At 42.1% G+C, this 42,054-nt stretch carries 33 protein-coding genes and 1 pseudogene; 20 read left to right on the top strand and 14 right to left on the bottom strand.

Going from position 1 to position 42,054, the window contains the following annotated elements; genetic code table 11:
• Positions 1–133 precede the first annotated feature (133 nt).
• On the bottom strand, positions 134–1,738 hold the full coding sequence (gene murJ, locus V7K89_RS05535) for a murein biosynthesis integral membrane protein MurJ (RefSeq protein WP_335185099.1): 1,605 nt from the start codon (positions 1,736–1,738) through the stop codon (positions 134–136).
• A gap of 765 nt (positions 1,739–2,503) precedes the next feature.
• On the opposite strand from murJ, the gene V7K89_RS05540 reads away from it, so the two are divergent.
• Positions 2,504–5,521 carry a GAF domain-containing sensor histidine kinase gene (locus V7K89_RS05540; RefSeq protein WP_335185101.1) on the top strand — a complete coding sequence of 1,006 codons (3,018 nt, stop codon included), beginning with the start codon at positions 2,504–2,506 and terminating at the stop codon, positions 5,519–5,521.
• A 161-nt stretch (positions 5,522–5,682) separates the two neighbouring features.
• On the opposite strand, the gene V7K89_RS05545 is transcribed toward V7K89_RS05540, so the two are convergent.
• Both V7K89_RS05545 and V7K89_RS05550 read right to left on the bottom strand, forming a co-directional pair.
• Positions 5,683–6,189: a pentapeptide repeat-containing protein gene (locus V7K89_RS05545; protein ID WP_334913687.1), complete on the bottom strand. Its 507-nt coding sequence runs from the start codon at positions 6,187–6,189 to the stop codon at positions 5,683–5,685.
• A 132-nt stretch (positions 6,190–6,321) separates the two neighbouring features.
• On the bottom strand, positions 6,322–7,839 hold the full coding sequence (locus V7K89_RS05550; RefSeq protein ID WP_335185104.1) for an LCP family protein: 1,518 nt from the start codon (positions 7,837–7,839) through the stop codon (positions 6,322–6,324).
• A 115-nt stretch (positions 7,840–7,954) separates the two neighbouring features.
• Here V7K89_RS05550 and V7K89_RS05555 point away from each other — a divergent pair, with 115 nt between their 5' ends.
• The 3 genes from V7K89_RS05555 (at position 7,955) to V7K89_RS05565 (ending at position 11,073) form a co-directional block, all read left to right on the top strand.
• Entirely contained in the window at positions 7,955–9,019 is a 1,065-nt protein-coding gene (locus V7K89_RS05555) for a mannose-1-phosphate guanylyltransferase (RefSeq protein WP_335185106.1), read from the top strand.
• 78 nt (positions 9,020–9,097) lie between these two features.
• The gene (yidD, locus tag V7K89_RS05560; RefSeq protein WP_335185108.1) at positions 9,098–9,394 is read left to right on the top strand and encodes a membrane protein insertion efficiency factor YidD; all 297 of its coding nucleotides are present in this window, start codon (positions 9,098–9,100) and stop codon (positions 9,392–9,394) included.
• 32 nt (positions 9,395–9,426) lie between these two features.
• On the top strand, positions 9,427–11,073 hold the full coding sequence (locus V7K89_RS05565; protein WP_335185110.1) for an ABC1 kinase family protein: 1,647 nt from the start codon (positions 9,427–9,429) through the stop codon (positions 11,071–11,073).
• A gap of 251 nt (positions 11,074–11,324) precedes the next feature.
• On the opposite strand, the gene V7K89_RS05570 is transcribed toward V7K89_RS05565, so the two are convergent.
• The gene (locus tag V7K89_RS05570) at positions 11,325–17,147 is read right to left on the bottom strand and encodes a PAS domain S-box protein (protein WP_335185111.1); all 5,823 of its coding nucleotides are present in this window, start codon (positions 17,145–17,147) and stop codon (positions 11,325–11,327) included.
• A gap of 787 nt (positions 17,148–17,934) precedes the next feature.
• Positions 17,935–18,350, bottom strand: a pseudogene (locus V7K89_RS05575) (transposase); the annotation flags it as partial.
• Between the two features lie 180 nt (positions 18,351–18,530).
• Between V7K89_RS05575 and V7K89_RS05580 the strand changes: the two are divergent.
• Positions 18,531–18,875: an Hsp20/alpha crystallin family protein gene (locus tag V7K89_RS05580; RefSeq protein WP_335185113.1), complete on the top strand. Its 345-nt coding sequence runs from the start codon at positions 18,531–18,533 to the stop codon at positions 18,873–18,875.
• A 168-nt stretch (positions 18,876–19,043) separates the two neighbouring features.
• Here V7K89_RS05580 and V7K89_RS05585 read toward each other — a convergent pair whose 3' ends face one another.
• Positions 19,044–19,403, bottom strand: coding sequence for a Rieske (2Fe-2S) protein (locus tag V7K89_RS05585; protein ID WP_335185115.1), 360 nt, complete (start codon positions 19,401–19,403; stop codon positions 19,044–19,046).
• Positions 19,404–19,651: 248 nt separating this feature from the next.
• On the opposite strand from V7K89_RS05585, the gene V7K89_RS05590 reads away from it, so the two are divergent.
• From V7K89_RS05590 to V7K89_RS05605, 4 genes are all read left to right on the top strand, one after another.
• Entirely contained in the window at positions 19,652–21,496 is a 1,845-nt protein-coding gene (locus tag V7K89_RS05590; RefSeq protein WP_335185117.1) for a vWA domain-containing protein, read from the top strand.
• A gap of 234 nt (positions 21,497–21,730) precedes the next feature.
• Entirely contained in the window at positions 21,731–22,774 is a 1,044-nt protein-coding gene (gap, locus tag V7K89_RS05595) for a type I glyceraldehyde-3-phosphate dehydrogenase (protein WP_335185119.1), read from the top strand.
• A 244-nt stretch (positions 22,775–23,018) separates the two neighbouring features.
• The gene (gene pyk, locus V7K89_RS05600) at positions 23,019–24,449 is read left to right on the top strand and encodes a pyruvate kinase (RefSeq protein WP_335185121.1); all 1,431 of its coding nucleotides are present in this window, start codon (positions 23,019–23,021) and stop codon (positions 24,447–24,449) included.
• A 146-nt stretch (positions 24,450–24,595) separates the two neighbouring features.
• Positions 24,596–25,600, top strand: a complete 1,005-nt coding sequence (locus V7K89_RS05605; RefSeq protein ID WP_335185123.1) for a transaldolase — start codon at positions 24,596–24,598, stop codon at positions 25,598–25,600.
• A 234-nt stretch (positions 25,601–25,834) separates the two neighbouring features.
• Here the strand turns inward: V7K89_RS05605 and psbN are convergent, their stop codons facing one another.
• Entirely contained in the window at positions 25,835–25,966 is a 132-nt protein-coding gene (gene psbN, locus V7K89_RS05610) for a photosystem II reaction center protein PsbN (RefSeq protein ID WP_335185124.1), read from the bottom strand.
• 85 nt (positions 25,967–26,051) lie between these two features.
• Between psbN and psbH the strand changes: the two genes are divergently transcribed.
• From psbH to pth, 5 genes are all read left to right on the top strand, one after another.
• Entirely contained in the window at positions 26,052–26,255 is a 204-nt protein-coding gene (gene psbH, locus V7K89_RS05615) for a photosystem II reaction center phosphoprotein PsbH (protein WP_094348882.1), read from the top strand.
• Positions 26,256–26,686: 431 nt separating this feature from the next.
• Positions 26,687–27,040, top strand: a complete 354-nt coding sequence (locus V7K89_RS05620) for a hypothetical protein (RefSeq protein WP_335185126.1) — start codon at positions 26,687–26,689, stop codon at positions 27,038–27,040.
• Positions 27,022–30,072, top strand: coding sequence for an SUMF1/EgtB/PvdO family nonheme iron enzyme (locus V7K89_RS05625; RefSeq protein ID WP_335185128.1), 3,051 nt, complete (start codon positions 27,022–27,024; stop codon positions 30,070–30,072). Before V7K89_RS05620 ends, V7K89_RS05625 begins: the two co-directional genes overlap by 19 nt.
• 404 nt (positions 30,073–30,476) lie before the next feature.
• Entirely contained in the window at positions 30,477–30,749 is a 273-nt protein-coding gene (locus tag V7K89_RS05630; protein WP_334913718.1) for a TatA/E family twin arginine-targeting protein translocase, read from the top strand.
• A 30-nt stretch (positions 30,750–30,779) separates the two neighbouring features.
• Positions 30,780–31,421 (top strand): aminoacyl-tRNA hydrolase, encoded by a 642-nt coding sequence (gene pth, locus V7K89_RS05635; protein ID WP_335185130.1) that lies wholly within the window; start codon positions 30,780–30,782, stop codon positions 31,419–31,421.
• A 274-nt stretch (positions 31,422–31,695) separates the two neighbouring features.
• On the opposite strand, the gene rpsU is transcribed toward pth, so the two are convergent.
• Positions 31,696–31,875 carry a 30S ribosomal protein S21 gene (gene rpsU / locus V7K89_RS05640; RefSeq protein WP_069073049.1) on the bottom strand — a complete coding sequence of 60 codons (180 nt, stop codon included), beginning with the start codon at positions 31,873–31,875 and terminating at the stop codon, positions 31,696–31,698.
• A 300-nt stretch (positions 31,876–32,175) separates the two neighbouring features.
• Positions 32,176–32,520, bottom strand: a complete 345-nt coding sequence (locus V7K89_RS05645; protein WP_335185132.1) for a hypothetical protein — start codon at positions 32,518–32,520, stop codon at positions 32,176–32,178.
• A 406-nt stretch (positions 32,521–32,926) separates the two neighbouring features.
• On the opposite strand from V7K89_RS05645, the gene V7K89_RS05650 reads away from it, so the two are divergent.
• Complete coding sequence (locus V7K89_RS05650; protein WP_335185134.1) at positions 32,927–33,769, top strand: SPFH domain-containing protein; 843 nt, start codon at positions 32,927–32,929, stop codon at positions 33,767–33,769.
• On the opposite strand, the gene folP is transcribed toward V7K89_RS05650, so the two are convergent.
• Together folP and tpiA are read right to left on the bottom strand one after the other, a co-directional pair.
• Positions 33,766–34,626 carry a dihydropteroate synthase gene (folP, locus tag V7K89_RS05655; protein WP_335185136.1) on the bottom strand — a complete coding sequence of 287 codons (861 nt, stop codon included), beginning with the start codon at positions 34,624–34,626 and terminating at the stop codon, positions 33,766–33,768. The two genes, V7K89_RS05650 and folP, sit on opposite strands and share 4 nt — an antisense overlap.
• A gap of 52 nt (positions 34,627–34,678) precedes the next feature.
• On the bottom strand, positions 34,679–35,410 hold the full coding sequence (tpiA, locus tag V7K89_RS05660; protein WP_335185153.1) for a triose-phosphate isomerase: 732 nt from the start codon (positions 35,408–35,410) through the stop codon (positions 34,679–34,681).
• Positions 35,411–35,631: 221 nt separating this feature from the next.
• Here tpiA and V7K89_RS05665 point away from each other — a divergent pair, with 221 nt between their 5' ends.
• On the top strand, positions 35,632–37,113 hold the full coding sequence (locus V7K89_RS05665) for a GTP-binding protein (RefSeq protein WP_335185138.1): 1,482 nt from the start codon (positions 35,632–35,634) through the stop codon (positions 37,111–37,113).
• Positions 37,114–37,435: 322 nt separating this feature from the next.
• Here the strand turns inward: V7K89_RS05665 and V7K89_RS05670 are convergent, their stop codons facing one another.
• On the bottom strand, positions 37,436–37,627 hold the full coding sequence (locus V7K89_RS05670; RefSeq protein ID WP_335185140.1) for a hypothetical protein: 192 nt from the start codon (positions 37,625–37,627) through the stop codon (positions 37,436–37,438).
• 99 nt (positions 37,628–37,726) lie between these two features.
• Positions 37,727–38,500: an imidazole glycerol phosphate synthase subunit HisF gene (gene hisF, locus V7K89_RS05675; RefSeq protein WP_335185141.1), complete on the bottom strand. Its 774-nt coding sequence runs from the start codon at positions 38,498–38,500 to the stop codon at positions 37,727–37,729.
• Between the two features lie 239 nt (positions 38,501–38,739).
• On the opposite strand from hisF, the gene ruvB reads away from it, so the two are divergent.
• The 4 genes from ruvB to V7K89_RS05695 all read left to right on the top strand — a co-directional run bounded on the left by ruvB (position 38,740) and on the right by V7K89_RS05695 (position 41,554).
• Complete coding sequence (gene ruvB, locus V7K89_RS05680; RefSeq protein WP_335185143.1) at positions 38,740–39,837, top strand: Holliday junction branch migration DNA helicase RuvB; 1,098 nt, start codon at positions 38,740–38,742, stop codon at positions 39,835–39,837.
• 197 nt (positions 39,838–40,034) lie between these two features.
• Complete coding sequence (locus V7K89_RS05685; protein WP_335185145.1) at positions 40,035–40,838, top strand: tetratricopeptide repeat protein; 804 nt, start codon at positions 40,035–40,037, stop codon at positions 40,836–40,838.
• Positions 40,839–40,967: 129 nt separating this feature from the next.
• Positions 40,968–41,210 carry a hypothetical protein gene (locus V7K89_RS05690; RefSeq protein ID WP_335185147.1) on the top strand — a complete coding sequence of 81 codons (243 nt, stop codon included), beginning with the start codon at positions 40,968–40,970 and terminating at the stop codon, positions 41,208–41,210.
• Between the two features lie 68 nt (positions 41,211–41,278).
• A complete protein-coding gene (locus V7K89_RS05695; RefSeq protein ID WP_335185149.1) occupies positions 41,279–41,554 on the top strand; it encodes a hypothetical protein in 276 nt (91 codons plus the stop codon).
• Positions 41,555–41,665: 111 nt separating this feature from the next.
• Here V7K89_RS05695 and V7K89_RS05700 read toward each other — a convergent pair.
• The coding region (locus tag V7K89_RS05700) for a cytochrome P450 (RefSeq protein ID WP_335185151.1) at positions 41,666–42,054 on the bottom strand (389 nt) is incomplete at its 5' end.

Consider the following 42,054-nt stretch of genomic DNA (forward strand, 5'->3'; position numbering starts at 1 on the left):
TCACAGGAGTAAGGTTTCATTCTACAGGCACTTAGACGTTGATATACTCCATCATCCCATACTGTATTGCACTCAAGCAGGAACTGCTATATATATTTGGATATTTCTTAACATTGGCTAGAGTGGTCGCTCGTTATTTCTTCAAAAAGCGCTGACGTAGACGAAATATAAAAATATTTACCTCTGGTATTTTCAGCCAGGAAGCGATCGCCGCAAACACCACAATCCCCACGAAGCCAGATACACACAATTGCAACGCCAGAATCAGTAAACCCGTTTTGCCTAAAACTTGCTCACAAGCAAACAAAGTCCCATAGCTTGCTACCCCAGCTACTACGCTACCACCAGCTAAACCCAAAATCGGCAAACTCCACTCGCGCCAAGGTAAACCATTGAGTTTGCGATCAAGCAACCATAACAGCATTAACATTGAGCTACAATTTACACCAACTGTTGCTAATACCAAACCGGGAGCGCCAAAAGGTTCAACGAAAAACCAATCTAATATGATATTGAGCAAGATGTTAAAAATACTGATGCGAAAAGGTGTCTGTCCATCGCCCAAAGCATAAAATACCCGCACCAAAACATCACGTCCCAAATAGGCAAACATCCCAATTCCATAAGCCACTAGCAAGGATGAAACTAGCTGTGTAGCTTCTGGCTTGAAAGCACCGCGCTCATATACCACCTGCACAATGGGGACAGATAACGACGCCATCAACGCCCCTAGCGGTAGCATGGTAAAAGCAGTGAGTAGGAGTCCTTGGTGAATTCGTAATTTTAAGTCCTGCCAATTATCGGGGCCAGCAAGTTTGGCAAATATCGGTAATAGAGGCAGTAAAATAATATTAGAAATAATCCCCAAAGGAGTTTGGACTAATAAATTGGCATAGTTAAATCCCGCTGCTGCACCAGGAATAGGACTAGCAAAATAAAGGTCAGTGGCAACATTAATTGGCATCATTCCAGAGGAAACTGTTGCCGGAGTCATGATTTTAATGACTTCTTGAACGCCAGGAGATTTAAAATCAAACCGCAGGCGTAATGTGCCCAATCCTAACCGCCACTGGACAATTAGCTGCACTAACCACTGGAGAATTGCTCCTGCTAAGGTTCCCCAAGCTAACACCATTCCCCCGATTAAAGCGTATTCCGGTTTAATAATGTCCTTGCCCAGTTGCATCGCTAAGATAGCAATACCGCCAACAACGGTAATACTGGATAATAAAGGGCTAATAGAGAGTAACCAATATTGATTGGCTGTATTGAGAGTACCAAAGCCAATGCCAATTAAACCGGCAAATAAAGCCATCGGTGCCATAATACGGAGTTGTTGAATGGCGATCGCTCTGGTTGTTTCTTCCAAACCATGACCGACTAAATCAACGATCGCATCCGCAAAGAAAACCTGAGCCAGTGTCACCAGTAACAGCATTCCACCTACCAGCGTTGTCACGGTTTCCACTAGGGGAGCCGCTTCTTCTCGCCGCCGCTTGGCTAAAACGCTGACGAGCGCACTGTGTAATGGCCCATTTACACCACCGAGTAAGATCAATAGAAAGCCAGGAATAATATAGGCATAACTATAGGCGGTGGCAGCAGCACCAACACCAAAGGCGGCAGCGATCGCTTGCTGCCGCACTAAACCGAAGACTTTACTAATTAATGTGGCTGCGGCAACAATGCCAGCAATTCCAGCGAAAGAACGAGAGGGTTTTTGGTCTTGTTGTGTCACGAATAATACCCGACAACTCTTGCAGAGTGCATACTTTAAAACATTTAACCTGAAATTCCGCAGTCTGTCAGGTAAATTTTGACAAATTAGTAATTTTAAATGCCTTTGCCCTTGGCGTAAACATCGCTCTGCCTATGGTGGACTACGCCAATGCTCAAAATTAGAATTCCTGAGATTGCTATAATACAGCGAATTACAAGTTAGTTAGATTGCTATTTCAATGGGGTCAGACCGCTTTTCTGATTTGCCTCGGCAACACTAATTTAATACAGCCTTGCTTAAGTTCGTAGTGAATATACTCAAATAAACTTTGCGCTCCTCTGTTTTTGAAATTAAACCCTTATTTGGTGACGAATTTACAAAATTGTCTCCTTAGTCATCTCCTCTGTTGTGTACAAGCCAAAATTATTTTTTAACCCATTACAAGGATAGATCAAGAAAGGGGAACTATAACAATAACCATCTTCTGGGAAATAGTTGAACTAGGGATTGAAGATTGGGGACTAGGGACTGGGTATCAGGCGAGGTTTGAATGGGGATTGGAATCCCAAACAAATTTTACTCATATTTTTCTTCCCTAGTACCCAGTACACAGTCCCAAAGCGCCCATTTCCAACAAATTGCCATCCATCTGAAATTGGTAAATTCTGGACGCGGCCAGTTGAAGACTGTAAAACTTTGCAGTTTGTCATATTTGTGACACTTCTTAACCCCATGAATTTTGGTATGAGGAACTTTTATATAAAAACTAGATAATCCAGAGCAATGGAACTCAATTCAAATTTCACAGAAAATCAACTTCAAGAGCAACTAGAGCAACAAAAAGCTTTGGCGAGTGTAATTGTCCGAATTCGGGAGTCTCTTGACTTAGAAACAATTTTTCAAACTACTGTTACACAAGTGCGTCAGTTGCTAAATGCTGACCGAGTTGCAGTATTCCAGTTCGACCGCGAACAAAACTGGCAGGGAGAATTTGTTTCTGAAGATGTTGCAATTGGCTGGGACTCAGCAATGGCAGTAAAAGTTTATGATCGCTGTTTTGGAGAACAATTTGCTGCCAATTATCAACAAGGTCAAGTGCAAGCAGTAGCAGATATTTACAACGCAGGACTGAGTGATTGTCATGCCGCAATTTTGAGTAAATTTCAGGTACAGGCTAATCTCGTTGTCCCTCTATCACGGAAGAAGGAACTGTGGGGATTGCTTTGCATTCATCAGTGCAGTGAGACTCGTAATTGGAAAGAATCGGAAATTGAGTTTATTCGTCAAATTGCTGACCATCTTACCGTTGCGATTCAACAAGCGAACCATCTCCATGAAGTCAAATTGCAAGCTGCAAAATTAGCTCAAGCAGTTCAGCGCGACCAAGTAATAGCTAAAATTGTCGATGAAATTCGCTCACCCCTTGATATTGAAACCATCTTTAAAACTACAACTCAAGAAATACGTAAGCTGCTGCAAGCCGATCGAGTTGCCATTTTTAGCTTCAATCCCGATTGGAGTGGTAATTTTGTTACTGAATCATTTACTGAAGGCTGGACTCCCTTAATTGGTCTTCTGCCTGCGATGTCTACGACGGGCTACGCCTACACTGATAGTTATTTGCAACAAACGCAAGGTGGACGTTACGTTAACAACCAAACTTTTATAGTTAATGATATTTATCAAGCCGGATTAACAAACTGCCATGTAACTCTGTTAGAAAAATTTCAGGCAAAAGCCTTTGCTACTGCCCCTATTCTCCAAGGAGATCAACTTTGGGGAATCATCGCTGTCTACCAAAATGCTTCACCCAGAGAGTGGCAATCTTATGAAGTCGAATCACTGAGCAAAATCGGTACACAAATTGGTGTAGCAGTGCAACACCATAAATTGCTGGCATACGCTCAGTACCAAGCAGAGCAACAAAAGACATTAACTAGTGTGATTACTCGAATCCGGGAGTCCCTAGATTTGGATACAATCTTCCAGACTACTGTCACCGAGGCTCGGCAAATGCTGCAAGCAGACCGAGTGGCAGTCTTTCGTTTTGACCCGCAAAAAGATTGGGAAGGAGAATTTATTTCTGAGGATTTTGTGCCTGAGTGTAACTCGGTAATGGCAGAAAAAGTTTATGACTATTGCTTTGGGGAAAACTTTGCACACCTTTATGCTCAAGGTCGAGTCAATGCGATCGCTGACATTTATCAAGGAAAGTTCCCCGGTTGCTACGTCCAAATCCTAGAAAAATTTCAAGTGCGGGCAAATATGGTCGCACCTCTATTGAAAAAAGGTGAACTTTGGGGATTGCTATGTATTCACCAATGTACCGCTCCTCGTTATTGGCAACCCTCTGAAATTGAATTTACCAGTCAAATAGCCGAACAATTGGGAGTCGCATTAAAACAGGATTCTTATTTAAAGCAAGTTCAAATGCAGGTTGTCCAGTTAGCAGAAGCCAATGAACGGGAGAAAGCAATGGAACGGCAAGAACTGCTGGCTGCAACTATTGATAAAATCCGCCAGTCACTCGATATTAAAACTATTTTTAGAACCACTACTCATGCTGTGCGAGAGTTACTCGAAGTCGAGCGAATTGCAATTTACCGCTTCAACCCAGATTGGAGCGGTAAATTTGTAGCAGATTCCTTTAAAGATGGTTGGAAACCTGTTATACAAGACCAAGTAATGATTATAAAAACTTTTGAAGACACAGACGATGATAACGAACTTCCACGTAACGAAACCTTTGTTCCGATTCGGGAAGGTGAAAAGTTATGGGGATTATTAGTTGCTTATCAAAATTCGCAACCGCGTTATTGGAAAGAAGAAGAAATTAATTTACTGGCTCAAGTTGGGGTGCAATTAGGAATTGCGATTCAGCAAGCAGAATTACTCGAGCAAACTAAACGTCAAACCTTAGAACTTACTCAAACTCTCCAAGAATTAAAACAAACTCAGACCAGGTTAATTCAGGGTGAAAAAATGGCAGGATTAGGACAACTACTTGCTGGAGTTGCCCATGAAATCAACAATCCTATCAGTTTTATTTTTGGCAATCTTATCCATTTAAATGAATATACTCAAGAACTATTAAAGGTAGTGAAAATTTACCGTCAAAACTCCTCAATATTGCCAACTGTCCAAGAGCAAATCGACAAAAGTGATTTGGACTTTCTCATCGAAGATTTACCCAAAACTCTTGAGTCAATGAAAGTAGGAACAGAGCGGATTTGTGATATTGTGTTATCACTGCGAAATTTCTCTCGTACAGATGAGGCTGAATTAAAGCCAGTAGATATTCATGAAGGCTTGGATAGTACTTTGCTAATTTTAGGGCATCGCCTTAAAAACAATAATGAACGCCCAGCTATTGAGATTGTTAAACAATATGATAGTTTACCTTTGCTCGAATGCTATCCCGCGCAATTAAATCAAGTGTTTATGAATCTTTTGAGTAACAGTATTGATGCATTAGAGGAAAAATTTAACGCTATACAGCAAAGGTATTTAAAATTATTACAAACGTGTCCAAAAATACCCTTGACTATCTGGATTAATACGCAAGTCGTTTATGACCAGATTGTAATTAGAATAGCTGATAATGGTCTTGGAATTCCAGAAGAGGCGCGATCGCATATATTTGATCCCTTCTTCACTACCAAAGCACCAGGTAAAGGTACTGGGTTAGGATTGTCAATTAGCCATCAAATAGTGGTTGAAAAACATCATGGTAAAATGAAATGTTCTTCTCAACTAGGAGAAGGAACAGAATTTTTAATTGAAATTCCCATTGGTAATTAGAGGCTACTGATTTTTGACAATTCTCAGTCAATCTTAAATAGGGGAGCCAGGATAAGTAGAGGTTTCCTCCGTTCCCCGAAGGCATCATTACAAACTAAAGAAGTTTGATTTTCCACTTTTCGCTAAAACGTCTCTGTTTTCATGCTCAATGCGGAGATTCTTTACCTACAACCCAAACTATCTCGCGTTGATACACCTGTAACTGGATTTACGCCATCGGCTCTTTCACACAGCAATGACACTTGATAGCGATCAATTAAAGCATCGCTGAAATCAGCACCAGTGACATCAGCATCATAAAAGCGGCTGCGTGTCAAAGTTGCTTCAGTAAATATGGCATTTTTCAGGTTAGCACCATCCATAGTGGCGCGATCAACTAAAGCGCCGCTCAAGTTCGCATCTTCCAAATTTGCCTTTAATAAAACTCCTTTAGTCAGAATTGCGTTGGTTAAATTCGCTGCTTGAAAATTTGTCCCCCGCATTTCTGCTGCGACAAAAGTTACACCTGCCAAGTCAGCATGAGAAAAGTCACGATTTTCTAAATTTATATTGTTGTAATTGATTGTGTTTATTTGAGCAAAAGCCGGTTTGGGATTAAGTATTATCCACCCAAAAGCGAGTAGTAAAATCACTATCAAACCCAAAAAGCGCAGTAAAATCTTTTTCATAACTTTATTATTTGTCCTTTGTCCTTTGTCATTAGTCCTCTCTTACAAAGTTCTGAGCGGAGGTTTCCTCCGCTCAGACTTTGCGCTTTGTCCTTTGTTAGTTAACAATGACTAATGACCAATGACCAATGACTATTTCCAATCTTTACCAATGCGAATTGTCAGATCGGATTCTAAATCACCAATGGCAGACACCTCGATTTGACCCAAGCCTAAGACTTTTTGCAAATCAACCCCAACTCGTTGGTTGCCTTTTTGGACAATAATCTGAGTTTGACGTTGGGTATCTGGCCAATCAGGTACTTTGTAAATATTCTTAAAGCCTTTCTGTTTAAGATAAGCAATAACTTTTTCAGTTAGCTGAGGTTGATTTGAAGCATTTTGAATAGCAATTTTGAGGTTAGGAACCTGACGCATATCTGGCTTTAGACCAGGTACATTTACCCCAACATAATCATTCAACAGGCTCTGCTGTCCAGTCATATTCAGCCAATAGCTATCAGGGTCTTTGCTAAAACGGCTAAACGTACCAGGCAACACGGTCATTTGGAAATTATCTCGATCTAGGTTAAGACCGAAATTGACCAACGCCATCATTTCTTCCATCTTCAGGTTGGTATCAAAATATTTTCGCATCAAGCGAGTTAATTGAGGCAACCTGGGTAGGACGGTGGGACTATTTAAGCGTTGCAGCAGAGCTGCTATGAGTGCTTGCTGACGCTGCACTCTCGGCAAATCTCCCAAACCTGGTTCGCGGAATCGGGCAAACTGTTCTGCTTGTTCGCCATTGAGGGTTTGCCAGCCACTGACTAAATTAATCGATAGCCGACTGCTGGAGTCTTTATATTCCATTGATTGGGGAACAAAGACTTCTACTCCGCCTAACTGATCGACTAACTGGCGTAAGCCACTGGTAGAAATACGGATGTAACGATCGATTGGGGCGTTGTTTAAAGTACGGCTAACTACCCGTGCTGCCAAGACTGGACCGCCTTTGGCATTGGCATCAGATACCTTAGTTAATCCCTTTTCTCCCTTTTCGGGGATGGCAATCATCGTATCTCTAGGAATGGAAAGTACCCGTACAGATTTTTCACTAGGGTTAAGTCGTACCAGTAGCATGGAGTCGCTTTTCCCTGCAAAGCTTTCTGGTGAACCATCAACAGTACCGCTGATTGGTTCAATCCCCATGATTAAAATATTCATCGGTCGTGAAAGCTTGTACTGGGAGAGTTTACTCCATAACTCTCCTGGTAATGGAATTTTTACTTCGTCTTTAGCAGTAGTTCCTAAATCGTCATCTGTTCGATCTAGATTGCTCCATAAAGGAGTCCATAGCGCTAACGTTGATACCAGCAGTCCAGATAAGATAATGCCAATGACAACCGTCATAAACCATAACAGCCATCGAGGCATGGTTAAGCCCAGTCTCTCAGAAAGCTGATTGGGAATCGCGCCCACAGATTCGACGACGCTACGGTGGTTCGGATTCGCTGGCTGGTTTAGTTTAACCTCCTCCTCTGAGTCGGCTACTGGTGCTGGCGTTACTTGATTTTCTGTCCGTTGAAGTTGCGACGATCGCACGTCACTTTCAAACTCTACTTGTTGAGACGTAACCGGATTTTCCGACCATTCGACTTGCTTTATCACAATTATCTCCCCACTCAACCACTCCCTAAAAGTATGTTAATCCAAGCTACAAATATTGCCAGTGGAAAAGCTCACTGTAAACTTGTAATGTTCTTCGGTAGGCGTGTATGACAACATGAATACTTTATTGTTCCCCGTAATCCTAGCTGGTGGTAAAGGTGAACGTTTTTGGCCCTTAAGCCGCAAAGACCGACCCAAGCAATTTTTAAGTCTTGATGGTAGCTCTAGAAGTCTATTACAAGCAACCGCCGATCGATTGATTGAACTCGGTGGTGGATGGGATTCCCTGTGGGTAATCACTTCTAGTCAGATAGCTGAAGGGGTAAGACAACAATTACCTGATCTACCAGTTGAAAACTTGCTGATTGAATCGGAAGGCAGAGACACTGCCGCAGCTGTTGCTTGGACAAGTTTAGAAATCAAACAGCGCTATGGAGAAGACGCTGTGATTGGCTTTTTCCCTGCTGACCACTGGATTGCTGACCAAAAGGCGTTTGCACACACATTAAATGCAGCAACGCAACTGGCAACAAGCACAGCAGCGATCGTTACACTGGGGATCAAGCCTACTTTTCCATCAACCGGTTACGGCTACATTGAACAAGGTGAAAAAATAGGTAGCTTTAATGAGTTGCCAGCTTATCACGTGAACCGCTTTACTGAAAAGCCCGACCAAGAAACGGCAGAGACTTTTTTATCTACGGGACGTTTTAGCTGGAATAGTGGAATGTTCGTTTTTCGGGCGGGGGTTGTTCTCAAGGAACTACATACCCATGCTCCAGAAATTATCGAACCTTTAGAACAACATGGCCCTGATATCTATCCTCAGTTACCTAAGAAGAGTATAGACTATGCGTTAATGGAAAAGACCACTCTAGCATACGTTTTGCCAGTTGATTTTGGTTGGGATGATTTAGGAGATTGGAATGCGATCGAACGTTTACTGAAAAAAGAAGAGACTCCCAATGTGGAACTCGCTACTCATGTAGGTTTAGATACGCAAGGGGCGATTATTTACGCCTCAAATCCAGAGGATGTAGTTGTTACTATTGGTTTAGAGGATGTGGTGATTGTGCGCGATCGCAATGTCACCCTCGTTGTCAAAAAAGAACGTACCCAGGAAATCAAGCAGATCCTTAAAATTATCCAAAGCGATTCCCGATTTACCGACCTGCTATAAAAGTTAGAACCCTTGGCAGAGGCGAAAAAGTCTGTTTTCCCATTATAACTTGACAGTCTATTATTTTATCTGACAGTTATGGACATTATTAGCTTTGAGCCTCTGGCCAAGACAATAGCAATCGGTTCTATTACTGCCTATCAAAAATATATTTCTCCGTCCAAAGGATTTTCTTGTTCCCATCGCTTATTACACGGCGGGGATTCCTGCTCTAATTACGTCAAACGGATGCTGAACGAACAGAAGCTCGACGAAGCCGTACAATCATCCTTAAAAAGATTTCAAGAACGTGCGGCAGCTAGCAAAACTTTAACAAGCACCATAGCTAAAGCCGATTTCCGTTGTATTGTCATTCCCTGCTGCCTACCTCTTTAACTCCTCTGCCTCTTTGCAGTTATTTTACAAAAATGTTCCTCACCCAAACTGTTCCCCGTCAACGAGAAATTCTGGAAGTCTTCCTTCGCAATGGCTGGGACTATATGCGAAGGTTACTTACTGGTGCCAAAGCTGATGAACCTCAACTTCCAACACCTGCGGTTTTAAAAAATATTCTGGTAGATTTGGGTCCAGTTTACGTCAAACTTGGTCAGTTAATGTCTACCCGCCCTGACTTACTGAGCGCCTCCTACATTGAGGAATTGTCAACTCTACAAGATGAAGTACCACCAGTTCCTTGGTCAGAAATAGAAATAATCCTCCGTAAAGAATTAAAACTTTCACTAGCAGAAACCTTCAGTACAGTTAACCCGATTCCAGTCGCAGCCGGATCAATTGCCCAGACACATCGAGCTACACTAGTAGACGGTCGAGAAGTCGCTTTGAAAGTGCAACGTCCGGGAATTGATCTGACTGTTGCCCAAGATATTGCTTTAATTCAAGGTATTGCCGATTTAGTTGCGCGAACTGATTTTGGACAAACCTACGAAATCAAATCCATCGCCGAAGAATTTACCAAAGCTTTAGAAGCTGAGTTAGATTTTACACGGGAAGCAAGTTTTACAGACCAACTGCGGCGCAACTTATCCCAGAGTCGCTGGTACGATCCTACACAAATAGTGGTTGCGGAAATTAACTGGGAATTGACCACACCAAAGTTACTGGTAATGGAATGGCTGGATGGAATACCGTTCTTGGAGGCGGATTTAAATAGTGACCCCAATGTTAAAGATCCTGCCGAAAAGCGTAAAGAAATAACTACTTTGTTATTTCGGGTATTTTTCCAGCAACTATATATTGACGGGTTTTTTCACGCTGATCCCCATCCAGGAAACTTGTTTTATCTCAAAGATGGTCGTGTTGCCCTGTTAGATTGTGGCATGGTGGGAAGACTTGATCCCCGTACACAGCAGATATTAACGGAAATGTTGTTAGCGATCGTTGATTTAGATGCTCAAAGGTGCGCTCAGTTAACTTTACAGCTATCAGATTCTGGTCAACCAGTAATTTTGTCGCGGTTAGAAAATGATTATGATCGCATGTTACGTAAGTATCATAATGTCAGCCTTACGCAAATAAACTTCAGTCAGATAATTTATGAAGTTTTACAAGTTGCCCGTAACAATAAAATTAGGTTACCTAGTAATATGGGTTTGTATGCCAAAACCCTAGCGAATTTAGAAGGGGTAGCGCGGACATTCAACCCAGAGCTTAATTTTTTTGATGAAATTAAACCATTAATTACAGACTTGTTTCGTCGGCAATTGCTGGGCGATAATCCAGTGCGATCGCTATTACGAACAGCCTTAGATATTAAAAGTCTCTCTCTCCAATCTCCCCGCCAAATTGAACTATTATTAGACCGTGTTACTTCAGAAACCTTACAGTGGAATCTATCACTGCGGGGATTAGATGGCGTGCGCCGCACGATGGACGATGCAGCGAACCGACTATCTTATAGTATATTAGTGGGTTCACTGATTATGGGTGCAGCAATTATTTCTACCAAAGCGCAGACAACACAGCTATCTTTTTTAAGCACCACCCTGTTTGCCGTCGCTAGTTTATTGGGTTTGTGGTTAATTGTTAGTACATTGCGATCAGGACGTTTACGGTAAAATCATTTTGAATTTTGGACTGAGAAAAAGAAGGAACAATCTAAAATTTAAAATTGAATTACTCCTGCTATTTTCATCCTCACCGGAGGCAGAGTGTCTCCGGTTTTGCTCCAATACCATACATATCGATCCGTTACCAAGTAGGGTAGTATAATGTCTAAACTAGTAATGAAAAGTTTGTAGTAAGCACTTTGGTGCTTAGAAAATTAAGGACTAAAGTCCTGATTATGAGCTTGCATACCTATCAATTTTTATTCACTGGATAATACTCCTGCAAGACTCGTCAATTCCATAATTTTCTCAAATTGAAAATCATGAGCTAAATTCTTAATAAAATTTTGTAATACAGCATTTTCTGAAGGAATTTGCTCAATCAATTCTAAAATCAGGTCATCACTACATTGAGCTGCGGCAGTATACAGCTGTTTTATCCATTCAGGCGACATTTCAGATAACAGAGTCACTAAATCCGTAAGTGTCAACATTGATTTTGATCTTTGTTGCTTTAGGTTTGTTAACTGATAGCTTTCTTCTTGATAAATATATTGAACTCCCAAATATTCGCTCAATTTTTCTAATAATTCTTCCTCGCGGAAAGGCTTGTTAATATAATCATCGCAACCCGCTTTGAGTATTGCCTCTCGTTGTTCCTCAAAAGCATTAGCAGTTAAGGCAATAATGATGGTCTTCCAATTGTGGATTTGAAATTCTGTATTTTGGATTGAATCTTCTCTAGTTTTAATAACTTTTGTGGCTTCGTAACCGTCCATAATCGGCATCCGCATATCCATTAAAATTAGATGTGGTTGCCATGTCTGCCAAAGTGCGATCGCTTCGATGCCATTTATTGCTTCCTGGACTGCAAAACCGATGGATGTAAGAATTTTCATTAGCACTAAACGGCTGTCTGTGGAGTCATCAACTACTAAAATACGGTATTCGCTTTGAGCAGCTGCTAAACTAATGACTTGGCGTCTAGTTTGTTGGATCTGGATTTCGTTGGCTGCGGCTAGAGCAAATTGAATATCAAAAGCAAATTTACTTCCCTCGCCAATAGTGCTGGTGACGCTAATATCTCCTCCCATTAGTTGCACGTATTTGCGGCTAATTGCTAAACCTAGTCCTGTTCCCTGTTGCGATTTTCTTCCGGTTTCAGTTTGCCCAAAAGCTTCAAATAACAAGTCAATTTCTTGTGGGGCAATACCGCAACCGGTATCTTGTACCTCGAAGGTTAGGGATTGGGCATTGGGGAGCCACTGCGGTCTTGGGGTCTCCCCAAGTGGAGCAAGTGGCGTCATTGAGCATTGGGCATGGAGAAGAGACAAGGTAGACGAAGAAGAGGGGGGAGACTTGGGAGAGACTTGTTCAATAATTCCCCTTTGTCCCCCTTGTCCACTTGTCTTTCCTTGTTTTTTCTGCTCCTCTGCTCCCCCTGCTTCCCACTTTCCACTCTCTATTCCCACCCGCAGCGTTACCCTTCCAGTATCGGTAAATTTGATTGCATTTCCCAAGAGGTTAAGCAATACTTGACGCAGTTTACTTTCGTCAACTTGGATGTACTGAGGAAGGTGAGATGTATATTCAAAAACCAATTCCAATCCTTTGGAGATGGCGCGGAAGCGCAACATCTCTTCGAGGTTTTGCAAGAGGTGAATTAAGTCAAAACTGTTGAGATTTAAGGTTATTCTGCCAGCTTCGATTTTAGACATTTCCAAAATGTCGTTGATTAGATTTAGGAGATGTTCGCCAGCACGATTAATAATTGCTAGATTTTGCTGATGTTCAGTTGATAAATCATGATCGTGGCTCATGACTTGGGTAAAACCAAGGATGGCGTTGAGTGGGGTACGCAGTTCGTGACTCATGTTGGCGAGGAATTCGCTTTTGGCACGGTTAGCAGCATCAGCAACAATCACAGCTTCTTGCAATGCTTGGGACTGCCTTTGAGTTTGCGCTAGCAATTGTGCCTGCTGTAAAGCAACACCTAACTGATTGCCAATTTGAACTACGATGTTAATTTCTCCTGATTTCCATTGGCGGGGATCGGAATTTTGGTAACTCGCCAGCAATCCCCAAAGCTGACTACCATGTAAAATCGGAACAATAATGTAGGCTTTAGCCTGAAAGCGCTCTAAGAGGTTGATATAAGCAGGATGAAACTCAGCGTTGTAAATGTCTGGGACACAAATGAAACTTGCACCTGGGGTTACTTGCAGATCAGGGTATTCTACGTGGTTATTACCGCCATCCAAAATTTTTGCTAGGCAACGCCCATCTTGTAAAACACTTTCTGTGAGATGAGGGTCATTGTTGTGTTCTTCTACCAGAGAAATCCAACCGTTACCCACCGATTCAGAAACAAATTCGCCATTCCAGTTGGGATTGAAACGATAGACAACAACCCGATCGCAGTTGAGTACTTGGCGTAATTCTTCGGTTGTAGCCGCAAATATCGTCTCTAAATCCAGTGTTTGGCGCATTCTTTGAATCACTTGGGCGATCGCTCTTTCTCGCTCTGCACTCTCACGCAAGGCTTCTTCTGCCAATTTTCTTTCGGTAATATCTGTAATTGTACCGATGTAGCCTTTAAGTTCTCCATTATCTCTAAATTCTGGCAAAGCATGACAAATTACCCAGACGACTGTACTATCATCATGCAAGAAACGATGTTCGTATTTATAGCTTGACTTGGCGACTGTTGCTTGATTCCATGCCAACAATAGCTGCTCGCGGTCGTCTGGATGTACGGCATTTGCCCAACCTGTTCCCAGAGATCCTTCTAAACTACATCCAGTAATTTCACTCCAGCGTTGATTAAAATATAAAACATTGCCATCTACATCAGTATGAAATATACAAGCTGGTGAGGCTTCTGCTAGAAGTTGATATCGTTGCTGACCTGACTGCAAAGCTAGTTCTGCCAATTTGCGATCGTTAATATCTGCCCAATAACCAACGCATTCTATAGGGTAGTCAGCTTCGTCACGAATTAACCTCATTTTTTCGTAGAACCAGTGATAAGTTCCGTCAGCGTGTAACCAGCGGTATTCATAGGAAATGTACTCTTGCTCAACAAGGTGGGAAAATTTTTCCGAGATGAGTTCAATATCTTGTGGGTGAACGTGATGGAGCCAGAAACTGGAATGATCGATAAATTCCTGCGCTTCGTAGCCCACCATTTCTTTAACGTTTTCACTAATAAAAGTAGTGCTAAAATCCTCTGATGTTTTGCTGCTATAAATGACTACAGGACTAGAGGTGAGCAGATATTGTAGGCGTTCGTTGGCTAAACGTAGTTCTTGTTCAACGCGTTTGCGTTCGCGCAACGCTGCTTGCAGTTCGCTAATTTCTACTAAAACTGTGCCGACACCAGAGGGGCGATCGTCTTCACCAACAATCGGAAAATAAGAAGCTAAGAAGTGGCGAATAATGTTTGGTTGTTTAATTGATGCGCCGCTTAATTCTTGATTGAGAATGGGTTGACCACTTATTAGAACCTGTTGATAAATTGGTTCCATTAAAGGGGCGATATGGGGTAAGACTTCATGGATGGTCTTGCCAATATGATCTTGCTGGGGTAGTCCATTAATCTCCGCCAGCAGTTGGTTGATTTGCACAAACCGTAGCTGGTTATCTATAATATTCATACCGACGGGAGCACTGCTAAAAAAGCCATTGAGACGAGCTTCTCTGAGTGCTAGTTCTTGTTCTAGGGTTTTGCGCTCAATCAACCCACCCAACTGAGCAGCAACAGCACTGACTAGTAAGAGCAAACGCCGATCTATCAATACTGAACTACGTTTAAAAAACATTAAAACAGCTAATACTTGGTTCCCAGCCAGTATGGGAACACCAAACCCAGCTTTTAATCCCACCTTTGCGGCTTGTGGTGATCGCCAGAAAACTGGTTGTGTAACTTTAGAAACATCTTCTATCCATTCTGGTTCTTGGTTCTGCCAAACTCTTCCTGGTAATCCCACTCCCAGAGGGAATTTCACAGTTTGGCTTTGGTAGCAAAATTCTTCTAAACTGCTATCCTCACCATACCAGCCCAGACTGTGTTCTAAAACAGTCCCATATTCATTAGGTATCCAGGCTTCACCAAAATCCCAGGCAATGGTGTGACAAATTAAGCGCAAGACCACTGCTAAGGCGCTGTTGACATCACTGGCACGAGTGATAGCTTGGGTTGTCAACAGTAACAAACGGCTTTCATTTTCTGCCTGCTTGCGTTCAGTAATATCTTTTGCAGTTCCAAGTACGTACCATTGTCCATCAATCTCGATCATTTCTGCACTCAATAGTGTTGTCCTGATTTCTCCTGTTGAAGTGCAGACATCAATCTCATAGTTGCGGATGGCTTTTGTTTGTTGCAGGATGTTGGTGAGAAAATTATATTCTTCTGGATTCACCCAAATATGCAATTCTTCATCAGTGCGATCAATCACTTGAGAGCGAGAATAACCAAAAAACCGACAAAAGCTATCGTTTACTTCGATATAGCGTTTATTGTGAACAGTAATTAAGGCAATTGGATCGGGAGATGACCGAAAAGCTGACGCTAACTTTTTTTCAGAAGCCCGTCGTGCTGCTTCTACACGTTGACGTTCTTTTGCCTCCAATACCAAAGATACTAAATTACCCAGAGAGCGAGCGAAATTTTGGTCTTCTAGCGTCCAATGATGAGTAACTTCCACTGCCTCCAGACATAAAACTCCTACGGTCTTTCCCTCCAGCCTAACGGGTGTATCGAGTATAGAGGTGATGTTTAATCTTGAATAAGACTTAGAAAATTCTTTAGTTCTGGGATCAGTATGAGCATCATCTGCGGCGATTAGTTGGTCTTGCTGCAAAGCTGCAAAATAAACTGGATAGTCTGCCGCTGATAATAAAAGTCCTTTGCTATGTTGATTGCGACTGCCCTCAAATAGATCGAAACACTGGATTTTTATGCCTGTTTCGTCATACAACCAGACACTAGCTCGTTCTATGCCAATATTTTTGACAGCTGTTTCTGTGATTTTACTCAAGGCTGCTTTCAAATCACCTTGATAAAGCGTCTGATTTTGTGCCAATTGTGTTAGCACTAGATTATGATTGTGGAGCTTAATCGCACTTTCTTGGAGTAATTTTTCTATACTTCTGTGCTGCGTAATATTACTACCAGTACCTGTCATACCTATAACCTGACCCTCTTCGTTGCGTAATGCGATCGCATTCAACATTAGATAAAGTAAGGTACCATCTTTAGCTACACAGGTAGTTTCATGCTGAAAAATAGACTTTCCCTGAAAAACACCTTCAAAGGCTACTTTATCTTGAGCAACTTGTGTAGGTGAAATGAAATCAATTAAGGCACGCCCGATCATTTCTTGGGGTTCGTAGCCATAAATCTGCTTGACTGCTGGATTAACAAAGGTAATTAGTCCATCAATGTTCACCGACCAGATCATGTCCTGGGATGTCTCCATGAGGAGGTGATACTGACTTTCACTCTTCTTGAGGGCGGCTTCGACTACAAGGCATTCACTTTGATAAACTTCTTTACAAAAGGCTTTGCTAATGCTAACAGGAATTTCTTTAAAAATATCTTCTATTTGTCTGTTGCGAATATTTAACTCAACTGTAATCCGTTGACGCTCTTTAATCTCCTGTTGCAGTTGGAAATTTTTTTCTTTTAACTGTTTTTTCAGTCTTTGGAGAGTGAGTTGATTTTGGACCCGTAATAAAACTTCTTTAGTTTGGAATGGTTGAGTAATATAGTCAATGTCGCCTAAATTTAAAACGTTTATTTTTTCAAAAAAATCATCGAAATTTCCGAAAATAATCATCGGAATCTCTTGAGTTTGATCGTTAGCTTTCAAATATTGACAAACTTCATAATCATCCCTCTCGATCATGAGAACATTTAGCAAAAGCAAATCTGGGGAAGAGGCGAGTGCAGTATTGATTGCCAATTGCCCACAAATGACACTTTCTACCTGATAACCTTGGTTTTGAAGGATGTCTGATAAAAAATGTAAATTCTCTAAGTTGTCATCAACTAATAAAATTTTTATTTTTTGAGCATCCATATCAGTTACTAAGTTAATTTTCAATCAGGAAGAATTTCTTGAATAAAACTGAAGATAAAATCAGAAAGCAAAACTCTGTCACCTGATTGTAAATAAAATCATCGTTGCTTACAACCATACTTCAGCGCAGGGTGTATAAAAAAGTTGCAGATAAAGCAGGATAACTGTTTATATCATGTCCACTTCATTACTTAATTAAATCCGAAAAATCCCAAACAGCTAAAGCTACGGTGTACACACAAGTCCTAAAAACCAGCTTGCTTGATGAGGCTTGACTCGTTCCCAGTCTCCACCTTGCAGTGCATTGATTGAGTCAGAGACTCAATGTCTGACTAGAGGCTGCTGCCTCTAGTCAGACATTGCCATGCTTTGTATGGGAACGAGATAATTGAGCTTTTTTCTACTTGTGTCTACACCGTAGTCCTTCGCATTGGGGAGACGTCAAAAGCGTTAGCAGTCTTCCATACGGCAAGCTACGCGCAACGTCTTTGTCAATCTAACCCTTAACATCGGGCTAGAGCTTCTAGCTACAAGCGAATTTCATTAAATTTACATTACATAATATAGTTTAATTTATGATTGCCTACTTACTTTGACATTAACTATTCTCAAGCTTTTTATCATTTTTTGTTTGATACGGCAAATCCAACCTATATCTGTACAATTTACCCAACTGTTTTTAGATTCTTATTTTATTAAATTACTTACTAGAGAGAAGAAGCAAAGCAAATACAGCTCTTCTCTAAAAAACACGTCTAAAACTTTGTTTGATTACCCAAAATTGAAATCGCTTACGACCTTTGATTTTCTTGCCCGCATCGTAGCCTACGGCTTCATGCACCATTGCAGCAGTTTTCACACTTTGACTATCGATGATTGCCTAGGATGGACTTGAATGGCGCTCCTGCTCAATCCGAACCCACTGCCGGAGACTATCGTGAATGTTCAACCACGTACCTGATGGCGCCAGTCGCGAAAATATGTGTACACTGTCTGCCATGCGGGAAAGTCGCCCGGTAGCGTAGGCGTAGCCCGCCGTAGGCATCGCCATCTAACTCCTTCTACCAAGACATAGAAAATTGCGTTAAGGACTTCCCACATATCAACTTCACGCTTGCGACCACCGGGTTTGGGTTCTGGAATCATGTCACTCAGAAATTCATATTGAGCGTGGGTGAGATTGCTAGGGTATGCTTTACTCATGTTGCTCATGAGAGTGCTGTCTACTATCTATTCACAGCGTATACCTAGAGAGCTTTTTTACAACCTGTTAGACTTTTCAAACAGCCTCTTACAGTAGCCGAGCGCGGTAACTCCAATATTTCTGCATCACCAAGAACAGCGTGGGTTCCTGCGGTTGAATTACATGATAATGGTTCAGAGTTGCTATTAAGAGTTGAGATTCCAGGCGTGGAAGCTAAAGACCTCGATGTTGAAGTTACTCAAGATGCAGTTTCGATAGCTGGTGAGCATCGTTACGAAAAACATTCCCAATCTAAGGCTAAAGTTCATTCTGAATTCCGGTATGGCAATTTCACTAGAGTAATACCTCTGCCAACCAAAGTTCAGAATCAACAAGTTAAGGCAGACCTGAAAGATGGGATTTTAATTTTGACTTTACCCAAACTGGAGCAAGAGCAAAGCAAAGTCTTCAAAGTAAATTTAGGCCAATCTCAAAGTGCTATAGCTTCTATAGAAGCTGGCAATGGCAACACCAACCCAATATAAGATCACAGCAAAGTGTTCAAACTGCTTGAGAAGAGGTTCTATTTTCTCATTCAATAATTTCTAATATCTCTAAAATAGGTAAATTTTGATAGAAACCCCAGCCAATGAGTTTAGCTGGGGTTTTTCTTTTTTACTTAGCACTGTTTCAGTAAATTCAGGGAGAGGGTCCTATTCTTCTTGCACATCAACCCAGATACTGCCTTCTTCAACACGAATCGGAAACACTGGCAGTGCCTTTGGTTGTGAAACTAACGAGAGTACCTTACTTACACCAGGTGGCCAAGAACACCAATCTTTTACCTCACCAGTCCGCAGGTCAAAAGCACTGTGATGGAAGGAACAAACAATTGCTCCATTCTCAGTTATTTTCCCTTTTTTCAAGGGTAATTTTAAGTGAGGACAAGTGTTATCTAAAGCATAAAGCTGACTTTCGTGATTCAAAAGCAAAATTTTCCGGTTGCCAACTTTCACCACTTCTCGCGCACCAGGGGAAAGTGCATCGACTGCAAGAACTTTAGTCCAACTCATTAGGTTCTCCTCTCCTAATATATCTGCTTACAGTTTCCCGCAATAGTGACCAGTGCGATCGCCTTTAAGTACCGGATGTCTATGATCGGCTTTGTCTAAGCTGGTGAGAAACTGTAACTATAAAATATACATTAAATATAATTTTTATACTGAAAAAGATTATTTCTGGGTAAACTAAATAAAGCACTTACTATCTATGCATCACCAGACTTGTAGCTGATAGTAGACAATGATGAAGGATATAAAAAATGATTAAGACAAGTTACGAATTTGACCAGTCTATCCTTGCCGCAGGATCTGCATTAAAGACTAATATTCTGCTACGTTTTGGTGCTGACATAGCTAAATCTCCTCGACGTAACCTTAACCTTTCGCTTGTAATTGATCGTTCCGGCTCTATGGCAGGTGCTCCCTTGCATCACGCACTCAAAGCCGCTGAGTCTGTGGTAGAGCAACTTGAGCCAGATGACATTCTCTCGGTAGTTGTTTACGACGATGAAGTGGATAGTGTTGTACCACCCCAGTCTGTGAGTAACAAAGCCGCACTCAAAAATTCTATCCGCAAGGTGAGAGCAGGTGGTATTACCAACTTATCGGGAGGATGGCTCAAAGGCTGCGAACACGTGAAAACGCGACTTGATCCCCAAAAAATCAACCGTGTTCTCCTGCTTACCGATGGTCACGCCAATATGGGCATTCAAGACCCCAAAATACTAACGGCGACATCAGGGCAAAAAGCTGAAGAAGGCATTATCACAACTACGTTAGGCTTTGCTCAGGGTTTCAATGAAGACTTGCTGATTGGTATGGCAAGAGCCGCCACAGGCAACTTTTACTTCATTCAGAGCATTGACGAAGCAACTGAAGTGTTTAGTATTGAGCTAGACAGTCTTAGAGCGGTAGTGGGACAGAACCTCAAGGTGACACTGGAATTGGCTGATGGTGTCAGCCTTGTTGATACCTTAAGTCTGGCTAAAGTTAGCCAGAATGACGCTGGTCAAGCTGTCATCACCTTGGGAGAGCTTTACGAGGGTGAAGATAAACTTCTCGGTTTGAATTTGGGGATATCAAGCGCTCAAGTTGGTGAGTTACCTGTGATGAAACTGCATTACAGCGCCGATGTTGTGCAAAATGACCGCATTCAAAGCGTGTCAGGTACTATAGATATCGTCGCCAAAGTTGGCACTGTTGAAGAAGCAGCTTTTGCTGCTACAAGCCATATCATTTTAGAACTGAGTCGCCTTACCATTGCTAAGGCCAAAGAGACTGCTCTTAATCTTGCTGAACATGACAAGCATCAGGAGGCTGAACAAACCCTGCGATCGCTTGTGAAAGATTTGCGGGATAAAGGCTTGAACGAGAATTTTGAAATTGCTGAAGAGATCGATCAGCTTGAATATTTCGCTAGTCGGATCGCTCAAAAAGCTTTAGGCAATGCCGGACGGAAAGAGATGCGAGATCAGACTTACCAGACGATGACACGCAATCGCCGCGATTTGGTGGGTCGCGGTGTCACTACTGGCGATGAAGTGTACGCCATGCCCATTGTGAATGAAGTCGGTTCAGGTGTTGAATTGCACTGCGTTCGTGAAGGGGGTAAACTGCGGGTCAAAGTCATGTCCGAAGGCTACGATTTAACCATGAACATTCAGTTTCCCCGCGCCATTCGTGCCGAGGGGGCACGCTATGTTGTTGAAGGACTGGAACCCTCAAGTGATGCTACTTTCTATCGAGTACGTGGTAAAATCACCCGTTTTGCTCAACCTGGTGAAACAGATATCTTTGTTGCCCCTAGACAATCGCATCCAGCTAACACAGGTAAAGCTTCTAAAGGCCCTGCCAGTGCTGCCGATCTTCCCACAACTGACAGTGTAGGGGACAGTATTTTAATTCAGTGTGTCAAAGATGGCAGCAAGCTGCGCGCTAGAGTGGTTTCCGACGGATATGAACCAGATTGGAACATGCGTTTTCCGCGATCGGTTCGCGAGGAAGGAATGCTTTACGTCGTTGATGAAGTCAAAACAGCACCGGATGGCAAATCTTATATTGCCTGTGGTGAAATTAAGCGATTTGTCCAACCCACCACTAATTAAGTTGAATTGGGGACTAGGGAAAAAGCAGGGGAGAAGTTGCAGTAAGTTTATTCCCTTCTGCCTCTTCCAATGGCCCAATCCCCAATTACCCATGCCCCAATCCTTAAAAGATGCCAAGTAAATATGCCTTAGCTGACTGAGACTGTCACGATCAAAGAGTAAAGAGTAAAAGGCAATCTATTTTGACTTTTAACTTTCTCCTTTTGTTCAACTTCCACAACGGGAGGTTTAATCTTGACTAAATTGAAAGTTGGCATCAATGGCTTTGGTCGAATCGGGCGACTTGTACTTCGCGCTGGCATCGATAATCCCAATATTGAATTTGTGGGCATTAACGATCTAGTACCACCAGATAACCTCGCTTACCTATTAAAGTACGACTCAACCCACGGTCAATTAAAGCACAACGTTGAAGCCAAGGAAGACGGCATCCTAATTGACGGACATTTTATTCCTTGTGTGTCGGTGAGGAATCCAGCAGAGTTACCTTGGGGAAAATTAAGTGCAGATTATGTCGTGGAAGCTACCGGACTATTCACTGACTACGAAGGAGCCGCAAACCACCTGAAGGCAGGTGCAAAGAGAGTGGTAATTTCTGCCCCCACCAAAGATCCAGATAGAGTTACTACTCTGTTAATGGGTGTCAATCATCACCTATTTAATCCTGGCAAGGATATCATTGTCTCCAATGCTAGCTGCACTACAAACTGTCTAGCTCCCATAGCTAAGGTGATTAATGATAATTTTGGGGTGACTGAAGGGTTAATGACCACAGTCCATGCCATGACTGCTACTCAGCCAACTGTAGACGGCCCCAGCAAGAAAGACTGGCGGGGTGGTCGAGGTGCATCCCAAAATATTATTCCCTCCTCGACAGGCGCAGCGAAAGCCGTAGCACTTGTTTTACCAGAATTGAAAGGCAAGTTAACTGGGATGGCATTACGAGTTCCGACTCCCGATGTCTCTGTAGTTGATTTAACTTTCAAAACAGCCAAAGCCACCAGTTATCAGGAAATCTGTGCTGCCATGAAGGAGGCTGCCGCAGGTTCACTAAAGGGTATCTTGGGCTACACAGATGAAGAAGTAGTTTCCACAGATTTTCAAGGTGATACTCATTCCAGTATCTTTGACGCGGGTGCTGGGATTGAGTTGAATTCCAACTTCTTCAAGGTAATTGCTTGGTATGACAACGAGTGGGGCTACTCAAATCGCGTCATTGACCTGATGTTGTCTATGTCACAGAAGGAAAAACTCGCCCCGACAGCGGCTGTGGTTTGATTAGTCATTAGTCATTAGTCATTAGTCATTAGCTTTTGACTGCTGACTTTTGACTAGGGACTTTTGGGATGTGGGTAGAAACGGTAAATACTCCGAAAACAAAAGGGAATCTAGTATTTTTATTTAGCAAACCAGTGATATGAAGCACGTGTGAATTTGGATGTTTTGTGCGATGTCTACGACGGGCTACGCCTACGCTCAAAGCATCCAAATTTGCAGGTTACTCCTCAACCCCCCAATCCCTATGCGTCGAACCAAAATTATTTGTACTGTTGGGCCGGCTACATCTGCATCTGAGAGGCTGCAAGCCTTAGTAGAAGCTGGAATGAACGTGGCACGGCTGAATTTCTCCCACGGAGCTTATGAATTCCACGCCCAAACGGCTCACTATCTTAGGCAGATTAGTACTGACCAGCAAAAGCCGATCGCAATTATGCAAGACCTATGTGGCCCCAAAATTCGCTTGGGAACTTTACCACCAGAGGGCTTAAATTTAGAAGCTGGTACTGAAGTTACCTTTGTTTTGCAAGAAAAGGGTGAGAGTATTGAGGAACTACCCCTACCATTGCCGACTTTGTTCGCAATGGTGCGACCAGATGAACCGATTTTGATTAATGATGGTCGCGTCAAATTGATAGTTACCGATCGCGACGCTGATCGCATTCGGGCACAGGTGAAAAATGGCGGCTTAATTTCTACGCACAAGGGAGTAAACCTGCCCCAAACTCCTTTACCTGTAAGTTCGATCACCGAAAAAGACTTGCTGGATTTGCGTTTTGGGATTCAGTTGGGTGTAGACTGGGTAGCGGTGTCCTTCGTGCGATCGCCACAAGACTTAGAACCCGCCAAGCGCATGATTGAAGCCGCTGGCGCTTCGATTCGCTTAATTGCCAAAATCGAAAGAGCAGAGGCAGTAGAAAACTTTGACTCCATTCTGAAAGTTGCCGACGCGATCATGATTGCGCGTGGCGATTTAGGGGTGGAAGTGCCAATTCACGAAGTACCCCTAATTCAAAAAGATATTATTCGCCGTTGCAATCGTGCTGGTAAGCCAGTGATTACAGCCACCCAAATGCTAGAGTCGATGATTAGCGCTCCCGATCCCACTCGCGCCGAAGCAACCGATGTTGCTAACTCTATCTTGGATGGAACAGACGCGGTAATGCTTTCTGGTGAAACAGCTGTCGGACAATATCCCATCGCCGCCGTCCAGATGATGCACAACATCGCCGTGCGGACAGAACAAGCTCTAGATGAGGGTAGCAAACATGCCTGGTGTCATGAAGCGGGCAGTCTTAGCGTTACCGAATCTGTGGCAGAATCTGTCTGTCGCATCGCCTATGAAACCGGCTCACGGGCAATTCTCTGTAACACTACATCAGGAAGTACGGCGAGAATGGTGTCTAAATATCGGCCGACTTCTCCTGTTATTGCTCTGACCTCCGACATTACCGCTTACCGCCAGCTAGCACTTTCTTGGGGAGTGGAACCTTTGCTAATTCCACCAGTCCACAATGCTGAAGAGATGTTTACCAATGTGGTGAACACAGTTGTAGACATGGGTCTAGCGAATAAGGGCGATAAGGTGGTGATTACCTCTGGTGTTCCAATTGGTAAATCAGGAACAACTAGTTTAATCAAAGTGCATTCTATTGGACAGCCAATTTCGGCATAAGCCACCTAAAATAGGGCTGTGGCTGTGAATAGTAAGCATTGGGCAATGATTCCGAAAAATTGCCAAAATCAGAATTGAAGGAATAATCTAGAGTTTAAACAATTGGGGAATTTAGTAAATCCTAAACAAACATCACGGAGTATTTTATGTCCAAGAGTTTACTGGAACAATTGCGGAAAATGACTGTCGTGGTTGCGGATACGGGAGATATCCAGGCAATTGAAAAGTTCAAACCCCAAGATGCCACCACTAATCCTTCTCTGATTACTGCTGCGGCGCAAATGCCAGAATATCAGGAAGTTGTCGATCAAACTTTACTTCAGGCAAAAAAAGATGCTGGAGCCAAAGCTACGCAAACACAGATAGTTTCTTTAGCTTTTGACCGTCTGGCAGTTGCCTTTGGATTAAAGATTTTACAAATTATTCCCGGTCGCGTGTCTACGGAAGTGGATGCTCGCTTGTCTTACGATACCGAAGCTACCATTACCAAAGCACGGGAATTAATTGCCCAGTATAAAGCTGCCGGGATTGGCCGCGATCGCGTTTTGATTAAAATTGCCAGTACCTGGGAAGGTATTCGCGCTGCGGAAATTCTTGAAAAAGAAGGTATTCACTGTAACCTTACCTTGTTATTTGGTCTTCACCAAGCGATCGCCTGTGCAGAAGCTGGCGTTACTTTAATTTCTCCCTTCGTTGGCCGGATTCTTGACTGGTACAAAAAAGATACTGGACGTGATAGCTACCCAGCAGCCGAAGATCCAGGTGTTTTGTCCGTCACCAAAATCTACAACTACTACAAGAAATTTGGCTATAAAACCGAAGTTATGGGAGCTAGTTTCCGTAACGTTGGTGAAATTACTGAACTTGCAGGTAGTGATTTACTGACCATTTCACCGTCGCTTTTGGCTGAATTGCAAGCAACCATTGGAGAACTGCCACGTAAACTTGACCCTGCAAAGGTAGCAAACTTGTCAATCGAAAAGATATCCATTGACAAAGCCAGCTATGATAAGATGCACGCTGCTGACCGTATGGCAACTGACAAACTAGATGAAGGTATTAAAGGTTTCACCAAGGCATTAGAAGACCTTGAGAAACTTTTGGCAGACCGACTTGTTCGCCTGGAAGGAGAGGTAGTCGCAACCCATTAGGGACTACTTTCTAATTAAAAAACATCCAAACTAGTGTGCGTTACGGCTCAAGCCGTAACGTACTTCAAATATCAGGTCTGGATAATTAGTTATGATTGCCATAGTGATTTCACCCCACACGCCAGTTGCTCATCGAGGAAACCCTGACGAGCAACAGCAATGCTTGTTTACGTAGGTGTAGCCTGTCCTAGACATCGCACCAAAAATTTATGCTGCGGACATGATATGACTCTTTTAATCTTCATGGTCATCGAACGGATCGTTCAATTGCTTGCTAGGAGGGCCAAAGGAGGTATAAATCGAAATCCCGGTGATGGCAATCACCACGGCAGTTATAGAAATGCTAAGAACTATTGCGGGTTCCATAATTGAGAGATAGATGATCAGTGCTATTCTTATAGAATATTACAGAAGATTAAAAAAAGCTTTGGCAAGTAATCTTAGGTGAACTATGGCACAAAGGACTAGGTTGGGAGATATCCTGAAACCACTGAACTCTGAGTATGGGAAAGTGGCTCCAGGTTGGGGTACTACCCCTGTGATGGCTGTTTTTATGGCGCTATTTTTCGTGTTTCTGCTGATTATTCTGCAACTTTACAATAAATCACTGTTGGTTCAGGATGTATTTGTCGATTGGCGCAGTTTAGGACGCTAACACATACACAGCGAGCGAGTTTAGATAACAAGTTAAGTTACACCCGGTTCTTCCGGGTTTTTTTGTGAGTTGTGATTTGCTATTGAACAATAATTCAGCAGGTGTAGGTTGGGGAGTCACTGCGTTGGGCGGGTTTCCTGGCTTGAAGCAAGTGGCGTTTGAGGAACGGAACCCAACAAACTCTTGAGAATGTTGGGTTGCAGTTCCCTACGGGACGCTGTTCGCGTTCGTTCAACTCAACCTACATTTATTTTTTTCTCCCCAGAGTGACACAAGTGGGGTAGAAGCAAAACATCTGCCAAAAGAAAAAATGTCGTACTACAATATCACTAAGTATTACTTAGTCAAACAAAATTAAAAGTTAATCTAGCTTTTAAATACGAACTGCAAATACTATTGATGATCAAAAAATAAAACTTTTAGAGGTGTAAATGAGCGAAATTCCTCTCTGTAGCATAGTGATTTCATCCCAACTGCCCTTAGATGAAATAGAGTCATTAGAAACATTGCTGGGGATGAATTCAATCAATATGCAAAAGTCACCAAGTCGGATAGTAGGTGCAGATGATATAGTTTTTGTGGCTACAGTAATTGGAGGAGTAGCAGCAACAGCCAATTTAATAGAGTATAGTATCAAAGTTGCTAAGGCAATCAATAATTGGCGGCGAAAATTGCGAGAAAAAGGAACAGAACCAAAAGGCAGGTTAGAACATCCAAAACGTCCTCCACTGGATTTACGCACCGCTACTGATAAAGAAATAGAAGAATGGCTGTCTCAAAAGTAGCTGAAAAAATTCCTCTTAGTCCAGGGGTAGAAAAAGTTACTAAACAAGATAATTCGTTCAGTAATCAAATTCTCATCTTGTTTTCAGCCCCTCTGCTGACTGAAGAATTATCGCCAGTAGAGAATTTATTGCTCCAGGAAGAAATTGATGCCATTGCTTTGGTGTTAGAGGATATATCTCACCCTATAGCAGTGGAAATAGTGGTTAAAGTAGCCACCTCACAGACTCTACAAGATGTGTTGTCTCATCGTGTCAAACCACTGATTATTCATTTTATTGGTCATGGAATGACAGATCGGGATAGTACAGCTTTGGTGTTAGAAGATGAAGTGGGAATTACTCGTTCTTTTAGTGAAGAAGAACTGGCGATCGCCTTATCAAATCAAAACCAGCCACCCTGTCAATTAGCATTACTGAATGCCTGTCATTCTGAAAAGTTAGCTCAAGCTTTTGTAAATGCAGCAGTGTCTCATGTAATCGCGGTTAACGCTGAAGATAAAATTCTAGATGTTGCAGCCCGATGTTTTTCTCGACGACTTTATCAGGCATTATTCAATCAAGATTCAGTTGCGAATAGTTTTTTAGTGAGTCGTAATGCAGTTAAACTTGATGATAAATTAAGAAAACTATTTAACTCTCAGACTTTTCAGCAAGGAGTTAATTTCGATGAAGCCTTCAAATTTCGATTGTTACCCCAAACTGACCATAATCAATCGCTGATTATCGAACCAGCCGATTCTCACCAGGTTATCTATCCCCAGTGGTTAAATACTAATATTCCCCGTAAAGATCCAAACTTTGTCGGACGCAGGCAAGAAATACATCAGGTAATTAAAGAACTAGTAGAGTCGGATAAACGTTGTATTGCCCTTCATGGTATGGGAGGAATAGGTAAAACTGCCTTAGCTTATGCCATTGCTCAGTGGTTACATGAGCGCGATCGCTATAAGGATGGAGTTTGGTTTATTAGTTTGCGCGATACTGATTCTGTAGGAACGCTAATTACCAAAGTTACACAGAGTCTTGAATTAAGGAGTTTTGCTTTAGAGAAAGAGTTAAGGAATAGTCGATTGTTTCTGATTCTCGATGATTTGGATAGATTGATTGAAAAAGAATCTAATGAACTAATTGAACTTTTGAACTCACTTTTAGAACAGTGTCCTAATTTAAGACTGTTGTTAACTTGTCGTGATTCTTTAGTAAGGGATATTGATTGCCGTCAACAAGAAGTTTATAGCATGGGAGCTTCAGAAACGAGACAGATATTTAAAAAGTATGCACTATTAGAAGCAACATGGGGAGATAATGATGATTTGGCGTCAGATTTTAATCTTTTAGTAAAGTTTCTTGATGGCTATCCCTTACCCATTAAACTAGCAGCATCTTATATGGCAGAAACTCAATGTACTCTCAAGATGCTGTGTGAAGATTTGGACATTGAACCATTAGAAATTCTTGATGATTATTCTCCTGAACAAAGAAAAGAAAGAAGTCTGCGGATAACTTTAGAGCGCTCCTTTGAAATGTTATCAGTAGAAGGGCAAGATATATTTCCTTTATTAGCTTTTTTTCCTAGTGGGTTGAGTCGGGATTTAGCTATGGCTATTCGGGGCAGAAGTGGAAATAAGGCTTTAATGGAATTACTCAAGTTTTCAATGGCAGAAAAGTCTTCTACTGCATCTGATTGGAGAGTAACTTTACCCGAACCTGCCCGTACTTACGCAGAAAGTAAATTGCAAAAAGGAAGAGGAATTGACTATCTTGCTCCTCAAGTTTTGGATTTTTATAATGGCAATTTCTGTGATACAATTCTCAAGCTTTTAGGCAATAGAGATGAGAAGAAGGGGCAAGAGTTGCTTCTGCAAGAAAACTCAAACTTAATGTTGTTTATTGAATGGGGTTATGAGCATGAAATGAGTTCAGATAAAATCTGCCGCAGTGCGAGGATAACAGCTTCATTAAGTCCTTATTGGCGTTGGATTGAAGCGAATCAAGACCCTTTGGTTAGATTGGATTTGGCTTTACTAGCAGCCGAAAGAAATCAGGATCAAGTAGGAGAAGATTTGGTGAGAAATGCGATCGCTGCTTTTTCTTCTAGAGAAGTATTTAAAGATGTTCAATCTTTGGGACGAGAAAGTGACGATCTAGAGTCCTTTGAGTTTGAAAGCATCACCGTCAACCATCGCGGCGAAATCATCGAACGAGAAACAAAACTTGCCCAATACTTCACCGAAACTCTACAAAGCCCCTCTCTCAGTGGCATACTGGACATCACCCTCGATATGGTTGCCATCCCTGGTGGTACATTCATGATGGGTTCACCCCAAGGGGAAGGATATGACTTTGAAAAACCTCAACATAAAGTAAAGGTTCAACCCTTTTTTATAGGCAAGTACCCAGTCACCCAAGTACAATGGCAAGCAGTCACATCTCTCCCCCAAGTAAACTGCAAATTGCAGCCTGACCCATCCTATTTTAAAGGAGAAAATCTACCAGTTGAGGGAGTATCTTGGTTTGAAGCGGTGGAATTTTGCGATCGTCTTTCCCACCACACAGGTAAAAGCTACCGTCTTCCCACTGAAGTGGAATGGGAATATGCCTGTAGAGCCGGAACAATAACACCATTTCATTTTGGCGAAACAATTACATCAGAGTTAGCTAACTACGATGCTAACTATACTTACGGTGCTGGTGTGAAAGGAATATATCGAGAACAAACAACAGAAATAGGCAGTTTTGAAGTAGCTAACGCCTTTGGGTTATACGATATGCACGGAAACGTATGGGAATGGTGTCTTGATGATTGGCACAATAACTATGAAGGAGCGCCAACAGATGGCAGTGCTTGGTTTGACGATAATAACCTTTCTCAAAAACAAGAAAATGCCGTGCTGCGGGGCGGTTCCTTGATCATCAATCCTAGTTTCTGCCGTTCTGCGTCCCGCAACCTCAACGTTAGGGCGGTGCGTGACGGCATCAACACCCTTGTTGGTTTTCGTGTTGTTTGTACGGTTGGGAGGATTCTTCAGTAGCCCTTTATACTTTTCCTCTTTTGCCCTCCGCTCTTGTTCTTTTTTCCTTTTTTGTCGCCTTATGGAGACTCGAATTTTTTGGCACAAATATTAAGATTTTTTAATTTCAATGAAAGAATTATTAGTTATTCAAAAGACTTATGTAAGTGTTACAACCAAACAGTTACTTAACCCTACAGAAGAAATATATTAAGGCAGACGTAAAATTTTTGGCGGTGCGTTGCACTGCGCGATAATGCACCTATATTTAAATTTCTTAAGATAGCTGGAAATATTAGCGCTGACTTACTTAAAGCATCACTTGCTTATGGGACGATATCGCTTTCTATAATAGGCGATTATTGAGTAGACTACATAAATATGTGAGTTTATGTAGTGGTTTTAGAGTTTATCGGAGATAAAAAATGAATATATTTGGTATCGGTCTGCCGGAAATGGCTGTAATTATGGTAGTGGCGCTGTTAATCTTTGGCCCAAAGAAGCTGCCAGAGATTGGTCGGAGTGTGGGCAAAACAATTCGTAGTTTTCAAGAAGCTTCCAAGGAATTTCAAAGCGAGTTTCAAAAAGAAGCAGAACAGTTAGAAGAAACTGTAAAGACTACTGCTGAATTGGAACCTAAGCAAATCCACCCTGCTAAATCTGAGCAGGATACCGCTAGTTCTTCCCAACCTAGCTAGGATGTCGCATATCAATTGACTGTAGACAAAATGACAGAAGCTGTTACGCAACCAGCTTTGGTAATTCCACAACTAATCGTCGGGTTAGGGAATCCAGAAGCTAAGTATGACCAAACACGCCATAATATCGGCTTTGCTGCTGTAGAAAATCTCTCCCGTTCTTGGCGCATTTCCTTAACAGAAAACCGCAAGTTTCAAGGTGAGTATGGCGAGGGTATCGCCCCAAGTGGAGGTAAGATCCGCTTGCTAAAGCCGTTAACTTATATGAATCGCTCAGGACAAGCAATACAAGCGGTGACAAGTTGGTATAAATTGCCGCCTGAGTCAGTGTTGGTAATTTATGACGATATGGATTTGCCCTTGGGAAAAACTCGTTTGCGTTTATCTGGTTCGGCTGGGGGACACAACGGCATGAAAAGTGCGATCGCACATCTTAGTAGCCAAAACTTTCCCCGTTTGCGAATCGGTATTGGTAAACCCAAAGATGCAGCTAATAACGATGATTCCGGTGCTATCTCCCATGTATTAGGGCGATTTTCCGCTGCCGAGAATCAACAGATGTCTCTTGTACTTCAGTTCGTAGTTGAGTGTATTGAACTAAGTCTCAAACAGGGAGTAGAAAAGGCAATGAATGTTTGTAATAGCCGCACCATTAATAATTCTGAGTCTTAGGGCTGGATGAATACTGTCCTATCAGCTTATTAAAGAAAGTTAACTGATGTTTAAAGGCGCTTATTTTGGTTGATAGGCAGCGATTTTAGCTTACTCTATCTAACCAAGATAAAGCCTCTCACGCGCTCTGCGTATAAGAAAAACAACTGATTTACACCTAATTAGCGGTGCAGCAGATTTTGCTTAATGTTTGTATAGAATAATGGCGCTTTTGCTATTGCCTGTTTTCAGTCATAACCTACCTCAAGCAACACCGATATTACACCAAATAGGTTTATTTAAAACGTCTTGTGCGTCTAGCTGCCACTGCCTTACGTTTGCGTTTTTCTATCGGTGTTTCAAAGTGTCGATGATATTTCACATCAGCTAATATCCCAGCTTTGGAAACCTGGCGTTTAAACCGACGCAAAGCTGAGTCTATTCCTTCGTTCTCTCCTAGAACCACCTGGGTCATTCTTCCCTTTTCCTCATCATCAATAGTTTCCATTCTAATATTACCCTCAACCTTAGTAAAATCCCTTTGAGTTCAAGTCATGATTAAGGGGTATTCATACGGTTGAAGCGGGTTATGTGTACTTCTGTCTCGTGAAATCGCTACTTAATTAAAAGTTAATCTAAGTGCCCTAATGCACTCTCAGAAGCAATAGAGAAGATGGGAATATTATATAAACTTTTCTGGCTGTACTATCAACTAGCGAATAATGTAATCTTAGTTACTAAGGTAGATGAGCCAATATGACTATATTTACAGATTTTAAAAGTTGATTCTGCCCTCATTTAGTAATTTATATCCAGATGCTAATGCGGTAAAAGCAATTATGAAATTCCATAAGCTAGTTGGCTTTAAAATAACTCCACCGCTTAAGAAAATTAATACTATGCCAATGCCTAGAAAAATCCATCCCAAATTACCAGTTTCTCTTTGAAAAAAGACTAATGCAAATATACCTATCATCGTTGCCAAAACTGAAGCTGTAGCAGGTAAGCTACGATAAAAATATGAATAGTAACCGCTAACAAATATGATGTTTTGACCAAAAAAGTATAATCCTGTCAAAAGTAGAATTAAACCTATAAGTTTGATTAACAACCTGCCCATAATATTTTGATATTTTTAATAGCTGAAGCCAATTTTTATCCGATTATAGTGGTGTTTTTGAAATCATGCAAAAATTTACCTATAACTAATTCAGCTTACGTAAATATACTTAATAAAAATTCCGGCTGTCTGAAAATGCTAGTACAAGTAATGTTGATTACATTAATTAGTCCTTGCCAGGGTTTTATCAAGGTGCTTTAATAGCGATGTCTGACGACAAGAAGCAGAGCTTCTACGCATTCTGCAAAACAGTCTTACTTACAGAATATGTACAAAACTTGCAGTGACTCGACATCGCTACTGGTGTTGATAAAATTACAGACTCAAAACATTAAACTCAAAGATATGACAAGCTAGTAGCATATCTTTGACATTAAATTCTCCCCAAAGCTGAATAGGAGCATAAATGGAGCCAATTATTGCTATAGTTTTAGCCCTTATAGGTTATGCCTTAGGTTCTGCAAAACTGATTAATCAAGGAAATGAAGCCCTAGTCGAACGCTTAGGACGGTATCATCGGAAACTTAAACCGGGGCTAAACTTTATTGTTCCCTTGGTCGATCAGATTGTGATGGAAGATACTACACGAGAGCAGTTTTTAGACATCAAACCTCAGAATGTGATCACCCAAGACAATATTTACGTAGAAGTGGATGCTATTGTATACTGGCGGATTCGAGATATTGAGAGAAGCTTTTACGCGATTGAGGATCTGCAAGGGTCATTGACACAGATAACCACAACCACGCTGCGAGAAATCATTGCTCAGAATACTCTAGAGCAGACCAACGTCTCTAGATCGGAGATGGACTCAGCGATCTTAGACCAGTTGAATAGTGTAACGGCAGATTGGGGAGTTGATATACTCCGGTTAGATATTCAGAGAATTACTCTACCTGAGAGTGTCCGAAAATCTAGAGAAGAGGAACAAGCCGCCGTCATCAAAAAACGGGCACTGATTACCGAAGCAGAAGGGGAAAAGGAAGCTGCTATAAAAAAAGCAGAAGGAACTATGGCTTCAGTGCAAATCATTTCTCAAGCTCTACGTTCCAATCCCGACAGTAGGGACATTCTGCGGTATCTTGTAGCTCAAGATTACGTAGATGCCAGCCAAAAACTTGGCGAAAGCAGTAATGCCAAAATTGTCTTTGTAGACCCAGCTAACTCAAGTGAAATGTTTCAGGAGTTGATAGCCCACCCAGGAGAAAATCAAGAAGGTAACGGCAAATACGAAAACGGTAATACTTAACAATCACCTTGTGCGGCTTGTCTCAATAGGGCATCAGCTACTAGTGAAACATCACGCATTTCTTGAACATCGTGAACTCGGAGGATATCAGCGCCATTAAAAATAGCAGCACAACAAGCTGCTGCCGTTCCCCAAACTCGTGCTTTGGGATCTGGTTGATTTAAAATCCGACCAATGAAACTTTTACGAGATGCTCCTACTAAGATAGGGCAGTTGAGTGAGGCGAGCGATCGCAAGCCGCGAAAAATTTCTAAATTTTGCTTATAGTTTTTAGCAAAACCAATACCAGGATCGATAATAATTTTATCCAGGTCAATGCCCGCAGTAGTTGCTGCCTGAATTTGCCGAGCCAAAAAACTAGAAATCTCACCGAGCAAATCTTGATAATCAGTCTGTTGTTGCATTGTCTGTGGTGTTCCCCGGATGTGCATTAAAATCATCGGCACACCTAACTCTGCGACTGTTGCCAACATTTCTGAGTCAAAAGTACCGCCAGAAATATCATTAATAATATCTGCTCCAGCTTCTACAGATGCCTGGGCTACAGCAGCACGGGTTGTATCTACAGAAATCGGAACTGAAATCTCTGGTCTTAGCACCTGTAATACCGATAGTACCCGGTCAAGTTCCTCCCTCAGAGTTATTTGCTTTGCCCCTGGTCGAGTTGATTGACCGCCCACATCGATGATGTCAGCACCACTAGCCACCAGTGCTTGCGCCTGAACTAAAGCGGTAGAGGAAGTGTTAAATTCACCCCCATCACTAAAGCTATCGGGCGTTACATTTAAAATGCCCATTAAATAAGTCCGCTGTCCCCAATCGAAACAGCGTCCTCGAATTATCAAGTTCCTTGGCATAAATTTACATAAGGCATTCCCATGCAGAGCATGGGAATGAGAAAAAGGCACATCACACTGACTGAAAATTCACAATCCGAGCGAAACTCTCAGGTTCTAGACTTGCTCCTCCTACTAAAACACCATCAATTTCTGGTTGAGCCATGATCTCATCAATATTATTCGGCTTGACTGAGCCGCCATATTGGATTGATACATTCGGATTACTCAACTGACTACGAATTAAGCCAATTATCCGATTCGCCTCCGTTACTTCACACGTATCACCAGTACCAATCGCCCAAATTGGTTCGTAGGCAATCACCAAATTTTCCTGATCAATATCCACCAACCCCTTGTCGAGTTGGAGAGTAATCAGTGATTCAGTTTCTCCCGCATCTCGTTGTTGTTTAGTTTCACCAACACAGAGAATTGGGGTCAAACCAAACCTTTGGGCAGTTCTGAGGCGTAGATTAACGGTGGCGTCCGTTTCACAAAAGTATTGCCGTCGTTCGCTATGACCAACAATTACAAAGCGCACACCAATTTCTGCGAGCATTGGGGCAGAAATCTCACCCGTATAAGCTCCAAATTCTTCCCAGTGGACATTTTGTGCCCCCAGGTGGATGACGCTACCATGCAAACTCTTAGACAAAACGCTTAAATCAGTGAACGGAGAGCACAATACCACTTCTCGCCCTTGGGGGGTTTCTTCTAAGTGGGGCAGAAATCCTTGTAAAAACTCCTGGGTTTCTGCCTGGGTTTTGAACATTTTCCAGTTGCCGGCAATAACGATTTTCCGCACAGGTAATTTAGTCAAGATCCTAACGCGTTATATTAGATGCATTTTTCAGTTTATGACTTTTTGTTAGTCATTAGTCATTGGTCATTGGTCATTTGTCATTAGTCATTAGGTATTAGAGATTGAAGAAAAGCCCAGTCCCCAGTCTTAATACCCAAACCTCTGTTAAAAATAACTAGGATAAGAGACAGGGCTAATTTAAAAATCCCAAATCTAAAATTAATATGACTTCGACATTGCCCGTGCCTGAACCTCATCAAAGCGACTCTGCTAACACTGACGCAAATTCTCTCAGCTGGGAGGAAGAATTGGATACTGCTATTTTCAGTTTTGAAGACATTCAGACGGAACTGAACTATAAACAAGCACAAACAGCGTTGCGAAACTTAGTAGCCAATCTCGATCTTACTCCCCAAGAAAAAACTGGGTTAGAGACGGAAATTGCTGAGTTGGAAACCATGCTGGGAAAGTTAGACCGCATGGTGGTGCAGATTGCAGCTTTTGGCATGGTGGGACGTGGTAAGTCTTCGCTACTCAATGCTTTGGTTGGGCAAACGGTATTTGAAACTGGACCGCTGCACGGTGTCACCCGTGTTGCACAAAGAGTTAATTGGAGTATTAGCGAGGAGGCGATTGGGGAAAGTGAACGTGCTTTGCGTGTCACTCTCCCTAGTGTAGGTCAATCTCAGGTGGAATTAATTGATACTCCCGGGTTAGATGAAGTAGATGGTGCAACCCGCGCCGCCTTAGCCGAACAGATTGCCAAACAAGCAGATTTGATTCTATTTGTGATCTCTGGTGATATGACAAAGTTAGAATACACTGCCCTTTCTCAGTTGCGGGAAGCAGGTAAACCGATCATTCTGGTGTTTAACAAAGTAGATCAGTATCCAGAAGCAGATCGGATGGCAATTTATCATAAAATCCGGGATGAAAGGGTGCGGGAATTACTCACTCCTCTAGAAATTGTCATGGCTGCGGCATCGCCATTGGTGAAGACGGCGATTCGTCGCCCTGATGGTACGAAGGGCATACAGTTACGTACAGGAAATGCCCAAGTCGAGGAACTGAAGCTGAAAATATTGGAAATTCTGCATCGTGAGGGTAAAGCCTTGGTTGCCCTCAATACTATGCTTTATGCCGACATTGTAAATGAGCAGTTGATAGAACGAAAACTGATAATTCGGGAACAGAATGCCAATCAGTTGATTTGGAAAGCTGTGATGACTAAGGCATTAGCGATCGCACTTAATCCCGTAACTGTGGTAGATATTCTCAGTAGTGTAGTAATTGATATTGCTCTGATTTTAGGTTTATCTAAACTCTATGGCTTCTCCATGACGGAAGCTGGGGCTGTACAATTGCTACAAAAAATCGCCCTGAGTATGGGCGGCATCGGTGCTAGTGAATTATTAGCAAATTTAGGCTTGAGTGGATTAAAAACTTTACTTGGAATCTCTGCAACAGCTACGGGTGGTATTGCCCTAGGCCCTTATATATCGGTAGCAATCACCCAAGGAGGAGTAGCTGGTGTTTCTTCTTACGGAATTGGACAAGTGACCAAAGTTTATTTAGCCAATGGCGCAACTTGGGGGCCTGATGGGCCAAAAGCAGTGATTAATCGGATTTTGGCAAACTTGGATGAAACTTCAATTCTTAACCGTATTAAAGATGAATTACTTTACAAAGTAAAACTCAAAAAGTGATGCATAAATAAGGTTTGGTTATCCAGATATTTCCTGAGAGCTGATTCGTCAATAAAAGCTTAAGGTGCCATTCACTTTACCATCAGACGAATCAATCAGCCATCAATCATTGCTTCACTTAACTTTTTAGCTCTGTCTAAAACTCATAATCCTGACTCAAACGCCGAAATCAATTGCGACATCTAATTTGTAAATGTACAGTTGTGCTACCAACTGCACTATAAACCCTTAAAATAAATTATGTATAATCACTTAATTATTACTATGTCAAACTTTTTCTAGAAACCAAATTTTAAATACCTCCTTTCGCACTTAGCACTCTCTAGGTTACTTGCAACAAATAGGTCATACAATGCCCCATCAAAAAGTAAACTACTAACATGGCAGCAGCAGCCAGAGCAACCAATGTACCAGCCAACATTAGAGAAAATTCTTTACTTGCGTAAGCTTTTTCCATTAAATGCAGCGACCACGCTACTAGGGCTACATCAAAAAGTAAAATAGGAAGCAACATTTTTCTTAATATTTGTTAATACTTGTAAAATAATCTTAACATCCTTTTCGGCAAGTGTGTCTAACCTTAGATAGATGTCATTAAATGAGAAATGGTGGATCAACAGAATGTTCTGACTGGCACGTTGCGATCGCGCAAGTAACTTTTAATTTCTGCTACGCTTAATTGTCCGTAATGTAGCAGTGACGCGAGTAATGCAGCTTCAGCTTTGCCTTCAGTTAGGGCAGTGTAGATATGTTCACAATTACCTGCACCACCAGAAGCAATAACTGGAATTTCTACAGCATCGGCAATTGCCCGTGTAATCTCAATGTCATACCCAGCTTGGGTTCCATCAGCATCCATACTTGTAACTAGCAGTTCTCCTGCCCCCCGTTTTTCAACTTCTTGTGCCCACAATAGAGCATCTAAGCCTGTATTTTCTCTGCCACCCCGCACATACACATCCCAACCTGGAAAATCCAGGTTATTTCTGCGTCTGGCATCAATAGCAACAACTATGCACTGATTACCAAAGCGATCGCTTGCCCGATTAATCAAGTCTGGTTCCCGCACTGCCGCAGAATTAATACTAACCTTATCTGCGCCCGCTCGTAACAAAGCTTTAACATTTTCTAAGGATTGAATCCCACCACCTACAGTCAATGGAATAAAGACCTGTTCAGCAGTGCGGTAGACCACATCTAAAATTGTCACTCGGTCTTCATGAGTAGCTGTAATATCCAGAAATACTAACTCATCAGCACCGGCTTCGTTGTAAACCTTGGCCAGCTCTACCGGATCGCCTGCATCTTGGAGATTGACAAAGTTAACTCCTTTTACAACCCGTCCCGCCTTCACATCTAGGCACGGTAAGATTCTTTTAGATAGCATAATAACTTTTGTACTTCTGGATAATTGACCGAAATTTAAATTTTAAATTGGCGCGGGTATTCTCAAACGAAAATTTTCATAAGTATTGGGCATGGGGAAGAGGCAGAGGGGCAGGGAGCAGGGAGCAGAGGGGAAAGAGGTAATTCTTTATTCTCCCCCTTGTCCCCTGTGCTCCCTCATCCCCACTCCCCAGTCCCCAGTTCCCAGTCCCTAGTCCCTTAAAAGTAGATAGCTGAATTATGGCGATAATCTCCTCGAAAAAACAGCCTCCAGAACCTAACGGAGAACCAAAGCAGCGTCGAGAGTCGGCGGAAGCACAATCTAGAGAAAATATTTTGCAGCCTGAAGCTGCTATTGATGAGCAACAGCAAGAAGAAGGTATTCGACCACACCGATTTGCTGATTACATTGGGCAAAAAGATTTAAAGGATGTGCTAGATATTGCCATTAAAGCAGCTAAGTCTCGTGGTGAGGTACTGGATCACTTGCTGCTGTATGGGCCGCCGGGATTGGGCAAAACCACAATGGCAATGATTTTAGCGTCGGAAATGGGGGTAAATTACAAAATTACTAGTGCGCCAGCCTTAGAACGTCCACGAGATATTGTTGGGCTATTGGTAAATCTCAAGCCAGGGGATATCTTATTTGTGGATGAAATTCATCGCCTCTCGCGAATGACGGAGGAAATTCTCTATCCAGCAATGGAAGATTATCGCTTAGATATTACCATTGGTAAGGGTTCTAGCGCTCGCATCAGAAGTTTGCCACTATCAAAATTTACCTTAGTAGGGGCTACAACTCGTGTGGGTGCTTTAACTTCACCATTGCGCGATCGCTTTGGTTTGATTCAAAAACTGCGATTTTACGAAGTTAACGAACTAACCAAAATTGTAGTGCGAACTGCTCAGTTACTCAAAACCCCCGTTACAGAAGATGGCGCTACAGAAATTGCCCGTCGGTCACGCGGAACACCACGTATTGCAAATAGACTACTTAAAAGAGTACGTGATTATGCGGAGGTTAAACTATCTGGTGAGATTAATGAAAACGTTGCATCTGAAGCATTGCAACTATTTCAAGTAGATCCCTGCGGTTTAGATTGGACAGACCGCCAGATGCTAAGTGTAATAATTGAACAATTTAATGGTGGCCCAGTGGGGTTAGAAACAATGGCAGCAGCGACGGGTGAAGATACTCAAACAATTGAAGAGGTGTACGAACCTTACCTCATGCAAATTGGGTATTTAACTCGAACTCATCGTGGGAGGATGGCAACAAAAGCAGCATACAAGCATTTGGGGTTTACGCCGCCTAATGAACAGTTGTCATTATTGTAATTATGGGAAGTGGGCATGAGGCATGGGGGATTGAGCATTGAGAAGAGACAAGGGAGACAAGCAAAAGGAGGAAGACAAGGGAGAGATTTATTCAATAATTCTCCCTTGTCTCCCTTATCTTCTCATCTCCCGCTGCTCCCCTGCCTCTTTTTCCACTCCCCACTCCACACGTTCAAGATAGACACAGGTAAACCTAGATGATTAAGTTGATTGGTATTTTTCTCAGTCTGTTACTTGTGTTTGGCTGGGGTACACCAGTTATGGCACAATCTCAACCGCCCATTACTCAAGAACAGTTAAAACAAGGTGATGAGTGGGCAAATCAAGCGTTTATTGCGACGAATCAAGGTGATTTTGCTAGGGCTGAAACTTACTGGACAAAGATTATTGAGCAATTTCCTACCAATGCTGGGGCGTGGAGTAATCGGGGAAATTCGCGGGTGAGTCAGAATAAATTGCAAGAGGCGCTGGCAGATTATAACAAAGCCATAGAACTAGCGCCGAATGTCACTGATCCATATTTGAATCGAGGTGCGGCGTTAGAAGGGTTGGGAAAATGGAAAGATGCGATCGCAGATTATAATCGTGTTCTAGAACTCGATCCTAATGATGCGATGGCGTATAACAATCGCGGTAATGCCACAGCAGGTTTGGGAAAATGGGATTTGGCGATCGCAGACTACAAAAAATCTAATGAGATAGCCCCAAATTTTGCCTTCGCCCGTGCTAACTACGCCCTCGCTCTTTATGAAACTGGTCAAAAAGACCAAGCAATCCGTGAAATGCGGAATATTGTCCGTAAATATCCTAAGTTTGCTGATATGCGTGCCGCCCTGACAGCTGCCTATTGGGTAAATGGAGAACAAGGTGAAGCCGAAAGTAACTGGGTAGCAGCTTATGGACTTGATAGCCGTTATAAGGACATCAACTGGGTAACAAATATCCGCCGTTGGCCGCCCAGTATGGTATCAGCTTTAAATAAATTCTTGAAACTGGAATAATGGCATTTTTAAGTTATTTTTACAACCTACAACAGAGGGATTTACTGTATGTATTTTTTGTATTATTTTGTGGAGCGAAGATATATGCATTTATGATGAAACTGATTAAAATGGGATTCTCTGGCAACGATGTCAATTACCGCTGCATTATATGACCAATTTTCAATTCGTGTTTCTGCTGAAGATATTTTAAAACTGAATTCTTGCAATTCAATTGAGCAAATAATTACTACCTATACAGAAAATGATTTTCCTGATAGTTTGAGCGTCGAAACTAGTCCTATCCAAGATACTAAGATTCCCAATAATTCAGAACTTCTTCCAGAGCAGAAATTCAAGAAATTCAGAAATCTTGTTCCATTCTGGTACTAAATCTTAAAGACCGCTTTGGTGATTATGGTCTTGTTGGTGTAGCAATTCTTCAACAGAACGACGGATGTTTGTTTATAGATACCTTCCTAATCAGCTGTCGTGCTTTGGGACGTGGAGTAGAGCAATCCTTTTTAAGAAGTATTTTTGACTTTGCTACTCAAAAGAATTTAACTAAAATTATTGCTCCTTACAGTTCAAGTTCACGAAACGAGCAAGTTAAGGCTTTTCTTTTGAACATAGGTTTTTTGCAAAAGCAATCAGACATTCTAGAAGCTGAGGTCGCCATCGCTCCCAAAAAGCCTGAGCATGTTAAAATTCTGGTTCGGTTGCCAGAATTAGTTTAGTTAAGACCTGCTTTGGAGGCAACTATTAATGTTACACGCCTCCAGAGATACAATGCGTAGTTTACCGCCGTAGGCATCGCTCCCACCCGATCTCATATTATTTCAGACTTTCTATACTACAGTCGTCTCAAGTAGTCGTTGATTTTGCTCACGCCTCCCAGTCACCATCATCTGTACACCCCCTTTTGGCCCCAACAGCGCGCCCTTACGTGCTGGCTGCACTGATTTGCTATCAGCTAATTCTATCTGCCAGCGAGACAGCACTGTTGCCAAAACCACCTTCATCTCAAACAGGGCAAATGCCATCCCAATACAGCGACGGTTCCCACCGCCAAAGGGCAAATACTCAGAAGAAGTAAATTGTCGTTCCAAAAAACGCTCTGGCTTAAATTGCTTCGGCTGAGGATATATAGCAGTTCCTGCTTGAGTGCAATACAGTATGGGATGATGGAGTATATCAACGTCTAAGTGCCTGTAGAATGAAACCTTACTCCTGTGAT

The sequence above is a fragment of the Nostoc sp. genome (assembly GCF_036917515.1).
Classification (GTDB): Bacteria; Cyanobacteriota; Cyanobacteriia; order Cyanobacteriales; family Nostocaceae; genus Nostoc.

Bases quoted from the DNA above. Each gene is read 5' to 3' on its own strand.
- pth (WP_335185130.1), top strand. From the start codon at position 30,780: ATGACAGAAGCTGTTACGCAACCAGCTTTGGTAATTCCACAACTAATC.
- V7K89_RS05545 (WP_334913687.1), bottom strand. From the start codon at position 6,189: ATGAAAAAGATTTTACTGCGCTTTTTGGGTTTGATAGTGATTTTACTA.
- V7K89_RS05645 (WP_335185132.1), bottom strand. From the start codon at position 32,520: ATGGGCAGGTTGTTAATCAAACTTATAGGTTTAATTCTACTTTTGACA.
- pyk (WP_335185121.1), top strand. From the start codon at position 23,019: ATGCGTCGAACCAAAATTATTTGTACTGTTGGGCCGGCTACATCTGCA.
- V7K89_RS05620 (WP_335185126.1), top strand. From the start codon at position 26,687: ATGAGCGAAATTCCTCTCTGTAGCATAGTGATTTCATCCCAACTGCCC.
- psbH (WP_094348882.1), top strand. From the start codon at position 26,052: ATGGCACAAAGGACTAGGTTGGGAGATATCCTGAAACCACTGAACTCT.
- rpsU (WP_069073049.1), bottom strand. From the start codon at position 31,875: ATGACCCAGGTGGTTCTAGGAGAGAACGAAGGAATAGACTCAGCTTTG.
- V7K89_RS05650 (WP_335185134.1), top strand. From the start codon at position 32,927: ATGGAGCCAATTATTGCTATAGTTTTAGCCCTTATAGGTTATGCCTTA.
- V7K89_RS05555 (WP_335185106.1), top strand. From the start codon at position 7,955: ATGAATACTTTATTGTTCCCCGTAATCCTAGCTGGTGGTAAAGGTGAA.
- hisF (WP_335185141.1), bottom strand. From the start codon at position 38,500: ATGCTATCTAAAAGAATCTTACCGTGCCTAGATGTGAAGGCGGGACGG.
- yidD (WP_335185108.1), top strand. From the start codon at position 9,098: ATGGACATTATTAGCTTTGAGCCTCTGGCCAAGACAATAGCAATCGGT.
- V7K89_RS05605 (WP_335185123.1), top strand. From the start codon at position 24,596: ATGTCCAAGAGTTTACTGGAACAATTGCGGAAAATGACTGTCGTGGTT.
- V7K89_RS05590 (WP_335185117.1), top strand. From the start codon at position 19,652: ATGATTAAGACAAGTTACGAATTTGACCAGTCTATCCTTGCCGCAGGA.
- V7K89_RS05540 (WP_335185101.1), top strand. From the start codon at position 2,504: ATGGAACTCAATTCAAATTTCACAGAAAATCAACTTCAAGAGCAACTA.
- V7K89_RS05690 (WP_335185147.1), top strand. From the start codon at position 40,968: ATGTCAATTACCGCTGCATTATATGACCAATTTTCAATTCGTGTTTCT.
- V7K89_RS05565 (WP_335185110.1), top strand. From the start codon at position 9,427: ATGTTCCTCACCCAAACTGTTCCCCGTCAACGAGAAATTCTGGAAGTC.
- V7K89_RS05665 (WP_335185138.1), top strand. From the start codon at position 35,632: ATGACTTCGACATTGCCCGTGCCTGAACCTCATCAAAGCGACTCTGCT.
- folP (WP_335185136.1), bottom strand. From the start codon at position 34,626: ATGCCAAGGAACTTGATAATTCGAGGACGCTGTTTCGATTGGGGACAG.
- V7K89_RS05670 (WP_335185140.1), bottom strand. From the start codon at position 37,627: ATGTTGCTTCCTATTTTACTTTTTGATGTAGCCCTAGTAGCGTGGTCG.
- V7K89_RS05625 (WP_335185128.1), top strand. From the start codon at position 27,022: ATGGCTGTCTCAAAAGTAGCTGAAAAAATTCCTCTTAGTCCAGGGGTA.
- V7K89_RS05685 (WP_335185145.1), top strand. From the start codon at position 40,035: ATGATTAAGTTGATTGGTATTTTTCTCAGTCTGTTACTTGTGTTTGGC.
- psbN (WP_335185124.1), bottom strand. From the start codon at position 25,966: ATGGAACCCGCAATAGTTCTTAGCATTTCTATAACTGCCGTGGTGATT.
- V7K89_RS05570 (WP_335185111.1), bottom strand. From the start codon at position 17,147: ATGGATGCTCAAAAAATAAAAATTTTATTAGTTGATGACAACTTAGAG.
- V7K89_RS05630 (WP_334913718.1), top strand. From the start codon at position 30,477: ATGAATATATTTGGTATCGGTCTGCCGGAAATGGCTGTAATTATGGTA.
- ruvB (WP_335185143.1), top strand. From the start codon at position 38,740: ATGGCGATAATCTCCTCGAAAAAACAGCCTCCAGAACCTAACGGAGAA.
- V7K89_RS05585 (WP_335185115.1), bottom strand. From the start codon at position 19,403: ATGAGTTGGACTAAAGTTCTTGCAGTCGATGCACTTTCCCCTGGTGCG.